A 57,671-nucleotide genomic window follows, 5' to 3' on the forward strand; every position below is an offset into this window, starting at 1 on the left:
CGGTCAGGGACCGCTCCTACGAAAACCCAACATCGGGTTGTTCTCGTAGGAGGCGACCCCGTCGCCGAAGCGAAGCCGGGGCGGTTCGCTCGAAGATCAGGTTAGAAGGGCGGTTCGATCTTGCGGCGGAAGGGGCTGGGCCGATGCCCTTGGGTGCGGGCGCAGGTCAAGGTAAGGAGGTCGCCCCCCATTCGCGGTCAGGGACCGCTCCTACGAAAACCCAACATCGGGTTGTTCTCGTAGGAGGCGACCCCGTCGCCGAAGCGAAGCCGGGGCGGTTCGCTCGAAGATCAGGTTAGAAGGGCGGTTCGATCTTGCGGCGGAAGGGGCTGGGCCGATGCCCTTGGGTGCGGGCGCAGGTCAAGGTAAGGAGGTCGCCCCCCATTCGCGGTCAGGGACCGCTCCTACGAAAACCCGACATCGGGCCGTTCTTGTAGGAGGCGACCCCGTCGCCGAAGCGAAGCCGGGGCGGTTCGCTCGAAGACCAGGTTAGAAGGGCGGTTCGATCCTGCTGCGGAAGGGGGCTGGGCCGATGCCCTTGGGTGCGGGCGCAGGTCAAGGGGAAGGAGTCGCCCCCCATTCGCGGTCAGGGACCGCTCCTACGAAAACCCAACATCGGGTTGTTCTCGTAGGAGGCGACCCCGTCGCCGAACCGGCGAGGCCGGGTTGTTGCCGCTTGGGCTTTGCACGTTCGCGGACCTCGGTCTGCTTCTACAACACCACAATAAAAAACAAAGAGGAGTCCTCATGATCGCGGTCATCGGCGCAGGCAGTTGGGGCACCGCCATCGCCATCCATCTGGGGCGTTTGGGCAATCGTGTCAGCCTCTGGTCCTTTGAGCCGAAAATCGCCATGGCGATCAACCAGGATCGGGAAAACCCGGTCTATCTGCCGGGTTACCACATCCCCGACACCGTCGTGGCCACCCCCGATCTGCGCGAGGCGCTGCGCGACTGCCGCGTCGCCGTTTTTGTCACCCCCTCCTTCGTCACGGCCGAGGTCGCCGCCCAAGCGGCCCCCTTTCTCCCCTCCGAGGCGTTGGTCGCCTGCGCCACCAAGGGGATCGAAGAGGAGCGCCTGCGGCTGATGCACCAGGTGTTGATGGAAGAACTCAACATCCCTGCCCGTCGCCTGACCGTGGTCTCTGGCCCCTCGTTTGCCCAAGAGGTGGCGGGCCGCCAGCCGACCCTGCTCACCGTAGCGGGCAGCGATCCCCTCGCCGCCGGGGTGGTGCAGCATCTCTTCTCGGGGGAAAACCTGCGTGCCTACCGCAGCAGCGACGTGGTCGGGGTCGAGGTGGGGGGGTCGCTGAAAAACGTCATCGCCATCGCCGCCGGAATTTGCGACGGACTGGGCTTCGGCCACAACGCCCGAGCCGCCTTGATTACCCGAGGACTGCACGAACTGACCCGCCTCGGGGTCGCGTTGGGGGGGCAGCGGGAGACCTTCGCGGGACTGGCCGGAATGGGGGATCTGGTGCTGACCTGCACCGGCGATCTGTCGCGCAACCGCAGCGTGGGGCTGCGCATCGGGCAGGGGGAGACCCTGGCGCAAATCATGGCAGGGCGCACCTCGGTGGCCGAAGGGGTGAAGACCAGCATCGCGGTGGAGCGGCTGGCCAAGATGGCCAATGTCGAGCTGCCGATCTGCTCGGCGGTCTACCACATTCTGCACCACGGCATCGATCCGCAGCGGGCGGTCGAGGGGCTCTTCGCCCGTCCCCTCAAGGATGAGGACCAGCTGTGAGCCATCCCACGCCGATCAACGGCGCGACCCAAGTCTTCGGCATCATCGGCGATCCGGTCGCCCACTCCCTCTCGCCCCGGTTCCAAAACCGCTTTTTGCACCAAGCCGGGATCGACGGCCGCTATCTGCCATTCCCGCTTCATCCCGATCATCTGGCTTCGGGGATCAAGGGGCTATGGGCGGCAGGGGTGCAGGGACTCAACGCCACCATCCCCCATAAAGAGGCGCTGGTCTCCTTGCTCGACGACCTGACCCCCGAGGCGCAGCGGCTGGGGGCGGTCAACACCCTGATCCGCACCGAGAAGGGGTGGCGCGGCGACAACACCGATGGGCTGGGTCTGCGTTGGAGCCTGCGCCACGAGGGGCCGGACCGTTTGCCGGAGCAAGCGCTGCTCTTCGGCGCCGGGGGGGCAAGCCGTGGGGTGCTGTCGGCGCTGGCCCAGGAGGGGGTGCGCCGGGTCGAAATCATCAACCGCGATCCCAAGCGGGGCTCACACTTAGCCGCTTGGGCTAAGGCGGCACTGGGTCTCGACGTAACCGTGGGGATGTGGGAGTCTGCACACCTGCGTCGTCGTCTGCCCGAAACCACCCTGATGCTCAACGCCACCGCCTTGGGGTTGCACGGCGAGGTGTTGCCCGAGATCGATTGGACCCTGCTGCCCTCGCAGGCCTGGGTCGTCGACATCGTTTACCATCGCCAGGGGACCCCGCTGGTCCGTGATGCCAGGATGCGGGGCTTGAGGGCCATCGACGGCCTGGGAATGCTGGTCGGCCAAGGGGCCGCCTCGTTCGAGCGCTGGACCGGCGTCACCCCCAACCCTACCCCCACCTTGGATTGGCTGCGTGCCGAACTTGCATCGACACCGAAGGAGGCAACACCGTCGTGAACGAGCGTTTAGGACAAGTTTTCGTCCGCGGCAAGCTGATCTCCGACGAGCAGCTGATCGAGGCGATTAAAGAGGCCAAACTGGGGGGCGAGGGGCTGATGGCGGCCATCGCCAAACTCGGCTATGCCACTGAAGATACGATGGTGCAGTTTTTATCGAAGATCTCCCGTCGCCCCCTGGTCGAACTGAGCAGCTTTGACCCCCCTTCCGAAACCTTGGCTTTGATTAAGCCCGAGATCGTCCGCAAGTACACCCTGATCCCCTTCGCCCGGCAGGGCTCGACCCTGGTGGTCGCCACCGCCGACCCCTACAACCTGGCGGCGCTCGACGACCTGAAATTCGCGACCGGCTTCAATATTCAGGTGGTGCTGGCCAAAGAGGGGGAGATCAACGCCACCATTTCACGGCTTTACGGCGATCAAAACGCCTTGCTCGACGACGTGGTGGCCGAATTGGGGGCCGAGGATGTCCAAGTGGTCGATACCACTCAGGAGTTCTCAGTCGACGAGCTGGCCCGGGCTACCGATCAGGCTCCGGTGGTCAAGATCACCCAGTTCATTCTGCTCGACGCCATCAAGCGGGGCGCCTCAGATATTCACATCGAGCCCTACGAGAAGGTGCTGCGGGTGCGGTACCGGATCGACGGGGTGATGCACGAGATGATCCGCCCCCCGCTGCAACTCAAGGACGGCATCATCTCCCGCATCAAGATTTTGGCGAAACTCGACATTTCTGAGCGCCGCTTGCCCCAGGATGGTCGTATTAAACTCAAGATTTCGGCCAAAAAGACGGTCGACTTCCGCGTTTCCATTTTGCCGACCCTCTTCGGCGAGAAAGCGGTGCTGCGCCTGCTCGATCCGAGCAACCTGATGCTCGACATGGCCAAGCTCGGCTACGACCCCGAGCCGCTGGCCTACCTGCAAAAAGCGATTCACGAGCCCTACGGCATGGTGCTGGTCACCGGCCCCACCGGCTCGGGTAAGACGGTGGCCCTCTACTCGGCCCTGTCGGAACTCAACTCCCCCGACGTGAACATCTCCACCGCCGAGGATCCGGTCGAGTTCAACTTCATGGGGATCAACCAGGTCAACGTCCACGCCGACATCGGTCTAACCTTCTCGGCCGCGCTGCGCTCCTTCCTGCGCCAGGATCCCGACATCATCCTCATCGGTGAGATCCGCGACCTCGAAACCGCCGAAATTGGCGTCAAAGCGGCATTGACCGGCCACATGGTCCTCTCCACCCTGCACACCAACGACGCCCCCTCGACCATCACCCGTTTGCAAAACATGGGGATCGAATCCTTCTTGGTCGCCTCGGCGGTCAACCTGATCACCGCACAACGTTTGGGACGACGCATTTGCAGTGAATGCAAGGAGCTCGTCGAAATCCCAGCGGCGGCGCTGATCAACGCCGGGGTCAAGGAGGATGAGGTCGAGGCGTTCAAAGCCTGGCACGGTAAGGGATGCCCCAGGTGCAACGGCACCGGGTATAAAGGGCGGGTCGGCTTCTACCAGGTGATGCCGATGTTTCCGCAAATCCGCGAGGCGGTCCTTAGAGGCGCCAACGCCGACGAGATCGGCAAGATTTCTCAGAGCCTCGGAATTCCCACTTTGCGACAAGCGGCACTGCGCAAGGTCACCGAAGGGGTGACAACCCTGGAAGAGGCCTTGCGTGTGACCTTGGCCGACGATTGACGCCTTATTAAGGAAACGCTGAAAAACCAAAAGTAGGCGCCCCGAGGCGGCGGTGGCTTTTGCTTCGCGTGCAAAATCAGAAGCGCTTCGGCGACGGGGTCGCCTCCTACGACAGATTCGGCGACGGGGTCGCCTCCCACGACAGCGCGCCACTTTGGCAGCCCATCCCTGGGCTGCTTGCAAGCGCTTCATCAATCGGCGCTTACCTTAAGCAACCAAAGGGGTGGCCCGTCGCCTAGCGCGACCACCCAAAGGGGAGTTGAACATGGCAATGTACGAATGGCAGGGCAAAGACCGCAGCGGATCGGTGGTGAAGGGGGAGCTTGAGTCGGTCTCCGAGACCGCCATCCGTGCGACCTTGCGTCGTCAGGGCATCAACCCAACCAAGGTGAAGAAGAAGCCCAAGGAGATCGTGCTGTTCGGCGGCGGCGATAAGGTCTCTGCAGAAGAGTTGGTGATTTTCACCCGCCAGCTGGCCACCATGATCAACGCGGGCCTGCCTTTGATTCAGGGGCTCGAACTGGTGGCGGGGGGAACCCCGGGCAAAGGGATGCAAAACGTTTTGCTCAGCCTTAAGCGCGACATCGAAGAGGGGATGACCTTCTCCGAGGCGCTGCGCAAAAAACCTGACGTCTTCGATAACCTCTTCGTCAACCTGGTCGCCGCCGGTGAGAAGGGGGGTATTCTCGACAACATCCTCAATCGGCTGGCGGTCTACAAAGAAAAGGCGGCCAAGCTTAAAAAGAAGATCAAATCGGCGATGTTCTACCCCATCGCGGTGATCGTGGTCGCCTTCATCGTTACCGCCGTGCTGCTGATTTTCGTGATCCCCAAGTTCGGGGAGATGTTCAAGGACTTCGGCGCCGCGCTGCCCGCCCCCACCCAGTTCGTCATGAACCTCTCCGATATGATGGTGGAATACTGGTACGTCGTCTTCGGTGCCCCCGTCCTGCTTGTTTTTGCCGTCAAAGCCATCGTCAAAACCCCCAAGGGGCGCTACAAGGCGGACAAACTGATGCTCAATGCCCCGGTATTGGGCGACATCATCCGCAAGGCAGCGATTGCCCGTTTCTCATCCACCATGTCGACCATGCTGGCGGCCGGCGTCCCCATGCTCGAAACCCTTGAGACGGTCGCCGTCACCTCCGGCAACCTGATCCTCGAAGAGGCGATTTTCAAGGCACGGGCCGCCATCAGCGAAGGGAAAACCCTGACCGACCCCCTGCGCGACACTGGGGTCTTCCCCCCGATGGTCATTCAGATGATTCAGATCGGCGAGCAGACCGGCGCCATCGATTCGATGCTGGGCAAGGTGGCCGACTTCTACGAAGAGGAGGTCGACACCGCGGTCGACGGTCTGACCTCGCTGCTCGAACCGCTGATTATGGCCTTCCTCGGCGTGGTCATCGGCGGCTTGGTCGTCGCCATGTACCTCCCCGTCTTCCAGATGGGCGCGATCGTCGGCGATTGATCGTCACCCAGCCTTGAGCCCCGGAGTGCGTCCCCACCCCAACGAGTCCGGCGGCGATCTCATCGCCGCCGGACTCGTTCCGCGTCTGAAACGGCTGGTCCTCTACCGACTGATTTTGGGCATCGCCCTGCTGGCGATCTCAAGGAATGCCCCCCAAGAGATCCCTGCGCTGGGGTGGCTGAGCACCTACAGCGCCCTGGCGGTGGCGCTGTTCCTCTTCACCATCATGCACGCCTTCTGGCTCAACCAGGGGCGCTCCCCCCAGCTGAACGCCATCGTGCAGGTCGCGGGCGACCTGGTCTTTATCGCCCTGTTGCAAATCGTCAGCGGCCAAGTTGATTCTTATTACCGCTTTCTTTTCGGCCTGGAGGTCGCGGTTGCCGCCTTCCTTGGCGGACGTAGGCTGGCGTTATGGGCCGCCCTGGGGGCGGGGGTCGCCCTGGTCGGGATCATCTGGGCCGACCTCGCCGGGGCCGACTGGATCAGCGTTTCGTTCGTGCGTGGCCTGCTGATTCAATTGCTGGGGCTGGTCTTGATCGCCCTGCTGGCCGGCACTTTGTCGGAGCGAGCCAACAAAGCCGAATGGGAGGCGCGCCAGGCGCTACGCGAACAAGACCGCCTGGTGAGCATTCAGGCGGCCATTCTCGACCACTCCCCCCAGGCGACCCTGGCCATCGACGCGCAAGGCGTCATCCGCTTTGCCAATCCCGCCGCCTTGGCCCTTTTTCCCTCCCCCATCGGTCAATCCCTCTTCAACCTCGACCCCCAGTTGGCCGCCATGTGCGACCACCATTCCAGCGGACGCAATTGGTTGGAGGAGGAGCGGGGCCGTTTTGTGGGCGACAACCTCTTCGAGGAGCGGATCGTCATTGCCCCGGTGTTGCAGGGTTGGCGATTGATCCTGATTTTCGATCTGACCTTGCAGCGGCAGCAGACCGCCCTGCTCAAACGCAGCGAACAACTGGCTTGGCTGGGGCAGATGTCGGCGGCATTGGCCCACGAAATCCGCAATCCCCTGGCCACCATCGACCAAGGGGCGCACCTCATTCAACACACCGATACCGAGGAGGAACGGCTGGAGCTGTCGCAAATCATCCACGCCGAGGTCGCCCGCCTCAGCCGCCTGGTCGATCAATACCTCTTCCTCTCGCGCCCCCATCGCGGCCACCCCTTTGAACCGGCAGGACCACTGTTGACCCGAACGCTGGAGTCGATTCGCCAAGCCTTCGGCGCCCGCATGACCCTGCATGCCGAGATCGACCCAGAACTGTCGCTACCGCTCAACGAAGACAGCGCCGCCCAGATCTTGTGGAACATGGCCCGCAATGCCCGCGAGCTCACCCCCGAACTGCACAATCTGTGGATCCGGGCCGAAATGGGGGCGGAGGGGCCAACCTTGATCGTCGAAGACGACGGCCCCGGGATTCCCCCCAAGGTGCGTTCCAAGGTCTTCGAGCCCTTCGTCTCGGGCCGCACCAGCGGTACCGGCCTGGGATTATCGGTGGTTGCCAGCATCGTCGAAGCGGGGCATGGCAGGATTGAGGCCACCGACCGTCCCGGTGGCGGCGCCCGTTTTATCATGACCTGGCCCCCTCCCCCCCCATCAGCGACAACGCCGGTTGTCTCCTGAGCCGACCCTAACCACAATCGAGCCATGGCCGATCTCATTCTCGTCGACGACGAACCCAACCTGCGCAAACTCCTCACCCGTTCCCTGCAACGGGCGGGGCACGAGGTGCGCGAAGCCGGGACGCTGGCCCAGGCCCGCGAACTGTGGCACCACCACCCCGCCGGAGCGGTCATCACCGACCTGCGCCTGCCCGACGGCGAGGGGTTGGAGCTGCTCAACATCGTCCCCGCCGACCAAATGATCCTGATGACCGCCTACGCCTCGCCCGAGATTCTCAACCGAGCTTATGAGGTCGGGTGCCGCGCCTGCCTGATCAAACCGCTCGATCCCGGTTCACTCCTCTCGGCCTTGGATCAGATCGAAAGCAGCGGCGGTGATATCCCCCAAGAAACGGTCGACGATTCAGACCGCTTCGGCCCCTTGATCGGGCGCAGCCCCGCCATGCGGGGGCTGTTCAACGCCATGGTTCCGGCGGCTCGGGGACAAACGGCGCTGTTGATTACCGGCCCCACCGGCTCGGGCAAAGAGCTGGTCGCCCAAACCCTGCATGCCATCTCACCACGCAACAAAGGGCCGTTTATCCCCATCAACTGCGGCGCCATTCCCTCGGAGCTGGTCGAATCGGAGCTCTTCGGCCACATGCGCGGTGCCTTCTCGGGGGCCGACCGGGACCGCCCCGGTTTGGTCGCCGCCGCCGAGGGGGGGACCCTCTTCCTCGACGAAATCGGCGATCTGCCCCTACCGGCCCAGGTCAAAATGCTGCGGCTGTTGCAAGAGCGGACCATCCGCCCGGTCGGCGGCACCAAGGATCGCTTGGTCGACGTGCGCATCATCGCCGCCACCCACCGCAACCTGGGCGAACTGGTGCGGCAGGGACGCTTCCGCGAAGACCTCTTCTTCCGGCTCAACGTCATCGAACTGCATCTACCCCCGTTGAGCGAGCGGCGCGACGACATCCCGCTGCTGGTCCATCACATCCTGCAAAAAATCAGGGACCGGGGTGGCCCCGACCGTATCGCCTCCCCCGAACTGATGGCTCAGCTGCAAAATCGCCCCTGGCCCGGCAACGTGCGCGAGCTCGAAAACACCCTGGAGCGGCTGGCCGCCATGACCCCCGGTCGCCTGATCCCCCCGATGGGGGAAGGGCTCGATCCGGTGCAGGCCGGGGAGTTGGGGCTCCCCCCCCTGAAAGAGGAGGGGATGGATCTCGAAAAGCTGCTCGACCGCATCGAATACCACTACCTCTCCGAGGCGCTGAAAATCACCGGCGGCCACAAGCAAAACGCCGCCGCTCTGCTGGGGCTGACCTTCCGCTCCTTCCGCTATCGCCTGAAAAAATTCGAGGATCAAGACTGAAGTGGCCCAACTCGATTTGATCTTCGTCTTCCCGGTGTTTGGTCTGCTGATCGGCAGCTTCCTCAACGTGGTGATCTACCGTCTGCCCGAGGGGATCTCCATCGTCACCCCCCCCTCGCGCTGTCCCAGCTGCGCCAATCGAATCGCCTGGTACGACAACATTCCGATCCTGAGCTGGTTGATTTTGCGGGGCAAATGCCGCAACTGCGGCCACCCCATCGCCTGGCGCTATCCACTGGTCGAGGGGCTTAACGGGCTGCTTTGGGCCGCTGCGGCGCTGCGTTTCGGCGATCCCTGGGTGGCGTTGATGATGGCGATGCTGTTCAGCTCCTTGGTGGTTCTGACCTTCATCGACCTGGATCACATGATCCTGCCCAATGTCATCACCTATCCCGGCATCGTGGTTGCGGCGATTGCGCCTTGGCTGACCGACTGGATCGAATGGCAACAATGTCTGCTCGGCATCCTCATCGGAGGCGGCGTCCCCGCCTTCATCCGCTGGCTCTACGGGGTAATCCGCAAACAGGAGGGGATGGGGCTGGGCGACATCAAATTGCTGGGGATGCTGGGGGGATTTCTCGGGCCGATGGGGGCGATCTGGGCTTTGATGGCCGGCTCCATCGCCGGATCGGTGATCGCCATCGGCATCATGGCCGCTACCAAGGGCGAAAAGGGGCGGATGATCCCCTTCGGACCCTTCCTCGCCCTGGGGGCCTTGATTGTGCTGCTGGTCGACGGTCCTTGGTCACCCTGGATGCCGGGCTTCGGATCATGAATTCCGCTCTGCGCTCATGGGCCCTGCTGCTCGCCTTGCTTGGATTGGGGCTGAACACCCCCTTCGCTCCGGCCCGCGCCGACAGCGTCGAAAACATGCACCTGCTGCACCGGGCGATGATGCACCAGCGCACCCATCCCACCGTCGCCACCGACCTGCCCGAACCGTTTAAGGTGTTGCTCGGCCAGGGGGATTGGGGGGGCTGGATGGGGCTGCTCGACAGCTGGGGGATGGATTTCAATGCCGCCTTTCGCGACTTCGACCCCAGCGACGGCGAGGTGCTCATCATCGGCGGAACGCTGTGGGATGAGCACCGGCCGGTGCTGGTGCTGCGCGCCTCCGACTACCGGCTGCTGGCGCTGCGTTACCCGCTGGAGAGTGCCCCTGAACCAACGCCCACCCCTTCCGACGATTCAGTCCCCTTCCCTCTTGCCCTTGAGGACAACCCGCCCCAGAACGACCCTGGAACGAACGCGGAAACCGACATCCCCCCGGCAAACCAAGAGGAGTCGCCGACTTGGCATTGGGCCACGGTCGAGATCCATTACAACGCCGAGGGGCGGGCCGACGGCTTGACCCCTGGCTGGTGGCCCCCCAAGCCGGTGATCGAGGAACCGCCCCCCGCAATCCCCGACCCCCTCCCTGGCGACGCCGACCCGACTCCACCCCCCACCCCGAACGAGAAAGCCCCCTGATGGCGGTCACCGTCGTCGGCCTGACCGGAGGGCTCGCCTCGGGCAAAAGCACGGTGGAGCGGATGCTGGCCGAGGCGGGATGGGTGGTCTGCGACGCCGATCGGGCGGCCCGCGCCGTGGTTGCGCCAGGCAGCGCAGGCTTGGCGGCGCTGGTCGCCGCCTTCGGGGCGGACATCCTGCACCCCGATGGCGGATTGGATCGGGCCAAGTTACGAGAAATGCTGATCCAATCCCCCCAGGTTCAAGCCCAGGTCGAGGCAATCCTTCACCCCTTGATTTTCGCTTTTGAAGAGGCGCTCATCGCCGCCGCCGCAAAAGCCAACCCCGACACCCTCGTGGTCCGCAGCGCCCCCTTGATGATCGAGGCGGGCAGCCACACCCGTTGCCATACCTTGGTGGTGGTCGATGTGGATGAAGAGCGCGCCGTGCGTCGGGCGGTGGCGCGAGGGATGGATGAAACCCAGGCGCGGGGACTGCTGGCGCGGCAGATGGGGCTGGCCGAAAAACGGCTGCATGCCGACTTGGTCATCGACAATCGGGGGGGGCTTGAGGCTTTGCGACGGCAGGTTGAGGGGTTGATCGCCCGGTTTGCGCCGGATTGAGTCCCCCATTGAAGACCCACACGCCCCACATAAAAAAAGGCCGGGATCGCTCCCGGCCTTTTTCATTGCGGCGCTAAACCCGGCGACCTTATTCGGCGGCCTTGTGGGCCCGCTTACGCTCGTGCTCAAGCAAGAAGCGTTTGCGCAGGCGAATGGTCTTAGGGGTGACCTCGACCAGCTCGTCGTCGCCGATCAGCTCGATGGCCCGCTCCAGATTGAGCTCGATCTTGGGGGTCAAACGGACCGCTTCGTCGGTGCCCGAGGCCCGCATGTTGGTCAGCTTCTTCCCCTTCAAGGGGTTCACCACCAGATCGTTGTCGCGGGTGTGCAGCCCGATCAGCATCCCCTCGTAAACCTGCTCGCCGGGGCCAACGAAGTGGCGGCCACGGTCTTCAAGGTTCCACAAGGCAAAGGCGACCGTCTCGCCATCGAAGCCGGAGATCTGCACCCCGTGGGCGCGGGTCGGCAAGGGGCCGAGGTAGGGGCCGTAGTGGCTGAAGATGTGGCTCATCTGAGCCTCACCCTGAGTGGCGGTGAGCATGTCGGTGGTCAGACCGAGCAGGCCACGGGCCGGGACGTCGAAGACCATCCGTATCTGACCCACAGTCAAGGGGGTCATCTCTTTCATCTCGGCGCGCCGGGGGCCGAGTAGCTCCATCACGGGGCCCGACTTGGTGTCGGGGACGTCGACGGTCAGCTCTTCGTAGGGCTCTTCACGCACGCCGGTCTGGTCGTTGACCCGGATGATCACCCGGGGGCGGCTGACCGCCAGCTCGAACCCTTCGCGGCGCATCGTCTCGATCAAGACCGACAAATGCAGCTCGCCGCGACCGTGCACCTTGAAAACCTCGGGACGGTCGGTGTCTTCGACCTTCAACGCCACGTTGACCGTCGCCTCTTTAATCAGGCGGTCGCGAATCTGCCGCGAGGTCACGAACTTGCCTTCACGACCCGCCAAGGGGGAGTCGTTGACCATGAACTCCATGGTCAGGGTCGGGGCGTCGACCGCGATGGGGGGATGGGGCTCGACCGCTTCGGGCGAACACAGGGTCTCCCCCACCTCGACGAAGATCCCCGAAATCGAAACGATCTCACCGGCGCCGGCCGACTCAACGGCGGTGCGGGCCAACCCCTGGCTGGTCATCACCTGAACGACGCGGCCATTGGCCTCGCGGGCCAAGCCACAAACCTTCACCTGGGTGCCGGTTTTGACGGTGCCCCGGTCGATGCGGCCCACCGCCAGCAGCCCCAGATGGGGATCGGAACCCAAGGTCACCACCTGCATGCGGAAGGGGCCCTCGGGATCGCCTCCGGGGGAGGGAACGTGGCGGGAAATCATCCGGAACAAAGGCTGCAAATCGCCGCCGCCCGCATCGGCGCTCTCGGCCATCCAACCATCGCGGGCCGCGCCATAGATCACCGGGAAGTCGCACTGCTCGTCGGTGGCGCCCAGCGCGACGAAGAGATCGAAGACCTGATCGATCACCCAGTCGGGACGGGCGCAGGGGCGGTCGACCTTGTTGACCACCACGATGGGGCGCAGACCACGAGCCAGCGCCTTGGTCAGCACGAAGCGGGTCTGGGGCATCGGCCCTTCGCAGGCGTCGACCAGCAGCAGGCAGCCATCGACCATCGACATCACCCGCTCCACCTCGCCACCAAAGTCGGCGTGGCCGGGGGTGTCGACGATCTGCACCCGGATGTCTTCCCAGTCGACCGAGGTGGTCTTGGAGAGAATCGTGATGCCCCGCTCCTTTTCGAGGTCCATGGAGTCCATGGCCCGCTCCGCCACCTGCTGGTGGGCGGCGACGGAACGCGACTGTTTGAGCATGGCATCGACCAGGGTGGTTTTGCCGTGGTCAACGTGGGCGATGATGGCGATGTTGCGCAGCTGCGAGGGGTTCATGACGGCCTAAATCCTAAGAAAATCGGGGGGTCGGACGTGGGGTCCGGCAAAATGGGGCGGGATCATAGTCGAAGAGGCGGGCAAATGCTTGTGAAGATTGGGAAAGGTGGAATCTGGTTTGTGTACGACGGCATTCACCTGACACCGTACCCTGGCCGCAGTTTTCTTCCCCCCTCCCCTTATGACTCTAACCCGACCTTCTCATAAATTTCATCCCGCCCTCGCTTGTTCTCGGGCCGCACCGGAGTTTTTGATCGCTTGAACGTAAGCACGGCTACGCCACTCGCTCACTAACCAGAAACGGAACATGGTCGCGTCTTGACATGCCACTTTTCCGGTCCGCCCCAGTTGAATTCCCACCCTCGCAGCCCTAAGGTCGCGACATTCCATCCCCTTCATGCCGGAGGTGCAAACCATGCAAATCGCCACGGGTAAGGTTGTCGGAGGTAAGGTGGTGGTCGAGGGGCTGTCGTTAAGCGAGGGCGAGGTGGTCACGATCATCTCCCACGAAGACGAGTCGGCCATCACCCTCTCCCCTGCCGAGGAGGCGGAATTGCTTGAAGCCATCGCCGAAGCGGAGCGGGGCGATACCATCTCCGCCGAGGAACTGCTCGCCCGCCTGAGACGCGCCGGTTAAAGCCGTGTCGCTTCGGCTGCGAATCACCCGACGTGCCGCCGCGCAGATCGAAACGGCGGCGGCTTGGTGGATGCAGCACCGTCCCCTCGCCCCCCACGCCTTCACCGACGACCTTGAAGCCGCATTCGACCTTCTGCTGCGCCAGCCTGGAGCCGGAACACCCATCGCCAACGTCCCACTGGTCGGGGTACGACGGCTGAATCTGGGACGCATCCGTTACTACCTCTACTACCGCGCCCAACAAAAGGAATTGGTGGTGCTTGCCCTTTGGCACACCTCGCGTCGCGGTCTGCCCCCCTTGTAAGCCATGTCCGAATCCACCATCACCGCTCAGACCATCCGCACCCTCTATACCCCCCTCGACCCCATCGGATTCCTGGGCGCGGGCAGGGGGTACCGCCGTCCCGGTTATTCCCCCGAGGAGAGCGCCGCCATGCGGGCGGTCGAGCGGTTGGCGCAAGAGGGGGGGCTGGCGACGCGGTGGGACGGGGTGGGTAATCTGATCGTCGAGCTGCCGGGCACTGCCGAACAAGAGGGATGGGTCGAGACCGGCTCCCACCTCGACACCGTGCCGGGGGGTGGGAATTACGACGGGGCGGCGGGGGTGGTGGCGGGATTGGCGATGTTGCTCGCCGTCCGGCGGGCCGGATTGCGCTTGGACCGAGGGCTGCGGCTGCGGGTGTGGCGGGGGGAGGAGTCCGCCACCTTCGGGGCGGTGTCGCTGGGCAGCCGCGCCGCCTTCGGTTTGCTCCCGCCCGAAACCTTGGATGCGACCTACCAAGGGCAAACCCTGCGCGAGGCGATGGCGCGGGAGGAGGGGCATCCCGACTGGGTGGCAGCGGGGCATCCCGCTATCGACGCAGCCGAACGGGACGGGATCGCCGCCTATGTCGAGCTGCACATTGAGCAGGGGCGGGTGCTCGAACAAGCCGGGATCGACCTGGGGATCGTCACCGGGATTCGCGGTTCTGTGCGCTCTTGGGTGCGGGTGCGGGGGCGCTTCGACCACTCTGGGGCGACCCCGATGGGGACGGCGTACCGCAACGATGTGAATCTGGCCATCGCCCACATGCAGGTGGCGCTCGACGAATTGCTGCAGCGCCAGGGGGCGGTCGATCTGGTGCAAACCGTCGGGGTGGTCAACAGCCATCCCGACCAGAGCGCCCTGATGGCCGAGGTCGGCGACAACGCCATCGCCAAGGTGAGCGGTGCGGGGTATTTCTCGCATGAGGTGCGCAGTTGCTCAGGCGCGTTGGCCGAGGATTTCGCCCAGGCCGCCTTCGGGGTGATCCGTCAGGTGGCCGAACGATTCGGGGTCGCGGTCGAGATCGAGACCTTCAGCCGTTTGCCGGGAATCGAAACGCTCGACCGGTCGGTGCAGTCGATTTTGGAGGCCGCTTGCAGGGGGTCAGGGGCAAACTGCCAAAAACTTTCCAGCGGGGCGTGGCACGACGCGGCGGTGGTGGCGGGGGTGCGGCGCTCGGATGGTTCGCCCATCCCGGTCGGGATGCTCTTCATCCCTTGCCGGGATGGGATCAGCCACAACCCAGCGGAATTGGCCTCGGACCGGCAGATTGCGGTGGGGGCGAATGTGTTGCTACGGGCGATGGTGGGGTTGGCGCAGGGGTGACCCTCGGCCCAAATCCAACCGCCCTCCTCCGCCCAACCACCCTTCACCCTAACCCCCTCCCCAGGCCTGGGGAGAGGGGATATTCGCGCCACCGGATCGAGGCCCCCCCTCGCCCCCTCAGGGGGAGAGGGTCGGGGTGAGGGGGCCACCCTACCGGGAAGACTGGTGGTTTCGGGTGGGCTTTGGGGGCCGTATGCCCCCTTCGGGCGGCTTGCTCCGTCGTCTGCGCCGTTCTTCCCCGACCAAAAGGCGGCCACGACGGAGCGTGGCCCTCCAAAAGCCTCCGACCCTGCTACCATCGCCGCCCCGCCCCCCAACCCAAGGCCCAGCGCATGAACGACAACCCCCAACCCAACAACCCGCTGCACGGCGTCACCCTGGAGCAGATTGTCGTCGCCCTGGTCGTGTATTACGGCTGGGAGGGGCTGGGGCGGCGGATCGACATTCGCTGCTTCAACGACAACCCCTCGGTGCAGTCGAGCCTGAAGTTTTTGCGCAAAACCCCGTGGGCCCGCACCAAGGTCGAGGGGCTTTACATCGCCATGTTGGGGCACGGCAAACGGTAGAAGGTGCATGGCGGTGTTCTGAGGAGACGCGCCGCATCCCATCCCCACCTCCCTCGCCCCCAAAAAAGAAGGGCCACGACACAGCGTGGCCCTCCAACCCTCCACCCCACATCCCGCACGCTTTCAGTCCAAATACCCCTCCTTCCCCGGTGCATAGAAGGTGCTCGGATCGGCCTGGGCCAACTCAGCCCCGCTTTGCAGCTTGACGACCAAGTCGGCGTTGGCGATGAAGGGGCGGCCAAAGGCGACCAGATCCCCTTTGCCCGCGTCGAGGTCGGCGTTGGCCCGCACGGCGTCGTACCCCCCCGAAAGGATGTAACGGCCTTTGAAACGGTCCCGAATCATCGCCGTGACGGCCGGATCAAGCGGCGGCGCCCCCATCGAGCTGTGATCGACCACGTGGATGTAGACCAACCCCAACGCGCTCAGCTCGGCGACCAACGCCTCGTACATCGCCACCATCTCGGGGTCGGGGGTCATGCCGTTGAAAACCCCGAAGGGGGAGATCCGCATCCCGACCTTGTCGGCGCCGATGGCGGCGACGCAGCCCTTGGCGACCGCCACCGCAAAGCGGATGCGGTTTTCGATGCTACCGCCCCAGCGGTCGTCGCGCCGGTTCGAGGCGGTGTTGAGAAACTGGTCGATCAAATAGCCGTTGGCGCCGTGCAGCTCGACCCCATCCAGCCCCGCCTCGACGGCGCAGCGGGCGGCGTGGGCGTACTCCTCGACGGTAGCCAGTATTTGCGCCTCACTCATCGCCTCGGGGGTGGCGTTGGGCTGCATCCCGGCGCCGTCGGTCCACATCTCGCCCGGCGCCGGAAGCGCCGAGGGGGCAACCAGCTTGGCCCCCTCGGGCAGGTTGGTCGCATGGCCGACCCGACCCGAGTGCATCAACTGCACAAACATCCGCCCCCCCGCGCCGTGCACCGCCTCGGCCACCTGCCGCCACCCCTCCACTTGCTCGGGGGAATAGATCCCCGGCACTCGGGCGTAGCCCAGACCGTTGGGCGACGGCGAGGCCCCCTCGGTGACGATCAACCCGGCATCGGCGCGGCGCCGGTAGTGCTCGGCAATCATGGCGTTGGGGGTGTTGCCGAGGGCGCGGCAGCGGGTCATGGGGGCCATGACGACGCGGTTTTTTAGCTCGATGGCCCCCAGTTGAATCGGAGTGAAGAGGGTGTTGGACATGGACGACTCCTTGTGGGCAAACGGTGGCGGCCCGAAACGGGCAAAAACTGGGGGACGAGCATAGACAACCGGGCAAGCGTCGGCACCCCCTACCCCCCGCCTCGCCCAGCCGTTAGCCTAAGGAAGCGCTGATTTAATAGCGCTTCCGAGCGGCCCAGGGATGGGCCGCCAAAATCAGGAACGTAAGCGACCGATTTTGAAAGCGCAGCCAAAACGACGCCGCCTCAAGGCGCCTACTTTTGGTTTTGGCGAAGCGTGCCGATTCATAGGCAGGAGGCCTTGAATCAGCATTTCCCTAATCGCTCCCGAGGAATCTGCCTAAGGAGGCACGTATGGAATCGCACCGCCGCTCCCCCCTGTTCGCCGCCGCCGCCCTGGTGATCGTCATCGCCGGGATGAAGGCGGCCGCTCCGCTGCTCATCCCCTTTTTGCTCGCCCTGGCGCTGGCCATCGTCGCCGCCCCCGCCCTCTTTGCCCTGGAGCGCAAGGGGCTGGGGACCGGATCGGCGCTATCGCTGGTGATCCTGGGGATCCTGCTGGCGGGGGGATTGGTGACGGCGCTGGCGGGCAGCTCCCTCGACAACCTAATCCGCGACCTGCCGACCTACCAGGAGCGACTGCGCCACGATACCGGAGGGCTGATCGACTGGGCGGCGGGGATGGGGATCGAGGTCTCCAAGGCGCGGATGTTGGAGCTGCTCGATCCGGGGGCGGCGATGAAGCTGGCGACCTCGATGCTCTCGGGATTGGGCGGCGTGCTCACCAACGCCTTTTTGATTTTGCTCACCGTCATCTTCTTGCTGCTGGAGGCGGCCCATCTTCCCGCCAAGCTACGGGCCGGCATGTCGGATGCCCAGGGGTCGCTCGACCGCTTCGAAACCATCGCCGCCCAGGTGCAGCATTACGTGGCGCTCAAGACCGCCACCAGCCTGGCGACCGGGGTGCTGGTCACCGGATTTCTGGCGCTGCTCGGGGTCGACTACGCGGTGCTCTGGGGGGTGCTGGCTTTCCTGCTCAATTTCGTCCCCAACATCGGCTCGATCCTCGCCGCCGTCCCCGCCATCCTCATCGCCTACCTGCAACTCGGCCCCAGCACCGCCCTGGGGGCGACGGCCGGATACCTGGCGATCAACACCGTGATCGGCAACGTGGTCGAACCCAAGGTGATGGGTCAGGGGCTGGGGCTTTCGACCCTGGTGGTGTTTTTGTCGTTGGTCTTCTGGGGCTGGGTGCTGGGACCGGTGGGGATGCTGCTCTCGGTGCCGCTGACCATGGTGGTCAAGATCGCCCTGGATGCCGGGGAATCGACCCGCTGGTTGGCGATTGCATTGGGGGCGGGGGTGGCGGCGCAGAAATCGGAGCCGCAGGGGTGAGCGCCTGCTTCAATCGGATGGATTCGGCTGTTGTGCTTGCCAACCCTCCCCCCAACCCCGCCTGACATGCCCACCCTCTCCTTCCCCGGTTTCGACCCCCAGCAGACCCCCGGCCTGAGCCGGGCCGAGGCGGCCGCCCGGCTGACGCGACACGGTCCCAATGAACTCCCCTCCGCCAAGCCCCGCGCCACTCTGATCATCGCCCTGGCGGTGGTGCGCGAACCGATGTTTGTGCTGCTGGTTGCCTGCGGCCTGCTTTATCTGGCCCTGGGCGATCCCGGCGAGGCGGCGATGCTGCTCGGCTTCGTCGTCGTCGTGGTCGCCATCACCCTGATCCAAGAACGCAAAACCGAACGGGCGCTGGCGGCGCTGCGCGATCTGGCCTCCCCCCGCGCCCTGGTCATTCGGGACGGGGAGGCGCTGCGTATTCCGGGGCGGGAGGTGGTCCCCGGCGATTGGGTGGTGCTGGCCGAGGGGGATCGCATCCCCGCCGACGGGGTGATGCGCTGGGGGCTGAATCTGAGCGTCGACGAATCGCTGCTCACCGGCGAATCGGTGCCGGTGCGCAAACAGGCGACCCGGGACGACCCGCCCCCACAAGCGCCGGGGGGGGACGACCTGCCCTTCGTCTATTCGGGGGGGCTGGTGGTGCAGGGGCTGGGGATCGCCGAAGTCGCCGCCACCGGCCTTGAGACCGCCATGGGGAAGATCGGGGTGCAGTTGCAAACCCTGAGCGAGGAGCCGACCCCGCTGCAAAAAGAGATTGGACGGGTGGTGCGGCTGCTCGCCAGCGCCGGGGCGCTGCTCTGCCTGGCCCTGACCCTGGGCTACGGCTGGGTCCGGGGCGATCTGCTCCAGGGGCTGCTGGCGGGGCTGACCCTGGCGATGGCGATCCTCCCCGAGGAGTTCCCGGTGGTCCTCACCGTCTTTCTCGCCCTGGGGGCGTGGCGGATTTCGAAAAGCCGGGTGCTGACCCGGCGGATGCCGGCGGTCGAAACCCTGGGGGCCGCCACGGTGCTGTGCGTCGACAAAACCGGCACCCTGACCGAAAACCGGATGCGGCTCGCCGCTCTAGAGGTCGAGGGGGAGCGCTGCGACCCGACGGGCGACGGCCTGCCCGAGCGCTTCCACCCGCTGGTCGAGTTCGCCGTCCTCGCCAGCCTGCGCGACCCCTTCGACCCGATGGAGCGGGCGATCCGCAGCCAAGGGGAAGAATGGCTGGCCGCCAGCGAGCACCTGCACCACAGCTGGGAGATGGTGCAGGAGTACCCACTGACCCCCGAATTGCTGGCGCTCTCGCGGGTGTGGCGGGCACAGGGGGGGGCGTTGACCGTGGCGGCCAAGGGGGCCCCCGAGGCGGTCGCCGACCTGTGCCACCTGTCGGCCGAGGCGCGCAGCGCCCTCGACGCACGGGTCGAAACCCTGGCCCGCGAGGGCCTGCGGGTGCTGGGGGTGGCGCGCGCCGCCATCGCGGGGTGCGACCTACCGGAGCATCAACACGCCTTCGATTTTGAATTCTTGGGATTGATCGCCCTGGCTGACCCGCTGCGCGACTCGGTGCCCGCAGCGGTCGCCGCCTGTTTAGAGGCGGGGGTGCGGGTGGTGATGATCACCGGCGACTACCCCGCCACCGCCAAGGCAATCGCCCAGGGGGCGGGACTTCCCCATGAGGCGAAGATCCTCACCGGCCCCGAGATCGAAACCCTCGACGCGGCCCAGTTGCAGGCCCGAATGTCGACGGTCGGCATCGTCGCCCGGGCCGTCCCCGAACATAAACTGCGCATCGTCCGGGCGCTCCAGGGGGCGGGGGAGGTGGTCGCCATGACGGGGGACGGGGTCAACGACGCCCCGGCCCTGAAGGCGGCCCACATCGGGGTGGCGATGGGAGGACGGGGGAGCGATGTGGCCCGCGAAAGCGCCGGGCTGGTGCTGCTCGACGACGACTTTGCATCCATCGTCCGGGCGGTGGCGCTCGGACGGCGGATCCACGCCAACCTGCGCAAGGCGATGGCCTTCATCCTGGCGGTCCACGTCCCCATCGTCGGGCTGTCGTTGCTGCCGGTGGCGCTGGGTTGGCCGCTGCTGCTGGCTCCGGTCCACATCCTGTTTTTGGAGCTGATCATCGACCCGGCCTGCTCGATCGCCTTCGAGGCGGAGCCGGGCAGCCGCGCCTTGATGCGACGCCCCCCCCGCGATCCCAACGCCCCCCTCTTCGACCGGCGCATGGTCCTCATCGCCCTGTTGCAGGGGTTGGGGGTGTTGGCGGTGGCGCTGGGACTCTTCGCCTGGGGCTGGCTCCAGGGCCGCCCCGAGGACGAGGCGAGAACGCTGGCCTTCACCGCCCTGGTGGCGGGCAACCTGGGGCTGATCCTCACCAACCGCTCCTGGTCGGGGAGCTTCTGGACGGCGCTGCGTCGGCCCAACCCCGCCCTGTGGTGGGTGGTGGGGGGAACCCTGACGGCGCTGGGAGTGGTGCTTTTCATCCCCCCGGTCACCGCCCTGTTCCACCTGGCCCCCCTGACCCTCCCCGAGCTGATGTTGTCTGTGGCTGCGGGAGGCGGCTCCCTGCTCTGGTTCGAACTCTACAAACCACTGCGTCGCACCCACTTCGTTTAAGGAAGCGCCGATTGATTAGCGCTTCCGGGCGGCCCACGGATGGGCCGCCAAAATGGTGCACCGTCGTAGGAGGCGACCCGTCGCCGAAGCTCTGCCGATGTTGCAAACGAAGCAAAAACCATCGCCGCCTCATGGCGCCTACTTTTGGTTTTTGCGTAGCGTCGCTGAAAAAGGCAGGAGGCCTTTAATCAGCGTTTCCTTTGTGATATTTGACGTAGACCCAATGGTCCCATGCTCGGCTGAGGTGGAAGTTTACCTCGGACTGGCCCCGATATTCCCACCATCGACCGGAATCGTCGCCCCAGTGGTTTTGAGGGCGGTGGCCAAATAGAGGAAGGCCTCGGCCACATCCCCCGCCGTCACCTCGCGGCTGAGCATGTTGCCCCGGAAGTACTGATCCTCGCTTAAACCCCGCGCCTTCAAGCGCTCCTCCAGCACCCCGCCGCCGAAGAGCTGAGTGCGCACCCGGTCGGCGTTGACCGCCCCGGTGCGAATGCCATCGGCGGCGTAGTCGACCGCGTACTGCTTCATCAAGGTCACCACCGCCCCCTTGGGAACCGAGTAGGGGCCGAAGTCGGGGCCGGGGGTGAAGGAGGACTTGCTGGCGTTGAAGAGCAAAAAGCCCCCCGTCCCCTGCCCCTTCATCACCCGGGTGGCGGCGGCGGCGACCCATTGGTGGGAGAGCCAGTTGAGCTCCAGCGATTGGCGGATCAGCGCCTCGCTCGCCTCGGCCAGCGGAGCGCTCCAGGCTTTTCCTGCATTTGAAATCACCCCGTCGATGCCGCCATAGCGGCGCACAATCTGCTCCACCTCCCCCTCGACCGCGCCCCGTTCAGTGACGTCAACCCGTTCGACCCAGGCGACGCCGGGCGACCTGAGCGAAAGCCGGGTGCGCTCCAGCCCCTCGGGGTCGATGTCCCACAGCGCCACCACCGCCCCCTGCGCCTCGAAAACCCTCGCCGTCTCGGCGCCGATGCCGCTCCCCGCTCCGGTCACCAACACCACCTGACCCGCCAAAGGCTTGGGCGGATTTTTGCCCAGCTTGGCCTGTTCCAGCGACCAGTACTCCATGTCGAACAGATCGAGCTCCCCCAACGGTTCATAGCGCCCGACCGACTCGGCAGCGGTGATGACCTCGATGGTGTGGCGGTAAAGGTCGGCGGCGATGGCGGCATCCTTTGGGGTCGCCCCCACCGTCACCATCCCGACCTCGGGAATCAAAATCACCCTTGGAATCACATCCAGCATGGTCCGCTCCACCCCACGAGCGGCGGCGCAGCGCTCGAAGCGGGCGCGGTACTCGGCCCCATAGGCGGCGACCGTCTCCTCCACCCGGCTTTCGATCCCGTTATCGAAGGCCCAGGGCAAATCGTCGAGGATCAGCGGCAACGGCTTGGTGCGGATGACGTGGTCGGGGGTGATGGGGCCGCGCTGGCCGATCTGTTTGAGATCGGGGCGATGGATGAAAGCCAGCGTCGCTTCGCTGTCGTCGAGCGCCAAAGCCCAGCGGCGATAACTGCCCTCCTCGTCGCCCGGAAGCGACAGGGCGCCGCGCAGGATGGGGAGCAGGCGGTGGATCCGCTCGGGGGCGGCATGGGGCACCCCGTTGGTTGCCGCCGGTTTACGCACCTCAAGGTAGACCTCGGCCCGACCGATGGCGGTCGCCATCCGCTCAAAGCTCTGCCGGGCGCTATCGCCGAAGGTGAAAATGCCGTGTTTGAGCAGGATCAACCCCTCAACCTCGGGGTTGGCATCGAAAACCTCGGCAGCCCGTTTGGCGAGCGCAAAACCGGGCATGATGTAGTCGACGATTCCAAAGCGATCCCCGAACAAATCGCGGATGAGCGCTTCGCCGTTGGGTTGATCGACCAGGGCGAGGATGGCGTCGGCGTGGGTGTGGTCGATGAAGCGGTGGGGCAAAAAGGCGTGGAGCAGGGTTTCAACCGAGGGATTGGGGGCGGTGGCGTCGAGCAGGTTGATCCGCTGCTGGTTGACCATCGCCTCGTCGCTTAAGCCCCCGAGCGCCCGAAGTTTGCGCAGCGGATTCAGCCGCACCGCCGGATGCCCTTGGGGTTCGATGGTGGCCAGATCCCAGCCCGACCCTTTGACGTAGAGCACCTCGACCTCATCCCCGGTCAGGTCGTGCGCCACCCCCTTGACCGAGGTGTTGCCGCCACCGTGCAGCACCCAGCTCGGATCGCGCCCCAAAAGCCGGGCAGAGTAGGTGCGCAGCGCCAGATCGGCGGGAATATCTTGGGCGCCATACTGGGCCACCAGGGCCTGGGCGTCGTCTTCGGACCAAGTCGTCACGTCGGGTCACCTTGGGGTCGAAAGGGGCAAGCAAAAGCGGGGGGCAAGGATAGGGGCAACCGGGCACTTCGGGGAGGTCGAACGGCACAACAACAGGGGGGCTTACCGCCCCCCTTCAAACTACGCCACAGGAAACAACGTCGCCAACGGCTGGGGCCGCCCCAAAAAGAACCCTTGGGCGGCGTCGACCCCCAGGTCGTGCAGATCCTCGAACACCCCCTGCTCCTCGACAAACTCGGCAATGGTCAAAATCCCCATCGCGCGGGCGATGCGGCAGGCGGCGTCGACCATGGTGCGGTCGACCGGGTCGGTCAGAATCCCCTGCACAAACGAGCCGTCGATCTTCAAAAAATCGACCGGCAGGTTTTTGAGGTAGGCGAACGAGGCCATTCCGGCGCCGAAATCGTCCAGGGCGAACTTGCAACCCAGCCGCTTGATTTCGGCGATCAACTGCCGGGTTTGCTTGAGGTTGGCCACCGCCTGGGTTTCGGTGATTTCGAAACACACTCGCCGAGGCGCAACCCCGCTCTCAAACAAGGCGCTGCGGATCTCTTCGAGCAACCCCGGATCGTCCAGGGCGTTGCCCGACAGGTTGATCGAGCACGACTTCAGGTCGCTTTCGGGGATTTTGGCCAGCCACAACAAGGCGTTGCGGATAACCCAGCGGTCGATGGCCGACATGACGTGGTAGCGCTCGGCGGCAGGAATGAAGGCGGCGGGGAGCAGCAGGTGCCCGGCGGTGTCGAGCATCCGCACCAGCACCTCGATGCGCGAAAACCGACCGGTCTTGCCCTCCTCCAGCGAAAAGATCGGCTGCCCATAGAGTAGGAATCGCCCCTCGCGCAGCGCCTGATGCAGCGAGGCGGCCCGGTCGAGTTCTTCAAAGCGGCGCATCACCTCGGCATCGGAGTCGCGGTAGAGGTGGATGCGATTGCGACCGCTGTCCTTGGCCAAGAAACAGGCGATATCGACCCGGCGCATCACCTCCTCGGCGCCGGAGCAGGCCGCATCGAGATCGGCAATCCCCATGCTGCATCCAATCTGGAAGGTGCGATTGCCCCAAATAAATTGAAAGTCGGCGATCCGCCCCAGCAACCGCTCCCCCCGACGCAGCGACTCTTCAAGGTCGGCGCCCGGAAAGAGCACCCCAAACTCGTCCCCCCCCAAGCGGGCCAGCATCCCCCGCCGCTCCATCGCCCCTTCCAAATGCTGCCCGAGCTCGCGCAGCAGCTCATCCCCCGCCACATGGCCGCAGGTGTCGTTGATAACCTTGAACTGATCCAGATCGAGGTAGGCGACCCCGGCGGGGATGGCGGATTCGATGGCCTGACTTAAGGCCTCGTCGATCAGGTTGGAAAAACTGCGGCGATTGAGCAAACCGGTCAGGGCATCGTGGCTCTCTTGGTAAGAGAGGCGGTCGGCCATACGACGGGCCTCCCCCACATCTTGAAGGACCATCACCATCCCCAACACCGCCCCGTCGTCGCTGCGGATGGGGGCGACGGTCCCCTCGACGGTGTTGTAGTTGCCGTAACGGTCGCCGATCAGCCAGCCCTCCGACAGGGCAATCGGCTGCCCTCCACTCAGGGGCTGATCCAGAATATGGGCGACATCGTCCCCCTCCTCGTCCCAGCTCAACCGCACCACCTCGCCGAAGGGGCGCCCTTGCGCCTCGGCCAGCGTCCAGCCGGTCAGCCGTTCGGCCTCCCGGTTCATTTGCCGAATCGTGCCGTCGCCATGGGTGGTAATCACCCCCTCGACAATCGATTGCAGCGTGACCTCGGACCACTCTCGGGCCTCCAGCAATTCGCGCCGATTCTGGGCATGTTCCACCGCCACCGCCGCCAGGGCGGCTGCGGTCACCATCACCTGGCGTTCGAAGGGGGTGGGGGTGCGGGGGCGGTCGTGGGAGACGGCGAAGGTGCCGAGCAGCCTACGCTGACTCGACATGAAGGGGACCGACCAACAGGCGCGGATGTTGTAGTCCAGCGCCAGATCGCGGAAAGGGGCCCAGAGGGGATCGGTGGCGATGTCGGTGACAATCACCGCCTCGCCCCGAAAGGCGGCGGTGCCGCAGGATCCGGCGCATTCGCCCACCACCAAGCCGTTGAGGGCGGCGGCGTAATCGGCGGGCAGCTTGGGGGCCAGGCCACGCCCCAGGGTTTTGCCCTCCCGGTCGGCCAGCAGCACCGAGGACATCCCCCCCTCGATGTGCTCGTCGATCAGCGCACACAATTCCCACAAGGTTTTCTCAACCGTTTGCCCCTGGGCCAGGGCGGCGAGCAGGCGGTTTTGCCCGGCCAGCAATTCGGCTATTTGGGTCGAATCGTGGCAGGCATCGGGGGCATCGGAGAGAAAACTGGTCAGCGGGTGTGTGGGAGGGGCCATGGGGCGATCTACCTTTGATCGAAGATTCGAATCCAGCCGAATAGTCCGGAGAAATTCAGGTTCTGCGGTTAACCGTACCCCGGAGGAAGCCTTGAAATCCAGCGCTCCACCGCCCAAGGCGCCACCTCGGCCAATCGTCCGGCGCTCACCCCCCAAAATCTCGCCTTAACTTGGGCAAAACGGGGGTCGGCAAGCCGCACCAGCCCCCAGGCGGTTAAGGGGTCCAGCCCATGGGCCGAATCGCCCAACCGCCCCCCGAAGCGGTGCAGTGCGGCGGCGGGCAGGGGGTGGATCCGCCCGGCGGGGCGGGTAGGGTCGAGCAGCGCGTCGACGATCCACAACCGCTTGGGAACCACCGGTTCGGCCAAAAGCCGGGTGAGGTCGCTCCAGGCCAGCCGCACCCAAAGGTCGGGGCGACGGCTTCGCGCCAACCGCGCCAGTTCGATCCCCACCGCGTCGTGTTCGGTCAGATCGTTGCCCAGCCCCACAAGACCAAAGCAGGGGGACTCACCCCTCATGGCGCACGCGCAGGTCGATCAGGTGGGTTGCACACGAAATACAGGGGTCGTAGGCGCGGGCGAGCATCTCAAGTTCACGGCGCAGCGGCGCCTGATCCCCGGTTCCCCCTGCCCCAGCCCCCCCCCACCAACGTCCGGTCAAACGCTCAATATCTTGCTCCAGCGAGGCCAGATTTTGGGCGGTGGGGGTGACGATGTCGCAATCGGTCACCACCCCGTTTTCAACCGTATAGGCGTGAAAGAGGGTGCCACGGGGGACTTCAAGGGCGGCAACCCCTTGCCCCGACGGGCGCGTTCTCAGAACCGGGTCGGGACGGCGCCCGGCGTGCAGGGCGATCTGTTCGATCAAGGTCAGCGCCCGCTCCAACGCCCAAACCAACTCGATGTACTGCCCAGCGTGGTTGGCCCCCGATCCGGCCTGCTCCCACATCGGCTGCCAACGGCGCCACAGCGCCCCGGCCGCCCCATCGAGCCGTGCGCCGCTGTGAAAACAGCGGGCCGCCGCCCCCACCATGAAGGGCTGTTTGGCGTAGAGCGACTGTTTGGCGGTGGAGTGGCCCACCACATGTTCGTGCACCCGGCTGCGAAAATCGGCCAGCCCGACCGGCTCGAATCCGGTGGCGAGCAACCGCTTGCCCCGCAAGCCGTAGCCCGCCCCTTCAGGCTCTAGGGCGACCCAAAGTTTAGGGCCGGGTTGGGGGGTCGCCTCGATCAGGGTTTCGACCAGCCCCAGCAGGGCATCGGCATCCTCTCGGGCCTGGGCCACTTCGGAGGTCAGCGCGGTGAGCACCTCCCGGTCAGGGAACAGCCCCGCCCCCCCCACGGTGATGTTCATCGGATGGATCGCCCGCCCTCCGATCCGCTCCTGAATCAAATTGCCGACCCGCTTGATGTTCAGCCCCTTGACCACCGCGTCATGGTGGGTTTGGGCCATCGCCAAAATCCCGGTCGCCCCCACCGCGTCGGGGGCGGCCAGGGCGAACAGGTGCAGGGCGTGGGATTCGATGGTTTCCCCCACATTGAGCAGATCGCGCAGCGCCTGCACCTCGGTGTCGACCTCGATCCCCAGGGCATCCTCCAGGGCGGCAACCGAGGTCAGGGTGTGGGCCGCCGAGCATATCGAACAGACCCGGCTAACGATTCCCGGCACCGCCTCGACCGGTTGACCAACCAACAGCACCTCGAAAAACCGGGAGCCCTCGAAGATGTCGCTTTGGACTTGGGTGGCGCCGTCGGGGCCGACCTCGACCCGAATGCCGCCGTGCCCTTCGACACGGTACAGATGGGGGATGGCGATGGTGGTCATGGGATCTCTGGGGGGGGTGAGTGGGCAAAGATCAATCGTTCGGCCTACGTCAAACACCGGCATCGCCTACCAGCACGGCGCGGTGATGGAGCATAACCTCTCGGTCAATTTATACCGGAGTTTATACCGCCCCAGTGGCACAAAAATGTCGAAACCACCGTTGGTGGTTGTCTTACTTAAGGAAGCGCCGCTTCAGGCGTCGGTTGCGGCCAAACGCCGCGCACCCGACCCGTCATACCCCCCGCCCTCGCCCCCCATCCCCTGCCGATAAACCCGGACGCAATCCCGCCCCTCGCCTTTGGCGTGGTACATGGCCCGGTCGGCGCATTGGATCAACTGCTCCTCCGATTGGGCGTGATCGGGATAGAGCGCCACCCCGAGACTGGAGGAGATGTTGAGATTCTGCCCCTCGACCTGAAAGGGCCGACTCAGCGACAGCCAGATGTGCTCGGCAACCGCCACCGCCCCCTGTTCATCCTTGATCGCGGGGAGCAACACCACGAACTCGTCGCCGCCGATGCGAGACACCGAATCGGTTTTGCGATTCAGACAATTGCGAATTCGCTCCGCCGCCGTCTTGAGCAAATCATCACCGATGTTGTGACCGTAACGGTCGTTGACCGGCTTAAATGCGTCGAGGTCGACGAAGATCAGCGCCACCGACCCCTTGATCTGAGCGGCACGGGCGATCTCTTGTTGCAGGCGATCAAGAAACAGCGAGCGATTCGGCAGGCCGGTCAAGGGATCGTGGTAGGCCAGGTGCTCGACCCGGTCCTCCTTGAGCTTGCGGTCGGTGATGTCGTAAAACCAACCCAAAACCGTCGGTCGATTTTGATACTCCATCGAAAAGTAGGAGGCCAGCACCCACTTGCGCCAGTGCTCCCCTTTGGGGGCCCGAATCTCGATCAGTTTGTTGACCACCTGCCCCCCTTTGGCCAACACCACCTGTACATCGAAATAATCCTGGGCTTGGGCGTAATACTGAACGGGGACCGTCCCGATGGCCTCTTCCGGGGTCGATTCGATCAACTGGGCATAACTGGCGTTGGCAAAAATCACCTTGAAGGTATCGGCATCGGCGATCCGGGTGGCCACGGGGCTGGTTTCGAGCATTTGGTGCAACTGCCGCTCGTTCTCGGTCGCCTTGAGCCGCAGATGTTGGTTCTCCTCCATCCGACGGCGCGATTGGCGGGCGCTGGAGAGCAGGAACACCAAAAACAGGGCCGTCATCGCCCCCATGCCGAGCGAAATCGAGTCCCCCTCGCTCGAAAGAAACCCAATTTGCGGCAGCAAAACCGGAAAAAGAAAACCTCGGGTTGAAATCGGATCGATGGCCAAGGTTGTGGCGGCCCCGGCACACAAACCGGCCAACACAAAGGCGACGTAGATTTTGTGGGCGATGTCGCCGGAAGGGGCGAGCAAAACCCCGCCAATCCCCCAGACGATGCCGGTGGCAATGGCGGCCATGCGGAAGCGGCGCAGACGCCGACTCGCATCCGACGGGCTGGCGGAATCGTTTTGTCGTTTCCAGGGAAGGTACAAAACCGTGCGGATCAACAACACCGCAGCGAGGGCGGCGGACCAACCCAGCAGCAACGTCGGGTCGATCACCGACGCCTGAACGAACACCAAAATCACAGCAAGGAGGGCGCTGATGGCGATGGAGGCGGGCAGATGGGCGTACAGCAGATCGATCTGCTCACCCCGATACGGGCCGGAGGAGGAATCGTTCGGGAAGGGGGGATTGAGGCCGGGCAGCGCCATCGCTTCGGCGAGGGGGATGGCGTTTTTTTCGGATGCTCGTGGGTGCGCCACCGGGCGACTCCTTTGGCAGGACTTTCTTCGATCTAAGGAAGCGCCGATTGATTCGGCGTTTCCCTGGGAGTATGTCGGACCTGAGGTTCGGCCACGGGGTGGCCTCCTGCGCGCAATGGCCCCTGCGTCGGTCCAGGCCTAACCTGAAAACCCCCATCCCGGCGTCATCCCAGAGCAGGCGGGGATCCAGCAGTCGCGGGGGCGACAGCGTTGGGGGGAATGGGGACGCGGCGGGGGGGGACGCAATCGCGCCGGGGGCGGCGCTCCTACCGCGTCGCATCAGGGCAATCGCGCCGGGGGCGGCGCTCCTACCGCGTCGCATCAGGGCAATCGCGCCGGGGGCGGCGCTCCTACCGCGTCGCATCAGAGCAATCGCGCCGGGGGCGGCGGCTCCTACCTCGTCGCATCAGAGCAATCGCGCCGGGGGCGGCGCTCCTACCGCGTCGCATCAGGGTGCCTACTAAGCTTCATGGCGGAGTTTTGCCTTGAATCAGCGCTTCCCTAAAAAATGCCCTCCCGTCGTGAGGGATGGGTCGACGGGAGGGCAAAGTGGGGGCGGCGGCGATGGTGGGGGGATGCCGCCACCCCCGGTCGACCCATCGAATCCGTCGACGGGCCGATCTATGGCTTTCGTATGTAAGGGCGCCGCTGGGGGCAATCCGCTTCAAATCCCCCGCAGCCGGGTCAACCGCTTTCCAACCTCGTCGGCCACGCTGCGGGTGACGGTCAGCACGACCCCCAGCGCCGTGGCATGGGCGCTCACCATCAACAGCAGGTAGGAATCCAAACACGGCACCTTGATACAGACCGTGGTGAGGGAGCCCGATTGCAGGGTGAGCAGATCGAGTTGTTCGGCCGACGCTGCGTCGGTGTGCACCGCACTGGCGGTGGCCTCGCCGATGGCGATCAACGAGCTGGCCAGGGCCGCCATCTTGCCGATTTGGTCGCTGGTCACCCCAACCGAACACAGGTTGAAACCGTCGGGCGAGCAGAGCACCGCCGACCCTTTGTGGGTCAACCGCTGCGGCAACCCCTCCAGGGCGGGCTGAACAAAACGGCCAAAGGCGACGGAATCGGTTTTCCACCCCAGAACTGGGCCGGACGAACTCATGCACTGATCTCCAAATCGGGAACACTGATGGCCGAAAGGGCCATGGCCACGGCGGAGCGCACATCCTCGGGGCGTCGAGGATCGGCGCAGATCAAAGGGGCCAAGGGGTTGAACTGGGCAAGCACGTTGTAAAAACCTTCAAGCTGCTCCTCCTCCACCGGCTCGGTCATACGGGTCACCGCCACCGAGAGAACCTCGGGGGCGATGTAGCGGCGCAGAACCTCAAGCCAGATTCCCAAGTCGCGTTCGGCCTGGGGGGCATCGCCGTAGACCCACAACACCACGGCAACGGCGCTGGGCAGGAAGGTTTGCCACATGGCGTCGAAGCGGTATTGCCCCGGTAGACCGAAGAGGGCAATACGCTGTTTTTCATCGAGCTTGATCTCACCGTAATCGAACCCGACGGTGGTCCTGGCTTTTTCGGGGTTGGCCTTGTGGCGCTCGGCGGTGAAAACGTCGGTATCGACCACGGCAATATCTGAAATCGCACGCAGGGCGGTGGTTTTGCCCACCCCAAAGGGGCCGACGAAGACAACCCGGCGCTCGTGGTTATGGCCTAACTGCACGGTATCGATGGTCATTGGAATTTGTTGAGAAAGCGTTGGAAGAGACTGGGACCGGCCGAGTCGGAACGCACCACGCCCCCGGAGGCCCCGCCCCCATCCGAGCGAATCTGCAACGTGCCCCCCTTATGGGTGTCGGCGAGCAGGCGGTCGAGCATCTGGGCATCCCCCACGAATGCGGTCAGCTCCTCGTGCGGGACATACCCCATCAGCATTTTTCGGGTGGCCGCCAGCAAACGCATTTGCGGGTCTTGGTAGCGGCTGAGATTCGGCCAGCGTTTCAGCCGTAGGTAGTTCCCCCTCCACGGCGCCCCTTGGCGCTCCGGGAGGCTCTGCGCCGGGGGGGTATCGCCCCGACTCTGAACCTGCGGCTCCGACGGGGCGGCCTGCGCACGGGGGAGGTGCTGCGTTGGGGCAGCGGTTTGGCGGCCCACATCGACACGCATCCTCAGTAGGTGCTTCACAATGAGGGTCACCCCGTTCGCGGTGACCGGTTGTTGGCAAAACACCCAGCTGCCGTCGGGAAGATCGGTCAGCTTGTGGGCCAACGCGATCTTCCTTGCCTTAAATCCCGCTGAAGGCAAAGCCTCCAGCGCCTGCCCCAGGGCCATAGTCGCATCGATCACGATCCACCCCGCCCCTTGCGGCTCACTCACCCAAACCCAAACCCCGGCGCACTGTTCCAGCAAGGTTTTGAACCGCTGGACCTGGGCCGACTCCGGATGCGGTGTCCATAAGGTTTGAATGGATGATGGGGCTGTCATGTCGCTTTCCCTTTACCGACAAGCCTTGGCTACATCATCGAGCGCACGGGGCAGAACCACCGAAAGCAACATGCCCAGATTGGTCTTGGTGGTATCGAGCATGATCCCCTGCAACATCTCCTTGCTGTGGCGGATGATGAGCATGGTCTTGTCGGTTTCGAGGTCGAGCATGTAGAAGCGGTTGAGCGGGGGGAATTCAGTAGCCCTGTAGGCCTCTTCAAGCGCGTCGGTGATCTGGTTGAACAGGGCGACAGCGGCGGGCTGTTGGTTGATACCGGCCAACGACAGACCGTCGCGACGATTCCAAATATCGGTGGTGATGAGCCCCTCTTTAAGGAAGGACCGTACCGATTCGACGGATCGATCGAGGGCCGCAATATCGATATCGTTCATGGCTCAAGGGCTCCTATTGGGCGGGGTAAAGGAAGCGCTGATTGAATGGCGCTTCCGAGCGGTCCACAGATGGGCCGCCAAAATCAGGAACGTAAGCGTGCCGATTCAGGGCAGGAGCCTTGAATCGGCACTTCCCTAAAGAGATTCAGCGGCGGGCCTTGGCGACCATGGCAAGAGCGCGGGGCACGACCACCGCAAGCAGCACGCCAAGGTTCACCTTCTTGCTGTTCAGCAACAGACCTTGCTGAATGTCCTCGCCATGAAGAATCACCATGGCAATGTGGTCATGATCGAGATCGCTCAGGTAATAGCGGCTCAGCCCGGGGAACCCGGAATGGTGCAGGGTCTCGCGCAACTCCCCGGTGATTCGGGTAAACAACGCCACTGCGGGCGACTGTCCGTAATGCCCACCCAGTGAGAGGCCATCGGGCGTCCAGAGATCGGTGGCGATAAGGGCATCCTTGAGCAGCGATTTCAGCTCCTCGATGCAAGCGTCCAATTGGGCGATATCGATTTGGATGTCCTTCATACGCGGGTGCCTTTCCGATCATTCGGGGTGCTATGGGGTGCGACCGTCAACAACGGTCGAGTGCGCCGGAATTCGTCGATGCGTTTGGTATGGATGAACGCTGCCGACGTGGGGGAATGCTAAGAATCGAACCGCCCCGCCAACATTCGTACGAATACCTATTACCCTCTCCCCGCCGGGAAAATCCCCACCCCCCTCCGATCAAGCCGCCCGACACAGCGGCCATGGCCGCTGGACGACCTCATGGCCACTCAAACGCCTCGAAATCCGCTGGCGCCGACTACGTAGAAATACGTATTGCGCCGCCACGCCACCGCCCGGCAGTCTTCCCCCCAACGTGATCGGAACGTATTCAACCGCGCGCACGCACGAGAACCGCCAAGGCCCCCCGCCCAGCCGAGGCGATCGGCCCAATCCTTTTCCCATGGAGGGTTTAGAACCCATGCCCGCTGTTGTGACCGACCCTGCGCAGCCTGCCTCGGGCGTTCTTCCGGACGACACCTCGTTCCGCCGTCTGGTGGAAAACTCGCCCGACAACATCATCCGTTACGACACCGACGGACGGGTCTGCTACCTGAATCGAAGGCTGGCCGATTTGTTGGGGATAGATCCCAAGGCGCATTTCGGCAAACGGATCGCCGAGATCTGGCCGGATGGACGGTATGCCGCCCTGGAGCGGGCGGTGCGGCTGGCCGCTCAAAGCGGCGAGGAATCGACCCTTGAGATCGACCACAAGGTTGGCGCGCAACACTGGGTCTATTCCGAAATTCGGGTGGTGGCCGAACGGGATGAAACGGGGGGCATCGTCGGGGTGTTGGCTTTTGGCCGGGATATCTCCGCCCCCAACCCGACCCGCTGGCGGCTGCACCATCTACTCGAAAAGATGCCCGGCATCGTCTGCGTTCTGCGCCGCTCGCCCGAGGGGCACGACAGCCTCCCTTACGTCAGTCCGGGGATCGAACCCCTCTTCGACCTCGGCGCCGAGGCGGTCCGTGAGGATGCAACGCCGTTGTACGCACGGATCCACCCCGACGACCGCCCCCTGCTGGTCGACGCCCTCACCGAGTCGCTCCAATCCCTGGCCCCTTTTCAGCTCGAATTGCGTGTCCACGAAGCGCGCCAAGCCGAACGCTGGGTCGAGCTGCGGGCGTTGCCAACCCGAGAGGCGGACGGGGCATTCCTGTGGTACGGCATCTTGCTCGACATCACCGAGCGCAAACGGATGAAGGGGGCGCTGGAGCGGCGCGAACGCGAATTTCGCACCCTGGCCGAGAACAACCCCGATCCCATCTTCCGCTACGACCGGGAGGGGCGGCGTCTGTACGCCAACGCGGCGGCATGCCGGATCGCGGGGCGTCCCGCCGAGACGCTGCTGGGCAAAACGCCCGAAGACGGCGCCTTACTGAACGAGGGGGAGGCGGTCAAGCTGGCGCGGGCCATCGATGGGGTGGTGCACAGTGGCACCGAGGGGCGCCTGGATCTGCACATCCCCGATGTCGGCGGTCATGGGCAAGATTTCGACGCCCTGTTGGTTCCCGAGCGGGGTCCGGGGGGGGCGGTGGAAACGGTGCTGTGCATCGGTCGCAACATCACCACCTTGCGCGAGTCCGAGCGCCAGGCGACCCGTTTTTTTACCAACATGCCGGGCTTTGCCTACACCCTGCACCGCCCCCATCAGGGGCCGCCCCGCCTCACCTACGCCAGCCCCGGCATCGAAGCGCTTACCGGCCTGAAACCGGAAGAGGTTCGCGCCGACATGGCGCCGCTGCTCGCCCTGGCCCACCCCGACGACCGATCCCGCCTCGAAGCGGCCATGGCCGAATCGGCCCGGTCCCCCGGCTCTTTTCACATTGAGGTCCGCGTGCTGCATCCGGGCCAGCCGGAGCGGTGGATCGAGGTCCGTTCCAAAGCCGAACCCCAGAGCGACGGCAGCGCCGCATGGCACGGCATCATGCTCGACATTACGCCGCGCAAAGCGGCCCAACGACAGATGGAGTTGCTGAAGCGGGCCATTGAGCAATCGGGGGAGGCGCTGTTCGTCAACGACGAGACGCTGCGCTTCGTCGAGGTCAACGAGACCGCCTGTCGCGCCCTCGGCTACACCCGCGAGGAGCTCCTCGGACTCACCCCCCTCGACATCGACCCCGACGTCACCCGTGAGGCCTGCATGGCCATGATGCGCACGGACAACCATTCCACCCAAACCCTCGAAACCCGTCACCGCACCAAAGAGGGGCGCCTCTTCCCGGTCGAGTTGAATTGCAGCGTCTTCCTCCACGATGGGGTGTGGCTCCACCTTGCCATGGCACGCGACATCGGCGAACGCAAGGCGGCCCAGCAGCGCATGGCGTTGTTGGAGCGAGCCATCGACCAGTCGAGCGAAGCCTTTTTTTTAAGCGACGAGCATCTGCGTTTCGTCGAGGTCAACGAGGCGGCCTGCCGCGCCCTCGGCTACACCCGCGAAGAGTTGCTGGGCATGACCCCCCCCGACATCGACCCCGACATCACCCTTGAAGCCTGCTTCGCGCTCCGAGACGAGTACCAAAAAGGGTCCAAAACCTTCGAAACCCGCCATCGCAACAAAGAGGGGCATATCTTCCCGGTCGAGGTGATCGGCTCGGCTTTTATGCACGAGGGGAAGCGGTACGGCCTCACCATGGTGCGCGACATCCGCGAGCGTAAAGACCTTCAAGATCGTCTGGCCCGCAGCGAGCAGGCGTTCCGCTCCCTGACCGAAAACCTGCCCGACCACGTGGCGCGCTGGGACTGTGAGGGGCGCTACCTCTACATCAACCCCGCCCTGGAACGGCTGGTGGGAATCTCCAACGCGGCGGTGGTGGGCAAGCGGCCCTGCGAACTGGTCCCGGAAGCGGCAGAGGCCGACGGCAACATCGCCAGGGTGGTGACCCGTCGCGCACCCGAGCTGCTGACACGGGTCGCCATACCCGCGCCGGATGGCGGCTTGCGTCTGCACGATCTCAAGATGGTGCCGGAATTCGGGCCGGATGGGTCGGTGGTCAGCGTGCTGGGGTTGGGGCGCGACATGACCGAGCTCTACCGTCTGCAAGAGGAGGTCTCGGCTCGCGAGCAGGATTTTCGCAGCCTGGCCGAGAGCTCCCCCGACCACATCATCCGCTACGACCTGGAGCACCGCATTCGCTACCTCAATCGGCAGCTCATGCAACTGCTTGGGGTGAATCGTTTGGAGGAGGTGATCGGCAAACGTCCCGACGAGGTCTGGACCGACGGTCGCTTTTCCATCCTTAGCCAGGCCACCAACCGCGCCGTGGCACGGGGTAAGCTGCTCACCCTGGAGCTACCCGTCCCCGCTGAAAACGGGTTGAAATATCATCAGATCATCGTCGTGCCGGAACGGGACGAACACGGCGCCCCGATCAGCACCCTCGTCTTCGGGCGCGACATCACCGCCATCCGCGAAACCGAGCGCCGCCTGCAACATTTCATCAACACCCTGCCCGGTTTGGCGTTCGCCCTGCGTATGACCCCCGATGGCCACAGGAGTATGCCCTTCGCCAGCCCCGGCACCTTGAACCTCGGTGGCCTGACTCCCGAGGAGGTGCGCGACGATGCGGCGATCCTGTTCGATCTGATCCACCCCGACGACCGACCGCTCGTCGATCGGGCCATCGCCGCATCGGCCCAGACCTTGGGTCCGCTCTACGTCGAATTCCGCATCTGCCGTTCGGGGTTGCCCGACACTTGGGTCGAGTGTCGCTCCCTGCCCGACTTGCAACCCGACGGCGCCACCCTTTGGCACGGCATCATGCTCGACATCGACGCCCGCAAGCAGGCCGAGGCGCAGGCCCGAGCGGGGCTGGAGGAGTCCTCTCGCTTGCAGCGTCTACAAACCGCCAATGAAATGGCCACCCTTCTGGCCCACGAGATCAATCAGCCGCTGGCCGCCATCGCCGCCTACGCCGAGGCCAGCCTGAAACAACTGAGCCGTCCCGGATCGATCCCCCATCGTCTGACCACCAACCTTGAAAAAATCGGCCAGCAGGCTTTGCGGGCGGGCGACAGCATCCGCCACATGCGCAGCTTCATCCGTCGCGGCCACATCGACCCGGCCCCCATGAACCTGAGGACATCCCTTAGCCGGGTCTGCGACCTGATCGCCTCCTATCCCCTGGGCGACGACATCCGGCTGGCGGTCGAGATCGAGGGGAGGCTTGTGCCGGTGTTGGGGGTGGAGGTTCAGGTAGAGCAGGTGCTGCTCAACCTGCTGCGCAATGCCTACGATGCCATTCACGGCTCGGGGGTGGCGCAGGGGACGATCCGGATACGCATCCGGCAGACCGAGCCGATGGTGCAGGTGACGGTTCAGGACAGCGGTCCCGGGGTCGACGCCCCGACCGCCGCACGACTGTTCGAGCCGTTTGCCAGCACCAAGGCGCACGGACTGGGGATGGGGCTGCGCATCAGCCGGGGTCTGATCGAGGCCCACGGCGGGCAACTCTGGGTCGAACCGCGCACCCCCGGCGGCTGTTTTCATTTCACCTTGCCGATGGTTCCCACCGATGCCGACTGAACCCTTGATTTACGTCGTGGACGACGACGACCCCCTGCGCGACGCCCTGTGCCAACTGCTCGAAATGGAGGGATTCGTGGTGCGGGACTTCGCCGACGGCCCCTCATTTTTGGCCCATGTTCAACCCGACGATACGGGCTGCCTGTTGCTGGATGTGGCCATGCCGGGGATGGATGGCATAAGGGTCCAGCGCATCCTCAAGGAGCGGGGGTGCGATATCCCCATCCTCTTTCTCAGCGGCCACGGCGACATCCCCATGGCGGTGGAGGCGGTGCACGAGGGGGCGCTGGATTTTCTTGAAAAACCGGTCCCCGGCTTGGTGCTGATCGCACAGGTGCGCCGCGCCCTGACCTCGGATCGAAAACAACGCGTCACCCAGGCCGAAGCCCAAAAGGCGCGGCAGAGACTCGGCCTGCTCAGCCCGCGAGAACGCGAGGTCTTCGACCAGGTGGTGGAGGGGCTGTCCAACAAGGAGGTCGCCTTGCGGTTGGGCATCAGCCACCGCACGGTGGAGGTTCACCGCAACAACCTGATGCGCAAATTGCAGGCCGATAGTCTGGCGGATCTCGTCAAACTGGCGGTGCTTGGCCAAGGCTGAATGGCTGTTTCTGCGAGGGCTGCCAAGGGTCGTCCAGGGTGAGGTTCAAACCCGGTTCGGCTTTGGCTTCGGCGCCGTGTAGTCGCCCGCCAAGTGGTATCGATTTTTGCCCAGCGCCTTGGCGCGGTACATGGCCAGGTCGGCGGCTTGGATCAATGCAGGTCCGGTGTCGCCGTCGCCGGGATAAAACGCAACGCCGATGCTGGCGGTTAGATGTTGCTCCCCCACCTCGGTGGGGATCGGTTGGGCCAAGGCGACCAGGATTTTCTCGGCGACCTGTTGCCCCCCGAGCCCCCCTCGACCTCCCCCAACAACACGGTGAACTCGTCCCCCCCCAGGCGGCAGACGGTGTCGCTTTGGCGCACGATGCCGGTCAGTCGCCGTGCGACCTCGATCAGCACCTCGTCGCCAACCCGGTGGCCAAGGCGATCGTTGATCCCCTTGAAACCGTCCAGATCGAGAAAGAGCAGGGCGAAGGGCTCCGCGCTGCGCCGGGTGCGCTGCATCGCCTGTTCAAGCCGGTCGAGAAAAAGCCCCCGGTTGGGCAGACCGGTCAGGTGGTCGCGGTGGGCCATACGGTGCAAGGTCTCTTCGCGCGCCTTGGCCTGGGTGATGTCGGTGAAGATCCCGACATAGTGGGTGACCGCTCCGCTCTCCCCCCGCACGGCGTCGATCACCAGGTGTTTGGGGTACTCCCGCCCATCCTTGCGCCGGTCCCAGATCTCCCCCTCCCACCGCCCCTCCTCCAGCAGGGCACGCCACATCTTCTGGTAGAAGGTCGCGTCATGCCTGCCTGAGCGCATGATCCGCGGGTTTTGGCCCACGACCTCTTCGCGGCGGTAGCCGGTAACCCGCTCCCAGGCGGCATTGACGTCGACGATGTTGGCATCACCATCGGTAATCACCACCGCCTCGCTGGTCCGCTCGAAAACCTTGGCTGCCAGAATCGCCTGATCGACCCGCTTGCGCTGACTCAAATCGGAGGCGAAGGCGACGTAACCCTCCAGCCGCCCCTCCTGGTGCAACGGCGAAATACTCAGCAGCAGCTCGACCGTATGGCCTTGTCGGTGCCAGGCGGTCATCTCGATCTCGCGCTGCGGAATTTGGTCGGGGTGGCGGCGCCAGTACCGCAAGAGCCCCCAGTGTTCCTTGGCCGTATACCGAATCGCCCGCTTCCCCAGCACCTCATGGCGGCGATAGCCCAGGATGCGCAGCATGGCGTCGTTGACCTCGACGATGCGCAGCCCCGGATCAACCACCACGAACCCCTCGTTGCTGGTGGCGATGATGTTGCGGTAGCGGGCCTCGGCCTGTTCCAACGCCTGGGCCATCTCTTTCTGGGTGGTGATGTCCTCGATCAAAGCCAACACCACCCCCTCCCCCTCCTCGCGCAGCCTACGCACCACCAGCCTGGCCCACACGGTACGACCGTCCCGGCCCAGGTACCTTTTTTCAAGGGTGTAATCGTCGATCTCCCCGGCAATGAAACGGCGGTAGAGCTCGAAATTCATGGCACTGTCTTCGGGGTGGGTGATCGCCAGGAAGGTCCAGCCCACCATCTGCTGCGGGGTGTAGCCGAGCATTCCGGCAAAGGCGGGGTTCACTGCCAAAAAGCGCCCATCCCGGGCCGTCACCACCATGCCGATGCCGCTTTGTTCGAAAACGGCGCGGAAGCGGTTTTCGCTGTGGGCCAGATCGCGGGTGGCGTCGTGGCGGGCCACCACCGCCCCGATCAACCCGGCATGGGCCTGAAGCGCCTCGATCTCCCCGGCGCGCCAACGGCGGGGGGCACCACTGGCCAGGCCGAGGAAGCCCCACCACCCTTGTGCGGTGGCGATGGGGACCAGCAGCAGCGATTCGATCCCATGGGGTTCGAGCACCGCCCACTCCGAGGGGGTGAAGTGGATCCGGTCGCGGATCAACACCCCTTCGTGGCACAGCGCCCCCTTCCACCAGCGCAGCCCTAAGCCATCCAGGGCGACATGGCGGCTCGACATCCCCTCGCCCATGCGCCAGAAGTGCATCAAGGGGGGAGCCTCGCTGTAGAGGTAAACCTGGGGAGCCTCGGCCGCCTGCCCCAGGTGTTCGAGCACCACGGCCACCCTCGCGCCCCAAGGGTCGGCCAGCAGGAATTGCTCGGCGGTGAAGGCCAGACAGGCGAGCAACTCGTCCTTGCGGTGCAGCTCCCCCTCCAGGCTCAGTCGCCGGGTGATGTCGGTCCCGACCCCCCCCAACCGCGCACCCCCCTCCCGGTCGCCGTCGAGCGGAAAACGGACCGTCAGGTAGGTGCGGCGCCCGCCGTTGTGGCCCAGCACCTCTTCGAACACCTGGGGCGATCCGGCCGCCAGGGTTTGCCGGTCGTGCTCCTCCAACACCTGCCACACCGATTGAGACCACAACTGACGGTCCACCTTACCGATCAACGCCCCCGGTTCGATTCCCGCCTGTTCGGCAAGCACCCGATTGCCGAGCAGATACCTCCCCTGTTCGTCCTTCAAAAAGACCATGATCGGGCTGTGTTCCAGGATCGTGACCAGCAGATCCTCCTGCTCCTGGGCGCGGGCCCGCTCACGTCCCAAATGCTCGACCAGAACATCGAAGGCCCGCCCCATCCGGGCCAGCTCGTCCTGCCCCGACAGCTTGAGTTGCACCGAATAATCACCCGCCGCCAACTGCGCCTCGGCGGAGCGAAGCAGGTTCATACGTGGGGCGACGGCGCGGTGGAGCAACCACCACATCCCCCAACCGAGCAGCAACAAGGGGATCGATCCGTACAACACCTGGCGTTCAACCTCGGACAACACCGTGCCACGTACCGTGCTTAGATCCTCGACCACCAGCAGCCGTCCCACGCTCGAATCGCCGAGGGAAACCGCCAGAGCACCCAACAGATAGGGGGAGGAGAACCGGGTTTGCAGAAGATCGGGACCGAGGGGAGGAAACGCGGTTGAGGGTACCGGCAACGCCGCCTCGATCCGCTGACCGAGCAAGGGGGTGTGGAGCGACAGCAGGATGCGCCCCGAGGGATCGACCACCACCGCCTCGCGCCAACGCGACGAGCCGGCCATCCCTTTGAGGTTCCATTCGAGCAGACGCAAAGGGGCGACCTGGGGACCGGCCTGGTGGAGTTCGTCGTTCAGGGCGGCTAAATCGCGCAGCAGGGCGGTTTGGGAATCATACTCAAGTCGGTCGAGGGCCGACTGCCTGAACACAATCAGGGCCACCACCATCACCAGAAGCAGACCCCCGTTCAAGAACAGGGGCAACGTCCAACGCATGGGCCATCGGGTTAGTAGGTTCATAGCACCCCCCATAGGACTTGGGAGCACCGCGCACCACACTCTCAAGCCCCATTCCCCAGGTCTGGCAGGGTTCGAACATCAACCCCGCACCAAAATCCCGAGTTTAATACTCGGAATTGGAGTCTGCGCCGCATGAGAACGACTTGCAATATTTTGGTGGCTTAGATCACACAACAGAGGGGACTGGAGGCGGCCGCCCAAGGGGAGGCCTGTCCCCGAATGGGGCCACCTCCCGGGGACCCGACGAGGGGCGCACGGGATCACCCCCCTCAACTTACCCCCGGCCCAAATGTTGGGGGTCGGCGGCGTAACGTTCGGCCAGTTGCTCCCCCACCCAGGCGGGGGCCGAGTAGCGTTTGAGGGCGGCGACCACCGCCTCTTTGCTCAAACCCTTGCCGGCAAAGAGCTCGGCGGTGGCGTCGATGGCCGGATCGTCCACCGGCCCCCGACAGCCGGTACAGGGTTGACCGAAGGTGGTGCAGACCGCATCGCAACCGGCGCGGCTCAGGGGGCCGCAGCAGACGACCGCTTTTTGCTCGACCAGACAGGGGGTTTGGTTGATGCGGCACTCGGTGCAGACGGTGCGATCCTCGGTTGGAATCGGCAAGCCGTTGAGCAGGTTGCCCAGGGCGCTCAACAGGTCGGTGCGGGTGACCGGACAGCCGGGGATGGCGCCGTCGACCGCCACAAAGGCCGACAGCGGCAGCGCCTTGGTTTCATCCTGGTTGATGGCGGGCAGGGTGTGGCCGTAGACCTGGGCCTTGAGCACCTCGACCGGGATGGTGTTGCGCATGGCGGGGATCCCTCCCCAGACGGCGCAGGTCCCCAGGGCGATCAGGTGTCCGGCCCTAGCCCGAATCGCCTTGAGTTTGCGCTCTTCGGCCTCGGTGCAGACGCTCCCCTCGACGAAGGCGATGTCGAGCGGACCACCGTCGTCGAGGCGGGAATCGGCCATGCCGAAGGTGACCACCTGAATGTGGGCAACCAGTTCGAGGATCTCTTGCTCAAGGTTGAGCAGCGCCAGTTGATCCCCGGCGCAACCGGTGAGGCTGAAGATGCCGACGCGGGGCAGGGTCATGGGGGGCTCCTTCGGGGGAGGGTCGTTGGGCAAGCCCGACCTGTCGGGCCAAGCCGACCGACGGTTGGTGGATGCGCTGCGCTTATCCACCCTACATGCGGCGGGGTAGGGTGGATAAGCGCAGCGCATCCACCTTTTTACGCCACGAAACTCAATGCCGCGCCAGCGGCAAATCGACCGGACTGCCGGGGATCGAGCGGACCAACCGGCCCACCGTCAGCCCCTGCACCAAAATCGAGAAGACCACGATGCCGTAGGTGATGGCCAAAATCGTGTCGCGCTCGGGGCCGGGGGGGAGCGACAGCGCCAGCGCCACCGAAATCCCGCCCCGCAGCCCCCCCCAGGTGAGCACCTGCACCGCCTTGGGGGTGAAGCGGCGCCAGCGGCCCATCAAGCCGATGGGGATGCCGACGCTGATCCAGCGGGCCAGCAACACCGCCGGAATCAACAGCGCCACCGCCAGCAGGTGGGCCGAGGTCACGGCGACCAGCAGCATCTCCAGGCCGATCAACACAAACAGCACCCCGTTGAGCGCCTCGTCCATCAGCTCCCAAAAGCGGTCGAGGTTTTCGCGGGTGGTGTCGGACATCGCCAGCGCCCGCCCGTGGTTGCCGATGAACAGCCCCGCCACCACGATGGCGATGGGGCCGGAGGTATGCAGCGCCGTGGCCAGGGAATACCCCCCCATGGTCAGCGCCAGGGTCAACATCACCTCGACCTTGTATTCGTCGACGCTGCGCAGTAGCACAAAGGTAACCCAGCCCAGAAGCAATCCCAGGACGATCCCCCCCAGCGCCTCCTCGACCAGCAACATCGCCACCCCCCCCACCGTCGCCTCGTGACCGCCGCTGGCCACACCCAGCAGGATCACAAAAACCACCACCCCGACCCCGTCGTTGAAGAGCGACTCCCCAGCGATTTTGATCTCAAGCGATTTGGGGGCGTTTGCTGTTTTGAGGATGCCGAGCACCGCGATGGGATCGGTGGGGGAGATCAGCGCCCCGAAGAGCAGGCAGTAGATCAATGGGATGCCAATGCCGAGCAGACCGAGGACCCACCACGTGAGCAGGCCGACCAGTACGGTCGAGAGGAGCACCCCCACCGTGGCCAGGACCGAGACCACCCAGCGCTGCTTGTACAGGTCGTCCAAATTGACGTGCAGGGCGCCGGCGAAGAGCAAGAAGCTGAGCATCCCTTGCAGCAAGAAGGTGTCGAAATCGATCCCCCGCAGCATCGCTGCGGCCGCCTCCCGCCCCCCCGGCCACCAATGGCCCACCGCTATCAGCAGCAGCGACATCCCCAGCGACAGGGCCATCAAGCCGATGGTGGTGGGGAGCTGGAGCCAGCGATGGTTGAGGTAGCCGAACAGGGCCGAAAGGACCACCAGCAGCGCCAACAGATCGATCAAATGCATGCCATCAACCCCGCCAGAAATCGCGGTTGAGCAAGACCACCAGGGTGAAGATCTCAAGCCGCCCCAGCACCATTCCCACCATCAGCGCCAGTTTGGCAAAGGGTTCGAAACCGGCGTAATTGCCCGCCGGCCCCACGTCGCCCAGCCCAACGGCGGCGTTGGTCAGGCAAGCCGAGGAGGCGGTGACCGCGGTGATGAGGTCGGCGCCGCTGGCCGCCACCAGGGCGGCAATGATCAAAAAGGCCGAAATAAACAGGGCGTAGAACCCCCATACCCCCTGCACCAGAGCGTTGTCGAGCACCCGCCCTTCCACCCGCACCGTGATCAGGGCGCGGGGATGGATGACCCGCCGGATCTCCATCAGCCCCTGTTTGACAATCAGCACCAGTCGCAAAACCTTCATCCCCCCCGACGTCGAACCGGCCATCCCGCCGACGAAGCTGGAACAGACCATCAAGAGGAGAATGAGGGAGGGCCAGGTGCTGAAATCGGTGGAGGCGTAACCGGTGGTGGTCGCCAAAGAGACCACGTTGAGCGCCGCTTGGCGCATCGCCAGATGCCATTCCACCCCGGAGTTCCAGAGCCACAGGGTGGCGATGGCGACCAAGGAGGCCAGCAGGAGGATGTAGACCCGGAATTCCAAACTCTGCCAATAGTGGGCGAAGCGCAAACCGGGAATGTAGATGTAGCGGATGACCCCTTGCCGATCGTGGGTCGGGTTGTGTTTGACCCAGCGGGGGACGATGAAGGCGAGGAATTGCAGCCACACCCGGCGCCGCCCCCGCTGAATACGGACCGGCACCGTTTCGACCCGGAAGGTCATGAAGTGCTGGGCGAAGCTGATGCCGGCCAGAACCATAAAAGCGACCAGCAGCCAGTGGATCCAGGGGTTGTCGAAGTAGCCTACCGAGGCGTCGTGGGTCGAAAAGCCCCCCAGCGACACCGTGGTGAAGGCATGGCAGATGGCATCAAACCATCCCACACCCAGGGCCATGAGTAGCCCCGCTTCGGCCAGGGTCAGGCCGAGGTAGATCATCCACAGGATCTTGGCGGTGGCGGCGATGCGCGAGCCGATCTTGTCTTTTTTGACCCCCGGCATCTCGGCCTTGAAGAGCTGCATGCCGCCGATGCCGAGCAGGGGGAGGATCGCCACCGCCAGCACGATGATCCCCATCCCCCCCAGCCATTGCTCCATGCAGCGCCAGAAGTTGATTGCGCGGGGGAGTTGATCCAGCCCCGAGAGGACGGTCGCCCCGGTGGTGGTTAATCCCGAAACCGACTCGAACAGGGCATCGACCACCCCTGCGGTATGGGCGAGGTAGAACGGTAGGCTCCCTGCAACCGAGAGGATGCCCCAAATCAGGGCGACCAACATAAAGCCATCGCGGTGGGTCAACTCGGCGCCGCGCTGAAAGAAGAAGTGGGCCAGCGTCGCCCCGCCGATCAGGGTGATCGACATTGAGATTAGAAAGGGGACAAAGGTGCCGTCGTCATCCAGCCAACCCAGCAGCAGACTGGGGATCATGGTCATCGCGAAGAACATCAAACACAGACCGCTGACCCCGAAGAGAATCCTAGGATGCATATACCCTCGCCCGTTGGGGAGTAGTGGGAGGGCCGATGGCCCACTGGCGGGATCCTAGCAGCATGAGGGGATTTGGAGGAGCGGGGGGGGCTGCCTCATCGCCGTCTTGGTAGACCAAGAGCCTGTCGAACTTGATGCTGTCCTACTCGGCGACGGCTCCTGCGTCGCGCGACCTCCTGCATCCATGCCGTCGTACGTCGGCGGTCAATCACTCCATTTTCTCGCCCTTTTTCGTCACATCGTCGCAACTCAGATCCTCAAAAAGGCGAAAAACCGACCTCGATTCCCCACTCAACTCGCTACGGACGCTCAAATCCGACTGGCTCCTGGGAAGCGCTGATTTGATCGGCGCTTCCTTAAGCCCTCGGCAAATGGATGTCGTACCGCCAGGTCACCACCCGCAAGCCGGTCGTGGTCACAATCGTCCCCCACATCAGCCATGCCATCCCCAGTCCCCCATCGGCCAGCAGCAGGTAGACCGCCGCCCCCGCCAGGCAGGCCGAGGCGTAAACCTCTTTTTTCAGAATAAAGGGGATCTCGCGGACCATCATCGCCCGCAGCACCCCGCCCCCTGTGCCGGTCAGGGTGGCAATGAAGAGAATCCCGACCCAACCGAGCCCCGCCTGATCGGCCACCGCCGCCCCCACGGCGGTAAAAACCCCCAACCCCAGGGCGTCGAAACCGATCAGCCACCCCTCCTGCTCGTCCAGGCGCCGCCCCCAAAAAAAGGTGAGCGTTCCGGTCAGCACCGCCAGAATCAGGTAGGTCTGGTCGGCAAAGGCGGCTGGGGGATGCCGCCCCAGCAGGGCGTCGCGCATCATGCCGCCCCCCAGGGCGGTGACCACCGCCAGCACCACGGCGCCGAGCAGATCGAGTTTGTGGGTAACCGCCCGCAGCGCCCCGGTCAGGGCGAAGACGACGGTGCCGAAGAGGTCGAGCAGGTGGATAGCGGTAGGCATGTACACATCCGGTCATCGAACGCCGCGCCACGATGAAGGCGCCGAACCATGTCGAGGGATTATCCCCGCAATGGGCCCAAATGGCATGGGATCGCTCGCTCGCCCTGCCGCACCCCCAAACCACCTCAAAAAACAAGGGGCAAGGCGATCGAACGCCTTGCCCCCAGTTCCCTTCGCCGTTCCGTTCGGGGCACGTCCCGCTTACCCCATTTCGGCCATGGCCTTGGTGGTTGCATTCAAGGTATTGACCAGGGTGTTGAGCACGGGCGACTTGCGATCCAGCACCTCCTTCGAGGCGATCATTTTCTCTTCGCCGTCGGAGCCGGTCAGTTTCACAGTGTAGTGAAGACGATTGCAGCCGTTGGGAACAGCATCGTCCAAACCCAGCACACCGTTGATGTCGCAGTCCAACTCGACCGACACCTCGATCCCCTGCAACTTGGTGTTGAACAGGGCGGCGTTGGTCGCGATCCCCGCCGTCAGACAGCCGCATAACCCGGCCGCCAGGTACTCGACGGGATTGGGTGCCTCGTCCGTGCCTCCCAACTGGGGCGGCTCGTCAACGGTCAAAGTGAACTGGCGGTCCGGACGGGCGATGTTCTGACCACCGGCTGTGATCTTCGAAATACTGACCTCGGTTTTGGTCCCGTTTTTCCACTGGGACTCCGCGAAAAACCGGACCTTTCCAAGCCCTTTATCCGCTTTGACGGCCTCGACCAATTGACCGATGTTCCCCATGTTGACGCCATTCGTTGCTTCGAACATGTCTCTTCTCCCCTGTTTGTTGAAAACATAATTATGAAGGTACTGCCTGAACGGCCAGCAGTTGGGTCGATACGTTCAACGGCAATTTCAGGATGGATCCGACCGGAGAGGTGCGAACCACCTTTTCGTGGAGCTCTTCCACACGTTTTGGATCGGCATTGGAGCGCAGATAAACCTTTGCCGTGATGTTGCTGAAACCGGCCGGAACGTTGGGATCGATGTCCAAGAAGCCCGCCAGATCCAAATCGCCGTCGATTTCGACCCGCAGATCGTCGATGACGATGCCTGCCAGAGAGGCATTGAGGGTATAGCCGACGATCAAACACGACCCGTAAGCACCTAAAACGACCTCCACCATATTGGGCGCCGAGTCGCTCCCGCCCAATGCGTTGGGTTCATCCATCGACAAAGTGTGCTGACGGATCGTGGTCCCGCAGTCGAACCCCCCCCGCCATACCGATTCCGCCCGCCAACTTGTTTGCCCCTTCAACCCGTCGCACCGCACCGCCTCGATCAAACCCTTAACCTGGGACACCTCGATTCCGTTGATTTTCTCCGACACGTTCATGCTTTCTCCTTTCTGTGTGAAACACGCGATGAATATCCGTCTTTAACTCAACTGCACATCGGCCGCCTCCGGCAGCAGCCCCGATTTGGGGTCGGCCACCGGGCGGCATAGCGCCCGCCCCTCTTGTCCTCGTTCGTCGCATCGGCGCCGCCACGGGGGCTCAAGTCCGACAGGCTTTCATTCCAACAACGCGGCGAACACCTTCTGGATCGCTTGGGGAATATGGGTCAAATTGACCTCAATCCGACCATCCTCGCCCAACCGCATGACCTTGGCGTACACCGCCTCGTCGGGAGAGGGGTTGGATTCCAAGAAGAATTTGATGTTGGCGCGAACCTCGAACGCCGAGGGGAGCTCCAGGACGCAGTCTTTCGCCGCCAATGCGCACAGGTTTCCTGGCAGAAATTCACCCGCCGAGGTCTTGCCGCTAAGGGGTTCGTAGCGAATCGCGAGGGGAGAGATCAACGATTTAAAAACCACCTTCCTTGGTGGAAGCCGAACATTGAAAGCCCCCGAGATCCCCGATATCTCGTACATCGTCACCGGCTCCGCGATCCCTTTGAAAGGTGCACTGAACGAAGCCGCCGCCTCCAATTGAGAGGAGACGGCATCCCTGGTGGCTTGAGTCACGAGAACCTGCCCCCCCACGGTGTACGACTCCACCCTCGCGGTGAGGTTGACATTTCGCCCCACCACCGCGTACTTCGTGCGCATGTCGGACCCGATATTGCCGGCGACCACGTTGCCGGTATGGATGCCGATGCCCATCGACAGCTCGGGGTAGCCACGCTCCCGGTTCAGGGCATTGACCCGCGACATCGCCAGTTGCATCTCCAGGGCGCAAGCCACCGCGCGATCGGCATCGTCCTGCCGCATGGTGGGGGCTCCGAAGAGGATCAGAATCCCATCGCCCATGAACTCGTTGATAGTCCCCGAATACTTGAAGATCACCTCGGTCATCTCTTTCAGATACAGATTCAACATCTCGACCACGGTCTCGGCCGACAGGGCTTCCGAAATCGCCGAGAAACCCCGCAAGTCGGTGAACATCACCGAAACCGAGAGGGTCTTCCCACCCAGATCCAATCCCTCAGGCGCCTCTAGGATCTGCTCCACCACCTCGTTGGACATGTAGCGTCCGAAGATCCTTTTGATGAACCGATTCTTGACCTCCAACTGATCCAAGGCCTCGCGCAGGTCGGCGGTTCGCTCCCGCACCTTCTGCTCCAAGGTTCGATTGAGCTCCTCTAGGTTTTCGCGTTGGCGATTGAGCTGATGGGTGGCCGACAGAAACCCCGATATCGCCAAGAAGGTGTCGATATCCCCCGATTCGAGGGGAGGGAAAAAGGGCTTGGCCTCCTTGAGACGCCCCGACAACAGCAAACCGATCGTTCGGTCGCCCTCGCGAATGGGTACGCCCACGAAAAAGGGGATGGGGATACGCTCCTTGATCGCCAGGGCCATTGCCGCTTTCCCCCCCCTGCGGTTGGCCAGAAGATGGCCCTCCTCCATCCAGGCGGGATCGTGCTCGATGCTGGCCCCCCTGAGGATATCGTGCTCATCCAGGACAAAGCCGTTCCAGAACACCGCTCGGTACTGATCCCCCTCCCGGACCAGCACGACGGTGCGATCCATGTTCAACGTAGCGTTGATTTCGTGGATCGTGGAGAGGCACAAATCCTCGAACGTCTGGCGGGTGTGGATCTTGGCTTGAAGATTGGCGAGAACCGCGAAACCCTGCCGTTTCAATCGCAGTTCGTTGTTCAAGACCGTGATGTTGGAGTCGTGCCGGACGTTCAATCCCGCCAGCTCGTCGGTCAAGGCGGCGTAATAGTCGACCGCCTTGCTCAGCTCCCCCACCTGCGTCTGGGCGTTGGCGACAAGCGCCCGCAATTGCCCCTCGGAGGCGTCGCCGGGGATGTCGGCAACCGCCGCGGATGCCCTGACCTCTTCGGTACGCGCCGCCGTCGCAACGGCATCGACCTGTGGGGGCGCCTCTTCGACGACCGCCTCGCTGACGATCGCCAACACCCCGGTCCAATCCAGGGGGGTTGGCACTCCGGCAATCTCGCCGATCTCGACCCCGGAGTAGAAGCCCAGCAGCGGGATCTCCCCCAGGGCCTTTTGGACCTCCACCGCCTCCTCTTTGTCGAACCCCGAGTAGGAGGCGGCACGCCCCGCGCAATCGATGTAAAAGGCAAAAATCGGTTTGCGCCCCCCCAATCCCGCCAACAGATGGGCGACCTTCTCGCCGATGTAGCCGAAATCGAGATCGCGGCGCATCAACTGGATCTCCGAACCCGGCATCAGATCCGGTTCGAACATCACCAAACCTTTGCGCTTTTCGTCGACCCCCATGCACAAACGGTTGGCGTAACGGTCCTCGTCAAACGGACCGAATTTCTCGCCGCGATTGACCCCAAAGGTGACGAAAAAACTGTAGTCCTTCCAGGTTTTGCCCGATTCCCGCCCAAGGAGGTCGGCGATTTTGTCCAACGCCGGAACGCCGTCGATTTCGAGCACGACGTTGCCCTCGGTCTTGGTGATGCGGTGGTAGCTGCTGGCGGGACGGCAACCGTGCATGACGGTGGAGTCGATACGCAGCGCGCCCGAAAAAACCAAGGCCATAGCGCTTTGCTGCAAGACTTCGTCGCCATGCCATTGGTATGTCTCCCGGCACTGCATGTCGCCCACCAAGCCCGCCCCAACCAGCCGGGGCCAAGAGGCGAGTTCGCGGTAGATCCCCGCAAGCAGGTAGGTGGCCATGTTCATCTGAAAAGAACCCTTCAGACGATTGACCGAGTCGTACAGGAGGATGACCGAGGGGTCTTCTTCGTAGCCCCCGTCGCGAATGGCGGCGCCGAGTTGGCGACCGACTTCGGTCTCGTTGTCGGCCAAACCCCGTGCCAACAACACATCGAATTTGGATGGCGACGAGAAAGAAACCAGGAGCACGCCAACCTGGAAGCCGTCGTAGGCGAGATCGGTGTTGGTGATGACGCCAACACCGTAGCCGCCGACCACGGTACACGCAGCTCCGACCACGGCCCGAACCCCATCGCGTAAAAGGGCCGGATCGTGGCGGGAGGTAGAAATCAGGATCGCCAGATGCCAATCGGGAACGTCCTGCCCCCGAGTCGAGGCTTGCCTGGCTGCCTCATAACCCGCTTGAAAGGACTCCTGTTGATCGCTGAACCCAACGCGACCGATCGAGTGCGTCATATCCATGGAAGTGTTCATACCTGACGTTGCGCGAACGCGGCGGCGGAATTCCCGCCGCCGCAGAAGAGGCTTACTGCAAGCGCTTGCGGATGTATTGCGGAATACCTTCCCGTCCGCTTTTTTCCCTGTTGTAGATGTGGTCAAACTCATGGGCGGGATTGAGCATTTTGGTGGCAATGTTGCGGGCAGCTTCCCAGCACTCCTCCTGCAAACCGGTTCCGCAGGTATATCCACCGACCAGCCACACTCGGTTCTGGCCCTGAACGCCAGGAATCGTCACATCCTGACAATACTGGGCCCGCATCCCCAATATGGTGTGGTAGAAGTTGAACATCGTGCATCCGGGCGGCAGAAACGAACTTTGGGGCCCCAACAGATACGCATCGGGCGGAATGGGATTCCGGGGGTTCAGGGTGCAAAAATAGAGGGGATCGTTGGCGTTGTTGATGATGGGATTCTTGCTGGCCGAATCGTTCTGATGCCGGTTGACGACGTAGCTCATCCGATAGGGCTGGCCCTGGTTGGGATGGTCGTACATGTTGACGTTGTAGGTACGCCACGCACTGACGTTGGCAGGGAGCTCGCCCGTGCTGGCATGCACCACGACCTCGTCGCTGGAGTAGGTGATTGCGTTGACAATTTCGTCGATGTAAGGGGGAACGGCTCTTTGATTGGCGAAGATCGACCGCAATTGCCACGCCTGAACCCCCAAAACCACGGCATCGAACGTCCCGCCGGGGGAATTCCCGTCCGTCGTAACGACGACGCCCCCCCCGGTGTACTCGAACTGAGCCTTGGTGCCGGTGAAGATCCGCACCCCTTTGTCGGTCAAATCTTGCGCCAACGCCGCAATCCAGCTGTGGGCGCCATTGACCCAATACATTCGGTCGGCGCCCCGTCCCGTCCCGTATCCCTCTTGTAGATTGAAATAATGGATGACCATCCGCGCCGGCATATCGGAGGGCGCGATGCCGGTCGCGAAGTACATGGCGTTGATGTGCGGGAACAGGTTGTAGTTGACGAAATCGGAGCCGAATCTGAGTTCGGGGTAGTTGGCCGAGACGGTGGGATCCGACAAGAACTGCCCCATCGTGGCGTTGAAGAACTTCCCGCTCGGCTGAAGGAACTCGTTGATATTGGCGCTCACATAGGCGGCAAATTGATTGTTCCCGGCCTGAATGGTCGCGGGAATGATGTTGGCCCACGTGGTATCCATGGTGTAACCGCTGCCTGGGATGGTGCCTCCATTGCCGACGCCGAAGAAGCTGATGGTGTCTTCCAGGGGGGCATAAGGGACGCCCAGCCTATCGAGCATCCCGACGATTTCGGTATAACTGTTCTTGTTGAAATCGTTGACCCCGAGGTCGACCCACCGCTTGAACCATGGATTGGTTCCACCCGGTATGGCCTGCCCAACGCTGGGGACCGGCACGGTTCTGCAATTGCCTCCCACATGGTGAACCGCCTCGTAGACCGTAACGTTGACCCCTTTCTGATTTAAGAAGTAGGCCACCCCTAGGCCGCTAACCCCGCCACCGATCACTGCCACGTTCCGTACCGACATACACTCCGCCCCTTTATGGTTGTTGGTTTTATTGGGTGTATTGCACTTATCGACACCCCATGCGCGTCCGACGGTCGTTTCCATAATACACTTGCGATATATCAAACCATGTTGATGGTAACGGCGTGTAGTCCATCTAACCCACAGACAACCTCTGCCGTTGCTGCTTTGAGACGCGCGGACGGGCAAGGGCCATGTGGGCCGACCACGAAAACCCTTACCTTATATGACCCTACGGAGTAACCCCGGAAAGAGACGAGGTCTTTTTCTGGATTGAGAAGAGTCGATTGAGGCATCCATCCTACGTCACACGACGTGATGCCTAACACGACGTTTCCTTACAAAACCATACCGAATCGTGATGATCCCGGCCGTAGCTCCATCGAAGACCGATCCCATCGCTTTTCTTGTTTCCTTCCATGTTCGCTCAGGTCTTGCCCATGGCATCGGAATTGCCGCACGTCGACATCGCCATCGTCGGTTCTGGCCCCGGCGGGTTGAGCGCCGCCGCCCGCGCCGCCGCCCGCGGCATGAGCCATGTGGTGCTCGAACGCCAGGGACATCTGGCCGACACGCTACAAAGCTTCCAGGCGGGCAAACCGGTCATGGCGACCCCCGAACGGTTGCCGCTGCGCTCCGACTTTCTCTTCGAGGCAGGACGCAAAGAGATCGTGCTGGAGAGCTGGCGCTGGCAGGCCGACAAGCTGGGGGTCCACATCCGTTTTAATGCCGAGGTCCGTGCCATCGCGCCGCGGGAGGGGGGGGGCTTTCACATTGCGTTGGAGGGGGGCGACGAACTGCTCGCCGACAAGGTGGTGCTGGCCATCGGCCTGCAAGGCAACCAGCGCAAACTGACCATTCCCGGCGCCCATCTCCCCCACATCCAATACCGGCTCGACGATCCCCAGTCATTTCAAGACCAGGACATCCTGGTGATCGGGGGGGGCGATTCGGCCATCGAAACCGCACTGGCCCTGATTCCCCACAACCGGGTCACCCTTTGCTACCGGGGCAGCGAGTTCGCCCGGGCCAAGACGGGCAACCTCCAGGCGTTGGAGCAGGCCGCCGTGCAAGGGCTGCTCTACGTCATGCTCGATTCAAATCCTAAGGAGATCGCGCCCGGAACGGTTCACATCGAAACAGCCAAGGGCAACGCCGTTCTCCCCTGCTCGGCCATCATCGCGCGGCTTGGCGCGATTCCCCCCCGACGGTTTCTTGAGAGCATAGGCATTCGCTTCCACGGCGCCGACGCCACCGCCCTGCCCGAGCTGAGCCCCACCCTGGAATCAAACGTGCCGGGGCTCTACATCGTCGGAGCCTTGGCGGGATACCCCCTCATCAAGCAGGCGCTCAACCAGGGTTACGAGGTGGTCGAGGCGATTGCCGGCAACCCGCTCCCCCCCACCGACGAGCCGCTGCTGCTCGAAAAACTCACGGCGGGCCACGTCGAGTCGACGGTCGACGCCTTCATCGACAAGACCCGCCGGATGATCCCCCTCTTCGCCGGATTGACCCATCTGCAAATGCGCGAGCTGCTGGCCAAAAGCATCGTCCACACCCTCAAACCGGGGGAGCCAGCCTTCCACGCCGGCGACTATTCCAACACCTTCTGGTCGATCGTCTCGGGCTCGATGGCGGTGCTGATCGACCCGAACGATCCGGGGCGCAGGGTTTTTCTCAACGCGGGCGACTTCTTCGGGGAGATGGGGCTGATCTCGGGACGACGGCGCAACGCCACCGTGGTCGCCCAAACCACCAGCGTCCTGATCGAGACCTCTCGCCGTTCGATGCTCAAATTGATCACCTCCTCCGAGGCGGTGCAGCGGGCCCTCGACCGGGCCTTCATCGTGCGGCAGATCCACCGCATGTTCGGGGTTTCCCTCGGCGATGATCGTTTCGCCCCCCTGCTCGACAAGATGCGCATCGAGCATTACCGCCCCGGCCAAACCATCTACGCCGAAGGGGACGACGGCGACTGTATGCATCTGATCCGGCGCGGATCGGTCACGGTCGAGCGCCGGGTCGGAGGGAAAAACATCGTGCAGGCCTACTTGCAGGCAGGCAGCTACATGGGGGAGATCGCCCTACTGGGGAAAGTCCCCCGTACCGCCACGGTACGGGCGGCGGTCGCCACCGAGACGGTCCGCATCGACAGCGAACACTTCCACCAGCTCGGCGAGCTGTTCCCCGACCTCAAGCGCCAGGTCTACAAGACCTATCGGGAGCGGCTGGCCGCCGACAGCAAAAACAACACAGACAATGCCAGCGACGCCATCCGGTTTTTGATTGCCCAGGGGATCGGCGAGGGGACCGACATCTTGACCATCGACGCGTCGCTGTGCGTGCGCTGCGGCAACTGCGAAACCGCCTGCGCCCGGATGCACGGCGGGGTTTCCCGGCTCAAGCGCGATTCGGGCAGCACGGTGGGCAACCTGCATCTGCCGATCTCCTGCCGCCACTGCGAACACCCCCATTGCATGGCCGAATGCCCCCCCGACGCCATCCACCGAGAAAAAGGGGGCGAGGTCTGGATCGACGCCGCCCAGTGCATCGGCTGCGGTCAGTGCGAGAGCAACTGCCCCCACGGGGTCATTCGCATCATCGAGGAGGCCCCTGCGCCCCCCGAGGGTTTTCTGCCCAAGATCCGGGGCTGGAGCAAAAACTCCCGTCGGCTCTGGCACCGGCTGCTCTTTTTGCAAAAACAGGACGATCTCCACCCCGAATCGGGCCTGGGGATGGTGGGAGAAAAAAACAAGCTCGCGGTGAAGTGCGACATGTGCCGCAACATCGCCGGAGGCCCCTCCTGCGTCCGCTTCTGCCCCACCGGAGCGGCCCTGCGTACCCGCCCCGAAGCCCTGCTCGACCGGCTGCGTCGGCCCCGCTGAGGAAAGCGCCATGGATGGATCGATCCTGAGCCACCGACGCTTCCGCCACTTACAACGGACCCTGCTGGCCGTGGCCGTAGCGGTTGCCTTCACCCCGGCCCGTGGGCTGAACGGCGGCACGACAACCGGGTACGTTTTGGACATTACGGCGACTGTACCGGCTGCCACCGCTACCATGGAGAGTGGGACGAAGGGACTTAATCCGATCGATCGATCGACGCGCCTGGAGGGCGCAACACCCCCTCGCGGATGAAATAGCCCGCATCGACCTTGATGCAGCGGTTTTCGACATAGTCCACCCCCGCCGCCCGGCACATCGCCATAGCCTCGGGGCTTCGCGCTCCGGGCTGCACCCAAACCCCCTTCACCCCCCGTTCGAGCGCCCGCGCCACCACCGGGGCGATTTTATCCTCCCCCAAAAACACGTTGAGCAGATCGACCCCCTCGGGCAGTTCATCCACATCGCGCAGCACCGGTTCCCCCAGGATTTGATCCCCCCTCGGGTAGATCGGGATCAAACGCCAGCCCCAGCGCTGCATCCGAGCCGCCACCTGATGGCTGATCCGGTCGGGTTTGGGGGAGAGCCCGACCACGGCGATGGTGCGGCTGCGGGCGAGCATCGAAAGGGCGGGGTCGGACATGGCAAACCTGCGTCAATCGAAAAGAAGAAAGCCGGCCAACATCAAACCGGCATTGGCTCCGGCATGCAGTACAAAGGGGGCCATCACGTGCCCCGCCCGCAGCATTACCCAGCCCAGCAGCAGCCCCCCAATCAGGGGAATCAGCGGCACCTCTTGGGTCGGCAGGTGGGCGGCAGCAAAAACCAGGGCGGTCACCACCACCGCCCAACGTCCCCCCAGCACCTGGGCCAGGGCCGGTTGCAGCGCCCCGCGAAAGAGAAGCTCCTCCACCCAGGGGCCGACCAGAACCGCCAAGGGGAGGAACAAAACCCAGCCCAGCCCCGAGACCTCGGGCAAATAGGTCGGGATGTCGCGCAGATTGAAGGTCAGCCCCACCCCAATGACGGCAATGCCAAGCCACCCCAGCCCAAAAACCCACGGGGCGATGCGGCGTAGCGCCAAACGCCAGTCGCCCGTTCCGACCGGCCACCCCCCCCAGATCCAGCGGATGACGAGCAAATCGATGCATCGCACCCCCAATACCCAGGCCGACTGACTCAACGCCTGCTCGTCGCCGATCTCAAGCTTGCCCGGAATCCAGCTGCCCAGACTGGCTTCGATTCCCACCAGCACCGCCAGCAGCAGCAGCCCCTTTTTCAAATCGGTGGGGATCGTCACGGCGTCCACCCCCGCTGGCGCAGCGCCCGGTAGGCGTACCCCTGCAAATACCAGGGGAAGATCTCGGAACGCACCAACGTGTCGAGCACCCCGGCCCCGACATCGCCGGGGATGCGGACCATGGCGTCGGCCACCTTGCACGAAACGATCAGGGCCGGTTCTCGATCGGGGGCGAGCATAGGGAGCAGCAGCGCCAACAGATCGCGACGACCGCTTTCGGCCGCCCCCTTGGCCCCGTAAAGCCGCACCGGGGCCGAGGTGTCGCCCAGCCAGGTTTGCCATTGCTGCATGGTGAGCGCCCGCCCATCGGCCACCTCTTCGGCCAGCTTTCTCGCCAGGGCGATCCGCTGCCAGCCGCCGCCAGAATCCGCGTTTAGGTTTTCCCACACATCCCCTGCGGGGGGGGGCGCCGCGCCGCTGGCGATCAGCAGCAGTGCCAAACCACCGCTGCCCGTCACCCCCACGGGGCGCATCCCCCAATGGGCGACCGATCGCCCCCCCAGCCAAACCAACCCCATCAAACCTAGCACCCCCCAACCGAGCAAAAGTCCCCACCCCAGCAGTTGGCGAACGCTGTTTTTTGTATCGCTTTGAGCCGAAAGGGTTTGGATGGCGTGCAGCCAGGCGTCGCGCCCCAGCACCGAAACCTCCAGTCGGATCTGCTCCCCCGAACCTGCCCGATTGCCGATGAGCCACCCTTTGCCCTCCGCCGGCGCCGGAGCGATGGTGAAGTCACCCATAGTGCCGGATGCATCGACGATCACCGCCACCCCGATGCCGCGCAGCAGGGGGGTCAGCGCTCGGGGGATTGGCTCAGGGGCGATCCAGGCGCCCACCGGCTGACCGTGGTCGATCAGCGGTTCAAAAGGGCGGCTGGCCAAGGGGGAGACACGGTAGTAGCCATCGACCAGCGCCGCCCCCCCCGGCAAACCGAGCAGCACATCGCGCCCCCACAGCGCGGTCGAGCCCTGGGGCAGGGCGGACAGCAGCGCAAGGCCCACCGCCAATCCGGCCAGCGCTCCGCGACGATTGCCAAACCCGTGAAAGGGGGCGGGGATGAGGATCGCTCCGGCGGCGATGGCGCCACCCCACCACCCCCCCCAACCTTGACCGGCCAAACCGCAAAGCAGCAGCGCAAGCAGCGCCGCCAGCCCTCGTCCCCAGCGCGGCAGCCACCCCGTCAGCCCCGCAATAAGCATCAGCCAGGGGAGCCAAGCCAGGGCCGGCAGCAGGGCGGCGCCCCAGACCGGGATCGCCTCGACCGCCTGCGCCTGGGGATGGGGGACGATCCCCGCCTGCCCCACCGCCTGCATGGTGGCGGCCAAATGGGGCGCCACAGGCGCCACCCAAGCCCAGCCCCAAACCCAGGCGGCCAGCAGCAGCAAGGCGATCCGCCCCCACCGGGCGCCGGG

At 64.2% G+C, this 57,671-nt stretch carries 43 protein-coding genes (1 of these 43 running past the window's edge); 18 read left to right on the forward strand and 25 right to left on the reverse strand.

The annotated features are described in order from the left end of the window. The first annotated feature begins 747 nt into the window (after nucleotides 1-747). The 9 genes from AUJ55_01955 to AUJ55_01995 all read left to right on the forward strand — a co-directional run bounded on the left by AUJ55_01955 (nucleotide 748) and on the right by AUJ55_01995 (nucleotide 10,859). Nucleotides 748-1,746: a glycerol-3-phosphate dehydrogenase gene (locus AUJ55_01955; protein OIO60491.1), complete on the forward strand. Its 999-nt coding sequence runs from the start codon at nucleotides 748-750 to the stop codon at nucleotides 1,744-1,746. Beyond that, nucleotides 1,743-2,633 carry a shikimate dehydrogenase gene (locus AUJ55_01960; GenBank protein OIO60492.1) on the forward strand — a complete coding sequence of 297 codons (891 nt, stop codon included), beginning with the start codon at nucleotides 1,743-1,745 and terminating at the stop codon, nucleotides 2,631-2,633. The genes AUJ55_01955 and AUJ55_01960 overlap by 4 nt, the downstream gene beginning before the upstream one ends. Then, complete coding sequence (locus AUJ55_01965) at nucleotides 2,630-4,330, forward strand: type IV-A pilus assembly ATPase PilB (GenBank protein OIO60493.1); 1,701 nt, start codon at nucleotides 2,630-2,632, stop codon at nucleotides 4,328-4,330. Before AUJ55_01960 ends, AUJ55_01965 begins: the two co-directional genes overlap by 4 nt. Nucleotides 4,331-4,595: 265 nt before the next feature. Further along, on the forward strand, nucleotides 4,596-5,801 hold the full coding sequence (locus tag AUJ55_01970) for a pilus assembly protein PilC (GenBank protein ID OIO60494.1): 1,206 nt from the start codon (nucleotides 4,596-4,598) through the stop codon (nucleotides 5,799-5,801). Between the two features lie 25 nt (nucleotides 5,802-5,826). Further along, entirely contained in the window at nucleotides 5,827-7,431 is a 1,605-nt protein-coding gene (locus AUJ55_01975) for a hypothetical protein (GenBank protein OIO60495.1), read from the forward strand. 24 nt (nucleotides 7,432-7,455) lie between these two features. Beyond that, nucleotides 7,456-8,787, forward strand: a complete 1,332-nt coding sequence (locus AUJ55_01980) for a hypothetical protein (GenBank protein ID OIO60496.1) — start codon at nucleotides 7,456-7,458, stop codon at nucleotides 8,785-8,787. Between the two features lies 1 nt (nucleotide 8,788). After that, nucleotides 8,789-9,562, forward strand: coding sequence for a hypothetical protein (locus AUJ55_01985; protein ID OIO60497.1), 774 nt, complete (start codon nucleotides 8,789-8,791; stop codon nucleotides 9,560-9,562). After that, nucleotides 9,559-10,257: a hypothetical protein gene (locus AUJ55_01990; GenBank protein ID OIO60498.1), complete on the forward strand. Its 699-nt coding sequence runs from the start codon at nucleotides 9,559-9,561 to the stop codon at nucleotides 10,255-10,257. Before AUJ55_01985 ends, AUJ55_01990 begins: the two co-directional genes overlap by 4 nt. Beyond that, complete coding sequence (locus tag AUJ55_01995; GenBank protein ID OIO60499.1) at nucleotides 10,257-10,859, forward strand: dephospho-CoA kinase; 603 nt, start codon at nucleotides 10,257-10,259, stop codon at nucleotides 10,857-10,859. Before AUJ55_01990 ends, AUJ55_01995 begins: the two co-directional genes overlap by 1 nt. Before the next feature lie 88 nt (nucleotides 10,860-10,947). Here AUJ55_01995 and AUJ55_02000 read toward each other — a convergent pair whose 3' ends face one another. Then, on the reverse strand, nucleotides 10,948-12,765 hold the full coding sequence (locus AUJ55_02000) for a GTP-binding protein TypA (protein OIO60500.1): 1,818 nt from the start codon (nucleotides 12,763-12,765) through the stop codon (nucleotides 10,948-10,950). Nucleotides 12,766-13,180: 415 nt separating this feature from the next. On the opposite strand from AUJ55_02000, the gene AUJ55_02005 reads away from it, so the two are divergent. From AUJ55_02005 to AUJ55_02020, 4 genes are all read left to right on the forward strand, one after another. Continuing rightward, complete coding sequence (locus AUJ55_02005) at nucleotides 13,181-13,402, forward strand: hypothetical protein (GenBank protein OIO60501.1); 222 nt, start codon at nucleotides 13,181-13,183, stop codon at nucleotides 13,400-13,402. 4 nt (nucleotides 13,403-13,406) lie between these two features. Beyond that, complete coding sequence (locus tag AUJ55_02010) at nucleotides 13,407-13,706, forward strand: hypothetical protein (GenBank protein OIO60502.1); 300 nt, start codon at nucleotides 13,407-13,409, stop codon at nucleotides 13,704-13,706. Between the two features lie 3 nt (nucleotides 13,707-13,709). Further along, on the forward strand, nucleotides 13,710-15,032 hold the full coding sequence (locus AUJ55_02015) for a hypothetical protein (GenBank protein OIO60503.1): 1,323 nt from the start codon (nucleotides 13,710-13,712) through the stop codon (nucleotides 15,030-15,032). A 332-nt stretch (nucleotides 15,033-15,364) separates the two neighbouring features. Continuing rightward, complete coding sequence (locus AUJ55_02020; protein ID OIO60504.1) at nucleotides 15,365-15,598, forward strand: transporter; 234 nt, start codon at nucleotides 15,365-15,367, stop codon at nucleotides 15,596-15,598. Nucleotides 15,599-15,721: 123 nt separating this feature from the next. Here AUJ55_02020 and AUJ55_02025 read toward each other — a convergent pair whose 3' ends face one another. Continuing rightward, nucleotides 15,722-16,786 carry an alkene reductase gene (locus AUJ55_02025; protein ID OIO60505.1) on the reverse strand — a complete coding sequence of 355 codons (1,065 nt, stop codon included), beginning with the start codon at nucleotides 16,784-16,786 and terminating at the stop codon, nucleotides 15,722-15,724. Between the two features lie 332 nt (nucleotides 16,787-17,118). Here AUJ55_02025 and AUJ55_02030 point away from each other — a divergent pair, with 332 nt between their 5' ends. Next, on the forward strand, nucleotides 17,119-18,159 hold the full coding sequence (locus AUJ55_02030) for a hypothetical protein (GenBank protein ID OIO60506.1): 1,041 nt from the start codon (nucleotides 17,119-17,121) through the stop codon (nucleotides 18,157-18,159). 66 nt (nucleotides 18,160-18,225) lie between these two features. After that, the gene (locus tag AUJ55_02035) at nucleotides 18,226-20,775 is read left to right on the forward strand and encodes an ATPase (protein OIO60507.1); all 2,550 of its coding nucleotides are present in this window, start codon (nucleotides 18,226-18,228) and stop codon (nucleotides 20,773-20,775) included. 252 nt (nucleotides 20,776-21,027) lie between these two features. On the opposite strand, the gene AUJ55_02040 is transcribed toward AUJ55_02035, so the two are convergent. The 10 genes from AUJ55_02040 to AUJ55_02085 all read right to left on the reverse strand — a co-directional run bounded on the left by AUJ55_02040 (nucleotide 21,028) and on the right by AUJ55_02085 (nucleotide 32,472). Next, nucleotides 21,028-23,085 carry a short-chain dehydrogenase gene (locus AUJ55_02040; protein ID OIO60508.1) on the reverse strand — a complete coding sequence of 686 codons (2,058 nt, stop codon included), beginning with the start codon at nucleotides 23,083-23,085 and terminating at the stop codon, nucleotides 21,028-21,030. A gap of 120 nt (nucleotides 23,086-23,205) precedes the next feature. Beyond that, entirely contained in the window at nucleotides 23,206-25,473 is a 2,268-nt protein-coding gene (locus tag AUJ55_02045) for a hypothetical protein (GenBank protein ID OIO60509.1), read from the reverse strand. A 68-nt stretch (nucleotides 25,474-25,541) separates the two neighbouring features. Beyond that, nucleotides 25,542-25,961, reverse strand: a complete 420-nt coding sequence (locus tag AUJ55_02050) for a hypothetical protein (protein OIO60510.1) — start codon at nucleotides 25,959-25,961, stop codon at nucleotides 25,542-25,544. Nucleotides 25,962-25,980: 19 nt separating this feature from the next. After that, nucleotides 25,981-27,297, reverse strand: coding sequence for a hypothetical protein (locus tag AUJ55_02055; protein OIO60511.1), 1,317 nt, complete (start codon nucleotides 27,295-27,297; stop codon nucleotides 25,981-25,983). A gap of 192 nt (nucleotides 27,298-27,489) precedes the next feature. Next, entirely contained in the window at nucleotides 27,490-29,112 is a 1,623-nt protein-coding gene (locus tag AUJ55_02060) for a GGDEF domain-containing protein (protein OIO60512.1), read from the reverse strand. Between the two features lie 664 nt (nucleotides 29,113-29,776). Further along, on the reverse strand, nucleotides 29,777-30,223 hold the full coding sequence (locus tag AUJ55_02065) for a hypothetical protein (GenBank protein OIO60513.1): 447 nt from the start codon (nucleotides 30,221-30,223) through the stop codon (nucleotides 29,777-29,779). Continuing rightward, nucleotides 30,220-30,804: a hypothetical protein gene (locus AUJ55_02070; GenBank protein ID OIO60514.1), complete on the reverse strand. Its 585-nt coding sequence runs from the start codon at nucleotides 30,802-30,804 to the stop codon at nucleotides 30,220-30,222. The genes AUJ55_02065 and AUJ55_02070 overlap by 4 nt, the downstream gene beginning before the upstream one ends. Further along, nucleotides 30,801-31,550 carry a hypothetical protein gene (locus AUJ55_02075; GenBank protein OIO60515.1) on the reverse strand — a complete coding sequence of 250 codons (750 nt, stop codon included), beginning with the start codon at nucleotides 31,548-31,550 and terminating at the stop codon, nucleotides 30,801-30,803. Before AUJ55_02075 ends, AUJ55_02070 begins: the two co-directional genes overlap by 4 nt. A 12-nt stretch (nucleotides 31,551-31,562) precedes the next feature. Then, nucleotides 31,563-31,943 carry a hypothetical protein gene (locus tag AUJ55_02080; GenBank protein OIO60516.1) on the reverse strand — a complete coding sequence of 127 codons (381 nt, stop codon included), beginning with the start codon at nucleotides 31,941-31,943 and terminating at the stop codon, nucleotides 31,563-31,565. Nucleotides 31,944-32,088: 145 nt separating this feature from the next. After that, nucleotides 32,089-32,472, reverse strand: coding sequence for a hypothetical protein (locus AUJ55_02085; GenBank protein OIO60517.1), 384 nt, complete (start codon nucleotides 32,470-32,472; stop codon nucleotides 32,089-32,091). A gap of 442 nt (nucleotides 32,473-32,914) precedes the next feature. On the opposite strand from AUJ55_02085, the gene AUJ55_02090 reads away from it, so the two are divergent. Then, a complete protein-coding gene (locus tag AUJ55_02090) occupies nucleotides 32,915-37,021 on the forward strand; it encodes a hypothetical protein (protein OIO60518.1) in 4,107 nt (1,368 codons plus the stop codon). Beyond that, nucleotides 37,011-37,619 (forward strand): hypothetical protein, encoded by a 609-nt coding sequence (locus AUJ55_02095; GenBank protein OIO60519.1) that lies wholly within the window; start codon nucleotides 37,011-37,013, stop codon nucleotides 37,617-37,619. The genes AUJ55_02090 and AUJ55_02095 overlap by 11 nt, the downstream gene beginning before the upstream one ends. 45 nt (nucleotides 37,620-37,664) lie before the next feature. Here the strand turns inward: AUJ55_02095 and AUJ55_02100 are convergent, their stop codons facing one another. The 10 genes from AUJ55_02100 to AUJ55_02145 all read right to left on the reverse strand — a co-directional run bounded on the left by AUJ55_02100 (nucleotide 37,665) and on the right by AUJ55_02145 (nucleotide 52,076). Next, nucleotides 37,665-37,871 carry a hypothetical protein gene (locus tag AUJ55_02100; GenBank protein ID OIO60520.1) on the reverse strand — a complete coding sequence of 69 codons (207 nt, stop codon included), beginning with the start codon at nucleotides 37,869-37,871 and terminating at the stop codon, nucleotides 37,665-37,667. After that, nucleotides 37,829-40,921 (reverse strand): hypothetical protein, encoded by a 3,093-nt coding sequence (locus AUJ55_02105; GenBank protein ID OIO60521.1) that lies wholly within the window; start codon nucleotides 40,919-40,921, stop codon nucleotides 37,829-37,831. Before AUJ55_02105 ends, AUJ55_02100 begins: the two co-directional genes overlap by 43 nt. A gap of 274 nt (nucleotides 40,922-41,195) precedes the next feature. After that, nucleotides 41,196-41,999 (reverse strand): hypothetical protein, encoded by an 804-nt coding sequence (locus AUJ55_02110; GenBank protein ID OIO60522.1) that lies wholly within the window; start codon nucleotides 41,997-41,999, stop codon nucleotides 41,196-41,198. 151 nt (nucleotides 42,000-42,150) lie between these two features. Further along, complete coding sequence (locus AUJ55_02115) at nucleotides 42,151-43,413, reverse strand: sodium:proton antiporter (GenBank protein OIO60523.1); 1,263 nt, start codon at nucleotides 43,411-43,413, stop codon at nucleotides 42,151-42,153. Nucleotides 43,414-43,417: 4 nt separating this feature from the next. Beyond that, on the reverse strand, nucleotides 43,418-44,998 hold the full coding sequence (locus tag AUJ55_02120; GenBank protein ID OIO60524.1) for a hypothetical protein: 1,581 nt from the start codon (nucleotides 44,996-44,998) through the stop codon (nucleotides 43,418-43,420). Between the two features lie 356 nt (nucleotides 44,999-45,354). Continuing rightward, entirely contained in the window at nucleotides 45,355-45,957 is a 603-nt protein-coding gene (locus tag AUJ55_02125) for a hypothetical protein (protein ID OIO60525.1), read from the reverse strand. Between the two features lie 201 nt (nucleotides 45,958-46,158). Beyond that, nucleotides 46,159-46,722, reverse strand: a complete 564-nt coding sequence (locus AUJ55_02130; GenBank protein ID OIO60526.1) for a hypothetical protein — start codon at nucleotides 46,720-46,722, stop codon at nucleotides 46,159-46,161. Nucleotides 46,723-46,753: 31 nt separating this feature from the next. After that, nucleotides 46,754-47,290 carry a hypothetical protein gene (locus AUJ55_02135; GenBank protein ID OIO60527.1) on the reverse strand — a complete coding sequence of 179 codons (537 nt, stop codon included), beginning with the start codon at nucleotides 47,288-47,290 and terminating at the stop codon, nucleotides 46,754-46,756. 177 nt (nucleotides 47,291-47,467) lie between these two features. Further along, complete coding sequence (locus AUJ55_02140; protein ID OIO60528.1) at nucleotides 47,468-50,518, reverse strand: hypothetical protein; 3,051 nt, start codon at nucleotides 50,516-50,518, stop codon at nucleotides 47,468-47,470. A 64-nt stretch (nucleotides 50,519-50,582) separates the two neighbouring features. Beyond that, on the reverse strand, nucleotides 50,583-52,076 hold the full coding sequence (locus AUJ55_02145) for a hypothetical protein (GenBank protein ID OIO60529.1): 1,494 nt from the start codon (nucleotides 52,074-52,076) through the stop codon (nucleotides 50,583-50,585). A gap of 440 nt (nucleotides 52,077-52,516) precedes the next feature. Here AUJ55_02145 and AUJ55_02150 point away from each other — a divergent pair, with 440 nt between their 5' ends. After that, nucleotides 52,517-54,961 carry a hypothetical protein gene (locus AUJ55_02150; protein OIO60539.1) on the forward strand — a complete coding sequence of 815 codons (2,445 nt, stop codon included), beginning with the start codon at nucleotides 52,517-52,519 and terminating at the stop codon, nucleotides 54,959-54,961. 197 nt (nucleotides 54,962-55,158) lie between these two features. On the opposite strand, the gene AUJ55_02155 is transcribed toward AUJ55_02150, so the two are convergent. The 3 genes in view from AUJ55_02155 to AUJ55_02165 are tightly spaced (at most 12 nt apart) and all read right to left on the reverse strand, a layout consistent with a single transcriptional unit that may run on beyond the window. Continuing rightward, nucleotides 55,159-55,602, reverse strand: a complete 444-nt coding sequence (locus AUJ55_02155; GenBank protein ID OIO60530.1) for a hypothetical protein — start codon at nucleotides 55,600-55,602, stop codon at nucleotides 55,159-55,161. Nucleotides 55,603-55,614: 12 nt separating this feature from the next. Continuing rightward, nucleotides 55,615-56,268, reverse strand: coding sequence for a hypothetical protein (locus tag AUJ55_02160; protein ID OIO60531.1), 654 nt, complete (start codon nucleotides 56,266-56,268; stop codon nucleotides 55,615-55,617). Continuing rightward, on the reverse strand, nucleotides 56,256-57,671 hold the 3' portion of the coding sequence (locus AUJ55_02165; protein ID OIO60532.1) for a hypothetical protein. The gene runs 48 nt beyond the window's last position; only the last 1,416 of its 1,464 coding nucleotides appear in the window; the start codon falls outside the window, past its right edge; its stop codon occupies nucleotides 56,256-56,258. The genes AUJ55_02160 and AUJ55_02165 overlap by 13 nt, the downstream gene beginning before the upstream one ends.

Source organism: Proteobacteria bacterium CG1_02_64_396 (assembly GCA_001872725.1).
In the GTDB taxonomy this organism is placed as follows: Bacteria; Pseudomonadota; MNWR01; order CG1-02-64-396; family CG1-02-64-396; genus CG1-02-64-396.

What these genes read in the sequence shown, in the direction of transcription:
- AUJ55_02025 (OIO60505.1), bottom strand. Translation starts at nt 16,786, where the DNA reads ATGTCCAACACCCTCTTCACTCCGATTCAACTGGGGGCCATCGAGCTA.
- AUJ55_02155 (OIO60530.1), bottom strand. Translation starts at nt 55,602, where the DNA reads ATGTCCGACCCCGCCCTTTCGATGCTCGCCCGCAGCCGCACCATCGCC.
- AUJ55_02090 (OIO60518.1), top strand. Translation starts at nt 32,915, where the DNA reads ATGCCCGCTGTTGTGACCGACCCTGCGCAGCCTGCCTCGGGCGTTCTT.
- AUJ55_02000 (OIO60500.1), bottom strand. Translation starts at nt 12,765, where the DNA reads ATGAACCCCTCGCAGCTGCGCAACATCGCCATCATCGCCCACGTTGAC.
- AUJ55_02115 (OIO60523.1), bottom strand. Translation starts at nt 43,413, where the DNA reads ATGCATTTGATCGATCTGTTGGCGCTGCTGGTGGTCCTTTCGGCCCTG.
- AUJ55_01990 (OIO60498.1), top strand. Translation starts at nt 9,559, where the DNA reads ATGAATTCCGCTCTGCGCTCATGGGCCCTGCTGCTCGCCTTGCTTGGA.
- AUJ55_02065 (OIO60513.1), bottom strand. Translation starts at nt 30,223, where the DNA reads ATGAGTTCGTCCGGCCCAGTTCTGGGGTGGAAAACCGATTCCGTCGCC.
- AUJ55_02110 (OIO60522.1), bottom strand. Translation starts at nt 41,999, where the DNA reads ATGACCCTGCCCCGCGTCGGCATCTTCAGCCTCACCGGTTGCGCCGGG.
- AUJ55_02130 (OIO60526.1), bottom strand. Translation starts at nt 46,722, where the DNA reads ATGTTCGAAGCAACGAATGGCGTCAACATGGGGAACATCGGTCAATTG.
- AUJ55_02075 (OIO60515.1), bottom strand. Translation starts at nt 31,550, where the DNA reads ATGACAGCCCCATCATCCATTCAAACCTTATGGACACCGCATCCGGAG.
- AUJ55_01955 (OIO60491.1), top strand. Translation starts at nt 748, where the DNA reads ATGATCGCGGTCATCGGCGCAGGCAGTTGGGGCACCGCCATCGCCATC.
- AUJ55_02005 (OIO60501.1), top strand. Translation starts at nt 13,181, where the DNA reads ATGCAAATCGCCACGGGTAAGGTTGTCGGAGGTAAGGTGGTGGTCGAG.
- AUJ55_02150 (OIO60539.1), top strand. Translation starts at nt 52,517, where the DNA reads ATGGCATCGGAATTGCCGCACGTCGACATCGCCATCGTCGGTTCTGGC.
- AUJ55_02140 (OIO60528.1), bottom strand. Translation starts at nt 50,518, where the DNA reads ATGGATATGACGCACTCGATCGGTCGCGTTGGGTTCAGCGATCAACAG.
- AUJ55_02145 (OIO60529.1), bottom strand. Translation starts at nt 52,076, where the DNA reads ATGTCGGTACGGAACGTGGCAGTGATCGGTGGCGGGGTTAGCGGCCTA.
- AUJ55_01995 (OIO60499.1), top strand. Translation starts at nt 10,257, where the DNA reads ATGGCGGTCACCGTCGTCGGCCTGACCGGAGGGCTCGCCTCGGGCAAA.
- AUJ55_02085 (OIO60517.1), bottom strand. Translation starts at nt 32,472, where the DNA reads ATGAAGGACATCCAAATCGATATCGCCCAATTGGACGCTTGCATCGAG.
- AUJ55_02070 (OIO60514.1), bottom strand. Translation starts at nt 30,804, where the DNA reads ATGACCATCGATACCGTGCAGTTAGGCCATAACCACGAGCGCCGGGTT.
- AUJ55_02045 (OIO60509.1), bottom strand. Translation starts at nt 25,473, where the DNA reads ATGGCCCCTCCCACACACCCGCTGACCAGTTTTCTCTCCGATGCCCCC.
- AUJ55_02030 (OIO60506.1), top strand. Translation starts at nt 17,119, where the DNA reads ATGGAATCGCACCGCCGCTCCCCCCTGTTCGCCGCCGCCGCCCTGGTG.
- AUJ55_01970 (OIO60494.1), top strand. Translation starts at nt 4,596, where the DNA reads ATGGCAATGTACGAATGGCAGGGCAAAGACCGCAGCGGATCGGTGGTG.
- AUJ55_01980 (OIO60496.1), top strand. Translation starts at nt 7,456, where the DNA reads ATGGCCGATCTCATTCTCGTCGACGACGAACCCAACCTGCGCAAACTC.
- AUJ55_02135 (OIO60527.1), bottom strand. Translation starts at nt 47,290, where the DNA reads ATGAACGTGTCGGAGAAAATCAACGGAATCGAGGTGTCCCAGGTTAAG.
- AUJ55_02020 (OIO60504.1), top strand. Translation starts at nt 15,365, where the DNA reads ATGAACGACAACCCCCAACCCAACAACCCGCTGCACGGCGTCACCCTG.
- AUJ55_02120 (OIO60524.1), bottom strand. Translation starts at nt 44,998, where the DNA reads ATGCATCCTAGGATTCTCTTCGGGGTCAGCGGTCTGTGTTTGATGTTC.
- AUJ55_02095 (OIO60519.1), top strand. Translation starts at nt 37,011, where the DNA reads ATGCCGACTGAACCCTTGATTTACGTCGTGGACGACGACGACCCCCTG.
- AUJ55_02055 (OIO60511.1), bottom strand. Translation starts at nt 27,297, where the DNA reads ATGACCACCATCGCCATCCCCCATCTGTACCGTGTCGAAGGGCACGGC.
- AUJ55_02080 (OIO60516.1), bottom strand. Translation starts at nt 31,943, where the DNA reads ATGAACGATATCGATATTGCGGCCCTCGATCGATCCGTCGAATCGGTA.
- AUJ55_02125 (OIO60525.1), bottom strand. Translation starts at nt 45,957, where the DNA reads ATGCCTACCGCTATCCACCTGCTCGACCTCTTCGGCACCGTCGTCTTC.
- AUJ55_02035 (OIO60507.1), top strand. Translation starts at nt 18,226, where the DNA reads ATGCCCACCCTCTCCTTCCCCGGTTTCGACCCCCAGCAGACCCCCGGC.
- AUJ55_02105 (OIO60521.1), bottom strand. Translation starts at nt 40,921, where the DNA reads ATGAACCTACTAACCCGATGGCCCATGCGTTGGACGTTGCCCCTGTTC.
- AUJ55_02015 (OIO60503.1), top strand. Translation starts at nt 13,710, where the DNA reads ATGTCCGAATCCACCATCACCGCTCAGACCATCCGCACCCTCTATACC.